The 57,671-nt window shown below is 37.7% G+C and carries 53 protein-coding genes, 1 tRNA gene and 1 pseudogene (1 of these 55 running past the window's edge); 21 read left to right on the plus strand and 34 right to left on the minus strand.

The features are described 5' to 3' along the window. Together F6K40_RS05195 and purC are read right to left on the minus strand one after the other, a co-directional pair. A partial coding sequence (locus F6K40_RS05195; RefSeq protein WP_293132333.1) for a hypothetical protein occupies nucleotides 1-795 on the minus strand: 795 nt, incomplete at its 3' end. Nucleotides 796-1,128: 333 nt separating this feature from the next. Further along, nucleotides 1,129-1,857, minus strand: a complete 729-nt coding sequence (gene purC / locus F6K40_RS05200; protein WP_293132336.1) for a phosphoribosylaminoimidazolesuccinocarboxamide synthase — start codon at nucleotides 1,855-1,857, stop codon at nucleotides 1,129-1,131. A gap of 346 nt (nucleotides 1,858-2,203) precedes the next feature. Between purC and F6K40_RS05205 the strand changes: the two genes are divergently transcribed. The 11 genes from F6K40_RS05205 to F6K40_RS05255 all read left to right on the plus strand — a co-directional run bounded on the left by F6K40_RS05205 (nucleotide 2,204) and on the right by F6K40_RS05255 (nucleotide 13,584). Further along, nucleotides 2,204-2,590 carry an SH3 domain-containing protein gene (locus F6K40_RS05205; RefSeq protein WP_293132339.1) on the plus strand — a complete coding sequence of 129 codons (387 nt, stop codon included), beginning with the start codon at nucleotides 2,204-2,206 and terminating at the stop codon, nucleotides 2,588-2,590. 585 nt (nucleotides 2,591-3,175) lie between these two features. Then, complete coding sequence (locus F6K40_RS05210) at nucleotides 3,176-4,057, plus strand: hypothetical protein (RefSeq protein ID WP_293132342.1); 882 nt, start codon at nucleotides 3,176-3,178, stop codon at nucleotides 4,055-4,057. A 340-nt stretch (nucleotides 4,058-4,397) separates the two neighbouring features. After that, on the plus strand, nucleotides 4,398-5,678 hold the full coding sequence (locus F6K40_RS05215; RefSeq protein WP_293132344.1) for an alpha-xenorhabdolysin family binary toxin subunit A: 1,281 nt from the start codon (nucleotides 4,398-4,400) through the stop codon (nucleotides 5,676-5,678). Between the two features lie 175 nt (nucleotides 5,679-5,853). Beyond that, a complete protein-coding gene (locus F6K40_RS05220) occupies nucleotides 5,854-6,882 on the plus strand; it encodes an alpha-xenorhabdolysin family binary toxin subunit B (protein WP_293132347.1) in 1,029 nt (342 codons plus the stop codon). 134 nt (nucleotides 6,883-7,016) lie between these two features. Beyond that, nucleotides 7,017-8,192 carry a CVNH domain-containing protein gene (locus F6K40_RS05225; RefSeq protein WP_293132350.1) on the plus strand — a complete coding sequence of 392 codons (1,176 nt, stop codon included), beginning with the start codon at nucleotides 7,017-7,019 and terminating at the stop codon, nucleotides 8,190-8,192. A 289-nt stretch (nucleotides 8,193-8,481) separates the two neighbouring features. Further along, nucleotides 8,482-10,593, plus strand: coding sequence for a bifunctional arginine dihydrolase/ornithine cyclodeaminase (gene argZ / locus F6K40_RS05230; protein WP_293132352.1), 2,112 nt, complete (start codon nucleotides 8,482-8,484; stop codon nucleotides 10,591-10,593). A 396-nt stretch (nucleotides 10,594-10,989) separates the two neighbouring features. Then, on the plus strand, nucleotides 10,990-11,916 hold the full coding sequence (locus tag F6K40_RS05235) for a hypothetical protein (RefSeq protein WP_293132355.1): 927 nt from the start codon (nucleotides 10,990-10,992) through the stop codon (nucleotides 11,914-11,916). After that, nucleotides 11,861-12,199, plus strand: a complete 339-nt coding sequence (locus tag F6K40_RS05240) for a hypothetical protein (RefSeq protein ID WP_293132358.1) — start codon at nucleotides 11,861-11,863, stop codon at nucleotides 12,197-12,199. The genes F6K40_RS05235 and F6K40_RS05240 overlap by 56 nt, the downstream gene beginning before the upstream one ends. A gap of 44 nt (nucleotides 12,200-12,243) precedes the next feature. Then, the gene (locus F6K40_RS05245) at nucleotides 12,244-12,657 is read left to right on the plus strand and encodes a helix-turn-helix domain-containing protein (protein WP_293132361.1); all 414 of its coding nucleotides are present in this window, start codon (nucleotides 12,244-12,246) and stop codon (nucleotides 12,655-12,657) included. After that, a complete protein-coding gene (locus F6K40_RS05250; protein WP_293132363.1) occupies nucleotides 12,638-13,054 on the plus strand; it encodes a putative toxin-antitoxin system toxin component, PIN family in 417 nt (138 codons plus the stop codon). Before F6K40_RS05245 ends, F6K40_RS05250 begins: the two co-directional genes overlap by 20 nt. Before the next feature lie 248 nt (nucleotides 13,055-13,302). Further along, entirely contained in the window at nucleotides 13,303-13,584 is a 282-nt protein-coding gene (locus F6K40_RS05255) for a hypothetical protein (RefSeq protein WP_293132365.1), read from the plus strand. Between the two features lie 102 nt (nucleotides 13,585-13,686). On the opposite strand, the gene F6K40_RS05260 is transcribed toward F6K40_RS05255, so the two are convergent. The 10 genes and pseudogenes from F6K40_RS05260 to F6K40_RS05305 form a co-directional block, all read right to left on the minus strand. Further along, nucleotides 13,687-14,016, minus strand: coding sequence for a XisI protein (locus F6K40_RS05260; protein WP_293132368.1), 330 nt, complete (start codon nucleotides 14,014-14,016; stop codon nucleotides 13,687-13,689). Between the two features lie 670 nt (nucleotides 14,017-14,686). Beyond that, nucleotides 14,687-15,946, minus strand: a complete 1,260-nt coding sequence (gene metK / locus F6K40_RS05265; protein ID WP_293132371.1) for a methionine adenosyltransferase — start codon at nucleotides 15,944-15,946, stop codon at nucleotides 14,687-14,689. A 695-nt stretch (nucleotides 15,947-16,641) separates the two neighbouring features. Then, nucleotides 16,642-17,376 (minus strand): HAD family hydrolase, encoded by a 735-nt coding sequence (locus F6K40_RS05270; RefSeq protein ID WP_293132374.1) that lies wholly within the window; start codon nucleotides 17,374-17,376, stop codon nucleotides 16,642-16,644. Between the two features lie 1,095 nt (nucleotides 17,377-18,471). Then, nucleotides 18,472-19,366 (minus strand): annotated as a pseudogene (locus F6K40_RS05275) (30S ribosomal protein S1); the annotation flags it as partial. Nucleotides 19,367-20,758: 1,392 nt separating this feature from the next. Continuing rightward, nucleotides 20,759-21,310: a transcriptional regulator NrdR gene (gene nrdR / locus F6K40_RS05280; RefSeq protein WP_293132377.1), complete on the minus strand. Its 552-nt coding sequence runs from the start codon at nucleotides 21,308-21,310 to the stop codon at nucleotides 20,759-20,761. Nucleotides 21,311-21,771: 461 nt separating this feature from the next. Continuing rightward, on the minus strand, nucleotides 21,772-21,867 hold the full coding sequence (locus tag F6K40_RS05285; RefSeq protein WP_293132380.1) for a photosystem II reaction center protein T: 96 nt from the start codon (nucleotides 21,865-21,867) through the stop codon (nucleotides 21,772-21,774). Nucleotides 21,868-22,167: 300 nt separating this feature from the next. Next, nucleotides 22,168-23,694 carry a photosystem II chlorophyll-binding protein CP47 gene (psbB, locus tag F6K40_RS05290; RefSeq protein WP_293132383.1) on the minus strand — a complete coding sequence of 509 codons (1,527 nt, stop codon included), beginning with the start codon at nucleotides 23,692-23,694 and terminating at the stop codon, nucleotides 22,168-22,170. Between the two features lie 638 nt (nucleotides 23,695-24,332). Then, nucleotides 24,333-24,659: a hypothetical protein gene (locus tag F6K40_RS05295; RefSeq protein ID WP_293132386.1), complete on the minus strand. Its 327-nt coding sequence runs from the start codon at nucleotides 24,657-24,659 to the stop codon at nucleotides 24,333-24,335. A 156-nt stretch (nucleotides 24,660-24,815) separates the two neighbouring features. Then, nucleotides 24,816-25,049, minus strand: coding sequence for a DUF2949 domain-containing protein (locus F6K40_RS05300; RefSeq protein ID WP_293132389.1), 234 nt, complete (start codon nucleotides 25,047-25,049; stop codon nucleotides 24,816-24,818). Nucleotides 25,050-26,200: 1,151 nt separating this feature from the next. Then, the gene (locus F6K40_RS05305; protein ID WP_293132392.1) at nucleotides 26,201-26,713 is read right to left on the minus strand and encodes a hypothetical protein; all 513 of its coding nucleotides are present in this window, start codon (nucleotides 26,711-26,713) and stop codon (nucleotides 26,201-26,203) included. Nucleotides 26,714-27,195: 482 nt separating this feature from the next. On the opposite strand from F6K40_RS05305, the gene F6K40_RS05310 reads away from it, so the two are divergent. The 6 genes from F6K40_RS05310 to F6K40_RS05335 all read left to right on the plus strand — a co-directional run bounded on the left by F6K40_RS05310 (nucleotide 27,196) and on the right by F6K40_RS05335 (nucleotide 32,566). Beyond that, nucleotides 27,196-29,157, plus strand: a complete 1,962-nt coding sequence (locus tag F6K40_RS05310) for a PAS domain-containing sensor histidine kinase (protein WP_293132394.1) — start codon at nucleotides 27,196-27,198, stop codon at nucleotides 29,155-29,157. Further along, nucleotides 29,135-30,226 carry a hybrid sensor histidine kinase/response regulator gene (locus tag F6K40_RS05315; protein ID WP_293132397.1) on the plus strand — a complete coding sequence of 364 codons (1,092 nt, stop codon included), beginning with the start codon at nucleotides 29,135-29,137 and terminating at the stop codon, nucleotides 30,224-30,226. The genes F6K40_RS05310 and F6K40_RS05315 overlap by 23 nt, the downstream gene beginning before the upstream one ends. Before the next feature lie 266 nt (nucleotides 30,227-30,492). Continuing rightward, the gene (locus F6K40_RS05320; RefSeq protein ID WP_293132400.1) at nucleotides 30,493-30,744 is read left to right on the plus strand and encodes a hypothetical protein; all 252 of its coding nucleotides are present in this window, start codon (nucleotides 30,493-30,495) and stop codon (nucleotides 30,742-30,744) included. A 325-nt stretch (nucleotides 30,745-31,069) separates the two neighbouring features. Then, the gene (locus tag F6K40_RS05325; protein WP_293132403.1) at nucleotides 31,070-31,219 is read left to right on the plus strand and encodes a hypothetical protein; all 150 of its coding nucleotides are present in this window, start codon (nucleotides 31,070-31,072) and stop codon (nucleotides 31,217-31,219) included. 304 nt (nucleotides 31,220-31,523) lie between these two features. After that, complete coding sequence (locus F6K40_RS05330) at nucleotides 31,524-32,159, plus strand: Uma2 family endonuclease (RefSeq protein ID WP_293132406.1); 636 nt, start codon at nucleotides 31,524-31,526, stop codon at nucleotides 32,157-32,159. 173 nt (nucleotides 32,160-32,332) lie between these two features. Further along, nucleotides 32,333-32,566, plus strand: a complete 234-nt coding sequence (locus F6K40_RS05335; protein ID WP_293132409.1) for a DUF6737 family protein — start codon at nucleotides 32,333-32,335, stop codon at nucleotides 32,564-32,566. Nucleotides 32,567-32,860: 294 nt separating this feature from the next. Here the strand turns inward: F6K40_RS05335 and F6K40_RS05340 are convergent, their stop codons facing one another. Continuing rightward, on the minus strand, nucleotides 32,861-34,036 hold the full coding sequence (locus F6K40_RS05340; protein WP_293132412.1) for a calcium-binding protein: 1,176 nt from the start codon (nucleotides 34,034-34,036) through the stop codon (nucleotides 32,861-32,863). 154 nt (nucleotides 34,037-34,190) lie between these two features. Here F6K40_RS05340 and F6K40_RS05345 point away from each other — a divergent pair, with 154 nt between their 5' ends. After that, complete coding sequence (locus tag F6K40_RS05345) at nucleotides 34,191-34,682, plus strand: helix-turn-helix domain-containing protein (RefSeq protein WP_293132415.1); 492 nt, start codon at nucleotides 34,191-34,193, stop codon at nucleotides 34,680-34,682. Beyond that, on the plus strand, nucleotides 34,666-34,920 hold the full coding sequence (locus F6K40_RS05350; protein ID WP_293132418.1) for a hypothetical protein: 255 nt from the start codon (nucleotides 34,666-34,668) through the stop codon (nucleotides 34,918-34,920). The genes F6K40_RS05345 and F6K40_RS05350 overlap by 17 nt, the downstream gene beginning before the upstream one ends. 297 nt (nucleotides 34,921-35,217) lie before the next feature. Here the strand turns inward: F6K40_RS05350 and F6K40_RS05355 are convergent, their stop codons facing one another. The 4 genes from F6K40_RS05355 to F6K40_RS40645 form a co-directional block, all read right to left on the minus strand. Next, nucleotides 35,218-35,706 (minus strand): RpnC/YadD family protein, encoded by a 489-nt coding sequence (locus F6K40_RS05355; RefSeq protein ID WP_293132421.1) that lies wholly within the window; start codon nucleotides 35,704-35,706, stop codon nucleotides 35,218-35,220. Between the two features lie 40 nt (nucleotides 35,707-35,746). Beyond that, a complete protein-coding gene (locus tag F6K40_RS05360; protein WP_293132424.1) occupies nucleotides 35,747-35,929 on the minus strand; it encodes a hypothetical protein in 183 nt (60 codons plus the stop codon). Between the two features lie 69 nt (nucleotides 35,930-35,998). Beyond that, nucleotides 35,999-36,175: a hypothetical protein gene (locus F6K40_RS05365; RefSeq protein ID WP_293132427.1), complete on the minus strand. Its 177-nt coding sequence runs from the start codon at nucleotides 36,173-36,175 to the stop codon at nucleotides 35,999-36,001. Next, complete coding sequence (locus tag F6K40_RS40645) at nucleotides 36,144-36,281, minus strand: DUF6883 domain-containing protein (RefSeq protein ID WP_365670299.1); 138 nt, start codon at nucleotides 36,279-36,281, stop codon at nucleotides 36,144-36,146. Before F6K40_RS40645 ends, F6K40_RS05365 begins: the two co-directional genes overlap by 32 nt. A gap of 157 nt (nucleotides 36,282-36,438) precedes the next feature. On the opposite strand from F6K40_RS40645, the gene F6K40_RS05370 reads away from it, so the two are divergent. Beyond that, entirely contained in the window at nucleotides 36,439-36,945 is a 507-nt protein-coding gene (locus tag F6K40_RS05370) for a heme-binding protein (protein WP_293132430.1), read from the plus strand. Between the two features lie 146 nt (nucleotides 36,946-37,091). On the opposite strand, the gene F6K40_RS05375 is transcribed toward F6K40_RS05370, so the two are convergent. The 11 genes from F6K40_RS05375 to F6K40_RS05420 all read right to left on the minus strand — a co-directional run bounded on the left by F6K40_RS05375 (nucleotide 37,092) and on the right by F6K40_RS05420 (nucleotide 47,946). Continuing rightward, nucleotides 37,092-37,730 carry a Uma2 family endonuclease gene (locus F6K40_RS05375; RefSeq protein ID WP_293132433.1) on the minus strand — a complete coding sequence of 213 codons (639 nt, stop codon included), beginning with the start codon at nucleotides 37,728-37,730 and terminating at the stop codon, nucleotides 37,092-37,094. A 23-nt stretch (nucleotides 37,731-37,753) separates the two neighbouring features. Next, the gene (locus F6K40_RS05380) at nucleotides 37,754-38,002 is read right to left on the minus strand and encodes a DUF4926 domain-containing protein (RefSeq protein ID WP_293132436.1); all 249 of its coding nucleotides are present in this window, start codon (nucleotides 38,000-38,002) and stop codon (nucleotides 37,754-37,756) included. A gap of 183 nt (nucleotides 38,003-38,185) precedes the next feature. Then, entirely contained in the window at nucleotides 38,186-38,404 is a 219-nt protein-coding gene (locus tag F6K40_RS05385; protein WP_293132439.1) for a type II toxin-antitoxin system PemK/MazF family toxin, read from the minus strand. After that, the gene (locus tag F6K40_RS40650) at nucleotides 38,385-38,543 is read right to left on the minus strand and encodes a type II toxin-antitoxin system PemK/MazF family toxin (RefSeq protein ID WP_365670245.1); all 159 of its coding nucleotides are present in this window, start codon (nucleotides 38,541-38,543) and stop codon (nucleotides 38,385-38,387) included. Before F6K40_RS40650 ends, F6K40_RS05385 begins: the two co-directional genes overlap by 20 nt. After that, a complete protein-coding gene (locus F6K40_RS05390) occupies nucleotides 38,480-38,722 on the minus strand; it encodes a hypothetical protein (protein ID WP_293132442.1) in 243 nt (80 codons plus the stop codon). The genes F6K40_RS40650 and F6K40_RS05390 overlap by 64 nt, the downstream gene beginning before the upstream one ends. A 319-nt stretch (nucleotides 38,723-39,041) precedes the next feature. Further along, complete coding sequence (locus F6K40_RS05395; RefSeq protein WP_293132445.1) at nucleotides 39,042-40,622, minus strand: NAD(P)H-quinone oxidoreductase subunit 4; 1,581 nt, start codon at nucleotides 40,620-40,622, stop codon at nucleotides 39,042-39,044. Nucleotides 40,623-41,427: 805 nt separating this feature from the next. Beyond that, a complete protein-coding gene (locus tag F6K40_RS05400; RefSeq protein WP_293132448.1) occupies nucleotides 41,428-43,521 on the minus strand; it encodes an NAD(P)H-quinone oxidoreductase subunit 5 in 2,094 nt (697 codons plus the stop codon). A gap of 447 nt (nucleotides 43,522-43,968) precedes the next feature. Further along, nucleotides 43,969-45,093, minus strand: coding sequence for a bifunctional diaminohydroxyphosphoribosylaminopyrimidine deaminase/5-amino-6-(5-phosphoribosylamino)uracil reductase RibD (gene ribD / locus F6K40_RS05405; protein WP_293132451.1), 1,125 nt, complete (start codon nucleotides 45,091-45,093; stop codon nucleotides 43,969-43,971). 335 nt (nucleotides 45,094-45,428) lie between these two features. Further along, nucleotides 45,429-45,962 (minus strand): cyclic nucleotide-binding domain-containing protein, encoded by a 534-nt coding sequence (locus F6K40_RS05410; RefSeq protein WP_293132454.1) that lies wholly within the window; start codon nucleotides 45,960-45,962, stop codon nucleotides 45,429-45,431. A 459-nt stretch (nucleotides 45,963-46,421) separates the two neighbouring features. Continuing rightward, the gene (locus F6K40_RS05415; RefSeq protein WP_293132457.1) at nucleotides 46,422-47,468 is read right to left on the minus strand and encodes a threonine aldolase family protein; all 1,047 of its coding nucleotides are present in this window, start codon (nucleotides 47,466-47,468) and stop codon (nucleotides 46,422-46,424) included. A gap of 289 nt (nucleotides 47,469-47,757) precedes the next feature. Beyond that, nucleotides 47,758-47,946 (minus strand): hypothetical protein, encoded by a 189-nt coding sequence (locus tag F6K40_RS05420; RefSeq protein ID WP_293132460.1) that lies wholly within the window; start codon nucleotides 47,944-47,946, stop codon nucleotides 47,758-47,760. Between the two features lie 531 nt (nucleotides 47,947-48,477). Between F6K40_RS05420 and F6K40_RS05425 the strand changes: the two genes are divergently transcribed. Next, entirely contained in the window at nucleotides 48,478-48,963 is a 486-nt protein-coding gene (locus F6K40_RS05425; RefSeq protein ID WP_293132463.1) for a GNAT family N-acetyltransferase, read from the plus strand. Between the two features lie 79 nt (nucleotides 48,964-49,042). Here the strand turns inward: F6K40_RS05425 and F6K40_RS05430 are convergent, their stop codons facing one another. From F6K40_RS05430 to F6K40_RS05455, 6 genes are all read right to left on the minus strand, one after another. Further along, on the minus strand, nucleotides 49,043-50,011 hold the full coding sequence (locus F6K40_RS05430) for a sensor histidine kinase (protein ID WP_293132466.1): 969 nt from the start codon (nucleotides 50,009-50,011) through the stop codon (nucleotides 49,043-49,045). A gap of 33 nt (nucleotides 50,012-50,044) precedes the next feature. Continuing rightward, the gene (locus F6K40_RS05435; RefSeq protein ID WP_293132469.1) at nucleotides 50,045-50,638 is read right to left on the minus strand and encodes an L-threonylcarbamoyladenylate synthase; all 594 of its coding nucleotides are present in this window, start codon (nucleotides 50,636-50,638) and stop codon (nucleotides 50,045-50,047) included. Nucleotides 50,639-52,433: 1,795 nt separating this feature from the next. Then, on the minus strand, nucleotides 52,434-53,339 hold the full coding sequence (gene prmC / locus F6K40_RS05440) for a peptide chain release factor N(5)-glutamine methyltransferase (protein ID WP_293132472.1): 906 nt from the start codon (nucleotides 53,337-53,339) through the stop codon (nucleotides 52,434-52,436). A gap of 232 nt (nucleotides 53,340-53,571) precedes the next feature. After that, complete coding sequence (locus F6K40_RS05445) at nucleotides 53,572-54,333, minus strand: Tic22 family protein (protein ID WP_293132474.1); 762 nt, start codon at nucleotides 54,331-54,333, stop codon at nucleotides 53,572-53,574. Nucleotides 54,334-56,117: 1,784 nt separating this feature from the next. Next, nucleotides 56,118-56,191 (minus strand) — tRNA-Pro (locus F6K40_RS05450). A 1,152-nt stretch (nucleotides 56,192-57,343) separates the two neighbouring features. Further along, on the minus strand, nucleotides 57,344-57,671 hold the 3' portion of the coding sequence (locus F6K40_RS05455; protein WP_293132476.1) for a GNAT family N-acetyltransferase. It continues 224 nt past the right edge of the window; the window shows 328 of its 552 coding nt (coding positions 225-552); its start codon lies off the right edge, out of view; its stop codon occupies nucleotides 57,344-57,346.

Genomic DNA, 57,671 nt, shown 5'->3' on the forward strand with positions numbered 1-57,671 from the left:
ATTTACTGATGCTTCAGATTTAACTTCTCCTGATTTTGCCAAAATTACACTCTGAGAATTTTCCGTTTGATTCTCAAAGACTTCGACTGTGGAAATACTCGGAGAAAATTCTTGATTTACTGATGCTTCAGATTTAACTTCTCCTGATTTTGCCAAAATTACACTCTGAGAATTTTCCGTTTGATTCTCAAATATTTCGACTGTGGAAATACTCGGAGAAAATTCTTGATTTACTGATGCTTCAGATTTAACTTCTCCTGATTTTGCCAAAATTACACTCTGAGAATTTTCCGTTTGATTCTCAAAGACTTCGACTGTGGAAATAGTCGGAGAAAATTCTTGATTTACTGATGCTTCAGATTTAACTTCTCCTGATTTATTAATTAAAGTTAGTTGAGGAATTTCTGTCTTTTCTAAAACATTTAAAGCCAAAAAATTAGCAAATTCTTTATTATAAACATAAAATGATTTTGTAACTTCTTTAACCTTTAATAAACTATAAAATTCTAATTTTACTTCTGCTTCCGACCAAGATTTACTCAAAAAATTCTTGCTACTACCAAATAATTGTTGTTCAGGGAAACTAGACCCTAAATCTAAAAAAGATTTAGTAGAAAAAAGTTTAGCAAATTGTGTTTTTGAATTAATTGATACAGAAATTAAATCAATATCTGCATTAATTTCAGATACTTCAGCATTAGCATACTTTGAGATTCCAAAACTTGTTGAAGCAGCAAAAATGGCCACTAAAAACGGAGACAAGCGCATATAATTACTATCCCGTACAATCCACACACCAGTGAAATTTTCACATAAACCGTAAAATTGTACACTATTGATGGGTATAGCGCTACGCGCATAGAGGATTCCTCCGATTGGCGACTACAGATAGGAGATCCCTCAGATTGGCGACTTACAGAAGTAATCTATCACTAAGTTTCAGGATTTAGTAATATCCGCGCCCCTTGCTTCGACTGCTATATCTCTTATCAAACAAGATTGAGTCACACTACCCCGCCTTGATCGGCGAAACCTTTTTGGAACCTTGCTCTAATCCCCGTTACATGCGTCAACTTCTGTAGGGGAGAATGGCCATTCGCCCCTACCAGCTTCTGACTTCCTTAAGTCTCAATCTTCCTGAGCTAAAATCCTTTCCAGGACCTGTTCATATGCACTTTCTACATTACCAAGATCCCGACGGAATCGGTCTTTGTCCATAACTCGCTGATTTGGGTCAGTTTGAGATTGGTCCCAAAGTCTACAGCTATCTGGACTTATTTCATCTGCCAAAATCAAATTTTCATGGTTATCTAGGCCAAATTCTATTTTGAAGTCCACAAGAGTAATTTGGCATTGGTTAAAGAAATTTATTAATAAATCATTAATTTTGATGGTAAAAGTCCTTATTTGCTCTAATTGTTCTGGAGTGGCTAATTCTAGTAGTAAGAGGCGATCGCGTGTCAGAAGTGGGTCTTGGAGGCCATCATTTTTGTAACAATATTCTACTAAAGGAAATTTCAAGATAGTTCCTTCTATTAATCCAGTTTGTCGGCAAAGACTACCAGCAGCAATATTTCTCACAATGACTTCTATCGGTAGAATTTTCACCTTTCGGACTCGCATTTTATCTGATGCGGGACAATCAATAAAATGAGTAGGTATACCATTAACTTCCAGTAATTTAAATATATGACTGGAAATAGTACAGTTGATAATACCTTTACCAACTATTGTGCCTTTTTTTTGAGCATTAAATGCTGTAGCATCATCTTTAAAATAAGTCAACAATATTTCTGGGTCTTCAGTAGTATAGAGAATTTTAGCTTTGCCTTCGTAAAGTTTTTGATTGGATGACATAAATTTTTTTGACTAGGGAATAAAAATAGGTTAATGAACAAGAATTACTCTTTTTTTGTGCTTATCATACTATAAGTTCAATGTCAATATTTTTCCGGCTATTTTAGAGTTATATATGTCTTAATTTTGATGTAGAGTTTCGGAAAATGAAGCATACTTTTAATTCTTTTAAACCTCTCAATTGCTTTCAAGGTAATCAAGCTGATAACTGACAGCTGAATGCTTACATATTTGATTAAATAAAATTAATATTAAATTAATATTAAATGTCTTGTCTTAGGCAATCTTTTCTGAGAGGATAAATGAGGATATCAGGGATTATGAAATAATAATTGAGGAATAGAAAATGAAACAGATGATGACTTGGAGAAAATCTGTAGCGATGAGTACAATATTATCTATTGCTACTGTTTCTGGTATCAGTCTCACTTCTATAGCAGCGATATCTTCCCAAAAGACTCCCCTTCTTGATGAGTCAGTAACTACAGTTCCCGCTGAAACTCAAGTAGAAGATAGACTCGCTCACCGATATCATGACAAATCTTATGGCAAGTGTCGTCGAGTAGCAACTCGTTATAAAAATTTGCGAGTGAGAACACATCCTTGGGGTAGAGTTATAAACAGATTACATCGAGGTACCCGTGTCCGTGTTATTAGTTACCATGATGGTTGGGCAGAAATTTCATCTCCTTGTTATGGTTATGTATATGCTCATTATTTGAAACATTGCTAGATATTAATTATCGACTTAAAAAGAGGCGAGCGCGGATGATTGAGAGCTATTATAAACAGGACTAAAGCCATGTGAACCAAGAAACCAGGTTTCTCGTAGACATCTATTGCCAAAACAACGATTTATCCTAGAAACCGGGTTTCTTTGCGTAAGTCCTAATAAAAATAATCCGCATCTTTATCGCGATCGCCTAAGCATTTTTAATTTCCTAAGTCAAAAGTAGTTAAGCATTAATCAAAACCATAATTTTCTATATTTAAGACAGAAATAATAACTCAATATAAATCAAGAAAAGTACCTGTAACTGTACTGAAATTTTTCACAAAAAAAACAGGTAAGGTTTATTGTGTCTAAATTAATCAGGACTAAAGCCATGCGAACCCAGAAACCCGATTTCTCGTAGATGTTTATTGTCAAAAACAACAATTTACCCTAGAAACCGGGTATCTTTGCGTAAGTCCTATTAATAAAATAATTTCAGAATGCTAAGAATTGTGTCAAAAAAACTTTGGTGACAAGACCGATATACAATCAATAATAATAAAGTAGCTCAAATCAAACTATTAACAACAAAAGGAGTCAAAAGTGAGCGATTCAATTATTGAATTACTGAATGAACTACCTAGTGATAATTTAACTGTAAAAACACTCAATGCCCTAGATTTTGTAGTTCCGGGAGAGTGGGAAAACGTAATAGGTTTTAACCAAACTATTGAAATAATTACAGGAGAGTCTGATGCAGACAGAATTCTAGATATCGGCAACAAAGCGCTCGAACTATACAATGACGGGGATAATGGATACCAGGGAGCTATGTGGTATTACAACCTAGTTGATAATGTAGACGGTGCCCTTGCTGCAGCAGCTATGGCCGAAATAGTCAGTGAAAAAATCCCCTTTTTAAGCTTTTTAGGTGGCTTAACTCCCAAAGCTGATACAACTCAATCTGTTGATCTGTGCCTAAAAATTGTAGCAGAATTGATAGCCTATAGTAAACTTAATGGACTACCTATTCTCGATCCAGGAGAATTTGTCACAAACCTAACTGAGGAATATAGTGGTCCATCTCTAATGCGAATGGCAGCTTTGGTTTCTCTTGATGGTTTGATACCTTTGGGTCCAGACTTCCTGCAAAAAGTACAAGATACCCTTGACGGAGAGGGAGAAAGCGCTTTTGCTGGTAATGCAGTTTTTGGAGCAATCAGTGATACTATTCCTGGAGATGACAAATTTGGCTTTATTACTAATACTTTTGGAGCAGTTCAAGGATGGATGGATAACTTAGTCGGGTCAGTTGGTTTAACGCCAGAAAGTATTTTTGACAACATTGGTGGCTTTATCGACTTTTCCGATGATGCTTTAGATGTTGTAGCTGCATTTCTAGATAAGACTACAAACTACTTTCAGCATACTGGTACTCAGTCTGTAGCTCGAAAGTTAATACAGCGTGCGGCAGAAGAAGTATAGGCATAATTTCTCATTCGATACAAGCTCCTACAATCAAACTTCCCTCTCGATGCTGTGGCTATCTTGTAAAGTTACAGGAAACTAAGGTCTAAAGCCTCCTCCTTTCAGGGGAACTTTTGCTAAGATTTCTGTACCAGAACAAAATATGCTATGGTCTTTAATTATAATCTGAAGGGGTGACAAGCCAAGTGAAAGCCTTTTGGGATAAGTTTTTTAGCAAACTTCTCTCTCGAAAAAATTAGTACTAAGTTTCTCAAAGCCTTACTCCACCCTGCTAAAATCGGCATTCATTTTTGGAGAGGTCTATTTACGCAACTAACTCTAGAAAAAGGACAAAATTATGTCAGTTAAAACTCTAATTCAAACCCGCAACGCAGCCCTAGCCAGTTTTTTTCAAGATACAGGAGTCGAAGCAGAATATACTGTTGAGCCCAAACAAGTTACTAATGAATTACTTAAGCTGGCCACAGGTAAGACTGGCCAACCAGAAGCCAATGAAGAAGATACGGGTTTAATTCTTTACCCCGACTCCATTAAGAACCTCAAATATTACGAGCGAGATGGTCTGGCTTTACCAAATACTGAAAGCGAAGTATATACTTATTTAGGAGGATACGAATCTACAATTCAAGGTTTAACCAATGCCGATCTTCTTGTTACTTTTCAAGCCATTCAAGCTAATGCAGGTGATTGGGCAGGGTTAGAGAGCTCTATCATTGATATTTCAGTCAAGTTAGATGCCTTTTCTCGCGAGATGAATACCGATGGAGTAAGGATTTGTGATTTTTTACTGGAGATTATTTTGGCTCATAGCGAAATCGGCGATCTTGACCCCGATAAATTGGAAGACCCCGAATACATACAAAAAATTCTTGAAGATCTTGGCGAAAGTCCTGACATTGCTGAAAGTGACGCCTCACGACTAGAGCTATCCAAAAGGATGATCGATGACTTAACAGAAAAAGCCCAAGGTTACTATGATGTAGCCAATGTATTATTAGGTAATCTCCAAACTTTCAAAGAAGGGTTAATTGCCTGTTCTAGTGATGTCAACTCAAAAGAAAAGCTTTGCGACGAATTAGACATTGAAGGAGAGCTAGAAGATGCTAAAGCTGAACTAAATCAAATGAATGCTCGTCTTAAGGATTTAGAAAGCCAATACGATAAAGACATTGGTCTGTGTTTTACTGGCATTATCGGTGGTGTCATTGGAATTACTATTACAGGTGGTATTTTCGGTAAAAAAGCAGCAGATACTAAAAAAGAAATTAAAGCTCTTAAGGAAGAAATTGAAGAACTAGAAAATACCATTGATGGGCTGAATAGACTATTGGGAGCAATTACTACTCTTGATACCAGTTTAGAGAGTCTTTTTACAGTTATGATTGAAGCAGAAACAGGTCTCAATCAAATACTTGTAGTATGGCAGGTTATTGTAGAAGACCTCAAAATTTCTGCAGATGCTTGTGAAGCTGTACAAAACTCAACAGATGTTTTCAATCTTTATATAAACTTTCTTGATACTATCGATCCTTGGGAAAATATTGGTGGCAACGCAGCAATGGTGACAAATGCTTTTAATGAAGCTTTGGAAGAATGGGCTGCAGAACAAAATGATTAATCCCAAAGTTAAGAGTTTTTGCTACGACAAAATGTAATTTGTTTGGCAGACTCATCAACAACTAGCTTTAAGAGAGGACAGTAAAAAGTAGACAAATAATTAAATTTTTAGTTCTCTCTTACTTCATTAAATAAAAATTCTCAAGTTCATTAAATCTTAAAAGGATAAAATAAAAATGACTACTCAAATCTCTACCCAAAATCCCCTGCCTGAAGTAAGTGTCGATGCAATGGAAGATAGTTCGAGAAAAATAAGAGATGCTTACGCTGAGCTAGGAGAGACTCAATACGAGGATTTTAAAAGAATTTGTAACAATATTAACCAAGATGTCATCGATACTCTCGACCTGGCAAAAAGCACTATTATTGAAACCAAAGCACTATTAAACAATACAGCTTCGATCGAAGCTGTCAATGAATTTATTCACGCCAAAGAAGAAGAGCTAGCAGCAGCAACAGATCCAGAAGAGCAGGCAAAGATTCAAGAAGATATAGAGAAATTTCGCGAAAGAGGAGAGCCTCAAATTACAGAAAAGCTAGACCCCATTGATGACAAAGCAAGTAGTTTAAATTATAAAGTTGGCGAAATTGAACTATCTGATTTTAAATTCCTGGTAGATGAAGAAATTGGCGAAATTAACCAAGAATTAAATGAAACAATTAACCCTAATATTGCCAAGTACGAACAATTAATCAAAGAAACTCAGGAAGACTATGACGAAATTTCTGAGCTAATGCATATTATGGAAGAAGAAGGATTTCTGGATTTTGTTTCCGATACCATTCCCACACCACGAGAAATCGAAGCCATACTTAAAGGTGGAAAAGCCAACCCTTATTATGCTGCCATAATTGCAGGACTGCAAGTATGTACAGAATTGATTGATGAAATTGGCGATGGTTTCAGCTATGTTCAGTTACAGGAAACAAGAAATTTTCTTTGGGAACAATTACAAAACTATCAAAATGAACTCCGAAGTTGGGAAGAAAAAAAAAGGAACGTGGAAGTAGGTTTAAACGATTTAACCAGTATCAATTTCATTGAAAGTGAAAGATTCGTCTTTACTGCACAAGTCAAAAATTTGGCAGAAGCTTATACTACGTTTACTCAAGAGATTCGTAATCTTTTGGAAACTGAAGTTAATTACGATAAAATCTTGCAATACATGGCAGATACGGTTGTTTATCTTGATAGTGTTTTTTGAGAACACATTTCAATTCAATGTAGTACAAAAAATAGAAACAGTTAAATCATTGAGCAGTAAGGTGGGTAATGCCCACCCTAGAAAAATTTTAGCTCTCTTTGTGTTGTGCCGTTACCAAAATTATCAAAAAGATTATGAGTGAAACAAAAACTAAAACAACAAATGCTTTTACCGTCGAAGACCTTTTAAGAATCAAAGAATATTCACGCATAGCCTCTCAAATGCCTAGCTACTTAGAAGATGTAATTACTTGTTTGGGCTATGAAAATTCACCTTATGAATCTTTAAGTCCTCAAAGCTTCCAAGAATTATTCCAAAGCATTAATAATAATGGTCGATATTGGAATACTGAGACCGAAAAAAGCTTTGAAGAGCGTCTAAATGCTATGACAAATTTATATCATCAGCATATTGATAGCCTCAATAATGCTTTGCAAGTACTTAACGAAATGATAGATAACAATGAACTAGGAGATATGATTCCTGTTAGTCAAGCTATCAGGGACTGCTGGTCTGATATGATTTATGAAGTCGATAAAAATGATCTAACTTCTCAAAAATTAGAACAGTTTAAAAATCAAGCAGTACAAACTAGCAGCGATATTCAAACTAAGTTAGACCTGGAAAACAACATTGATGATAGCGATATCAAAAAATTTCTCTTCGATCTTAAGGATGAATTACGACTGATAATCAATTTTTCAACTGAAGCAGAAATAAGTGCTAATAATCTCTGGACTGAATGGAGAACCATATCAGAACAACTGGAAATTGCCAAAAATGCTGCTGATAGTGTTACTGAACAAAGTGATTTAGCAGATTTATATATAGCTTTACTAGATATTGTCGATGGATTAAATGTTACCTACGAAGAGACACAATATATGCTGGAGTGTTTCACTACTGCTGATAATCGTTATGAGAGTGAATATCCAGGCAAAATTGCTCCTTTAGGTAGCTATATTGATAATTGTAAAAATATTACTTTGCTGCTTAAGGCAGAGTGTGAAACTGCAAGTGGCTCTTGGCAAGACTCACAAATTGATATTACTAATCTCGATCCTATAATGGATTTGATCGCCAATGAAAATGGACAATTAACTTTACAAGAAGATGGTAGCAATCCTTATGCTGGCTATTGTTATTATCCAGCAGGAAGCTATAGAAAAAGTTCTAGAAATATGGAGATAATTTTAACCGCAGAATGTGCAGTAGATGCTGGTTCTTTTAATGAGAGTACATTTTTTTTAACAGATGAGTTTATCATTACCTTAACGAATAATAATGGTGTTTTAAGTAAAGAAAACTAAATTCATTGGATAGCTTTTTCTGGGGCAACTTCCTCAATTATCCTAATCATTCATCACTGTGCAATGTCCCCGATATTATAATGTATTGTGTAGTATAAATGTATGTTAAAATAACCCTCCAAAAACATTTTGCTAATTAAGCCAAGGTTAACGAAGTAAGAAGTGACACTACCGTGATAATATAAAGTATTAGCCTTTTTACGGTCAAATTCCACTCCTGAATAATTTTAGGAGTGGGTTTTCCGTTGGTTATCAAATATATAAATATAGCATCTGCCAGGTAGTAATTATGAATGATTCAATTCGTTTTCTCTTATGTGCCCCTGACCACTACGATGTGGACTATGTAATTAATCCTTGGATGGAGGGCAACATCCACAAATCCTCGCGCGATCGCTCTGTCGAACAATGGTATAAACTCCACGACATTATCAAAGAACACGCTATTGTAGACCTAGTACCACCCCAAAAGGGTTGGCCGGATATGGTATTTACCGCCAATGCAGGTCTAGTTCTCGGAAAGACAGTAGTTCTGAGTCGTTTCTACCACAAAGAACGTCAAGGAGAAGAACCCCACTTCAAAGAATGGTTCCTCAACCAAGGTTTCATCGTTCACGAACTCCCCAAAGACCTTCCCTTTGAAGGAGCGGGGGATGCTCTCCTAGACAGAGAAGGTCGTTATCTCTGGGCAGGATATGGTTTCCGTTCCGAACTAGACTCCCACCCACTTTTGGCAAAATGGCTCGATATTGAAGTGCTATCCCTCCGACTCATAGACGAGCGTTTCTATCACCTCGATACCTGCTTCTGTCCTCTAACTGGTGGTTACTTACTCTATTATCCACCCGCATTTGACGCCTATTCCAACCGGATCATTGAAATGCGAGTGCCACCAGAAAAACGGATTATAGTAGCAGAAGCAGATGCAGTCAACTTTGCCTGCAATGCAGTTAATATTAATCAAATCATCATAATGAACAAGGTTAGTGATGATTTGAAATCAGGTCTAACCGCAGCAGGTTTCAACGTCATTGAAACACCTCTAAGTGAGTTCCTGAAAGCAGGTGGGGCAGCTAAATGTCTCACTCTTCGAGTCACAGAACCAGTTATACCCGATAATCAAGCTAAAGTGCTCGTCGAAAGTCGCAGTGTTCGGATGGAAGGACATTTACTTGATTCTGGCTTAATTAATCAAGCTTTAGACTTAATAGTTGAAGGTGGTGGTAGTTTCAAAGTTATCAACTTTAATCTCGGAGAACAACGTCAAAGCACTTCTCTTGCTGAAGTGAAAGTTTCTGCACCCTCCCATGAAGTCATGGAAGAAATAATGAGTCAGCTTATTGATATTGGTGCAGTAATTCCTAGTGAAGATGTGGAAGATGCTAAATTGGAACCAATAGAAAAAAATGGTGTAGCTCCTGATGATTTTTATGTGACTACTATTTATCCGACTGAAGTTAGAGTCAAAGGTCAGTGGATACGAGTACAAAATCAAAGAATGGATGGTTCGATCGCTATTACTGAAGTAGATGGTCAGATTGAAGCCAAATGCAAGGTTGTCAGGGATCTAAAAATTGGCGAAAAAGCAGTTGTTGATGTATCAGGTATTCGCACTATTCGGAAAACAGAATCCCGTGAAAAACGAAATCAGGAAGAGTTCAGTTTTATGTCTGCTGGAGTTTCCAGCGAACGGCGTGTAGAATTAGTAGTTGAACAAGTCGCTTGGGAATTACGGCAAATACGCGATCGCGGAGGTAAGGTAGTAGTTACGGCGGGACCAGTTGTAATTCACACTGGGGGTAGCCAACATTTAGCAAGTTTGATTCGTCAGGGATATATACAAGCGTTGTTAGGTGGAAATGCTATTGCAGTTCACGATATTGAACAATCACTGCTGGGAACTTCTCTCGGTGTGGATATGAAACAGGGAGTTGCAGTTCATGGCGGACACCGACATCATTTGAAGACTATTAATACTATTCGGGGTTGTGGTAGTATTGCGAAGGCAGTTGAAACTGGTGTGCTGAAGAATGGGGTGATGTATGAGTGCGTTAAGAATAATGTGCCGTTTGTTTTAGCTGGTTCAATTCGTGATGACGGGCCTCTACCTGATACTCAGATGGATTTGATTAAGGCGCAGGAAGAATACACTGAGTTGTTGAAAGGTGTTGACATGGTTTTGATGTTGTCAACTATGTTGCACTCTATTGGGGTAGGGAATATGACACCCGCAGGAGTCAAGATGGTTTGTGTAGATATTAATCCGGCAGTGGTGACTAAGTTGAGCGATCGGGGTTCTGTTGAATCTATAGGTGTAGTGACAGATGTTGGTTTGTTCCTCAGTTTATTGATTGCACAGTTAGAGAAGTTAACCAGTCCTTATTCTGTAGCAAAAGTGTAAGCTTAGGGGTTGGGAACTAAAGCTATTTTTACTAGGGGGTTTAGGCGAAAATTATTGGTGAAAAACCTAAGCCTCCAACCCCTTTTCTATCTCCGCAGAGCAAAAATGTAAAAATTATGGTAAGCTAAAAATATAGCAAGAAATAGTTGTACAAAACTAATTAGGCTTTAACTAAAAGGCAGTAAAGTTTTTGAACTATTTGTATTAACTTCAGGGCTTGTGCAACAACTTTATTTGTAGAGGTTATAGCTTGAATAATAACCAAGTTATGCACCATACATAGGGGTACTGCGCAAGTCCTGAATTTATCATAATTGAAGCTTTAAGATCGATTGCTAGAACAAATGTTTTCTGTGCAAATTGATCAACTGTAAAAATTTACGCTAATTCCTAGAAATGCTACATCTAGATATACTTAGAAAAACTTTTCATATACTTGGAAAAGTTGTCAGTATTGCAACAACAATCTACTCTTTGAGCATATACATGATTTGCTGGGCGATTTGCTTGATGATTTTAACTGATTTTTACAGACAATTTTGTTCGGACCAAAGATTTTTTTCTTGCGACAAATTATTATTTTCTGTTTTAACTGATTTACCCAGTCCTTATCACGAAACCATGCTCAGTGGGGTTAATGTATTTACATTTTTAGCACTCCCTATACCGATTGCATTTACTTTTCATTTTCTTTGTAAAATATCGGAGACAATAGCTGACAAAAATTCTGATGTTACTTCACTAGCGATTCCTAAATTCGACTATACTCCTTCACTAGCGATTGCTGCAGCAGACTTGATAATAATATTTTTAGCATCTGTTTATATCGACGAGTTTCTGTGGGCGACAAAAACAAGGTTTAGCTTTTTGGCACAAACAAGGTTCACTCTTTTATACATAGTTCTTAACCTTACTGTTACATTAATAAAGCTAGTTTCCAAATTCGCTCTTATTCAAAACGTCGCATCTGTAGACTCAGCTCGTGAATATCTTAAGAAACTTATTTCTGAACCACCTTATATCACTTTCCGCGTGCGAGTTTATAAAACAGAACAGCGAACAAGAACAGTATTCTCTAAAGTAGAAGAACAGAATCCTTATAGCGACGATCCATACGATACTATAACAGTAACCTATAAGCATGAAGAAACCTATGATGAGATAGTAGCAAATTACGAGAAAGAAAAGCCTTATGATATTTGCTCGTGGAGGGACAAAACAAACAAAAATGTTTTTTCGTTTCCGACAAGGCTTTACTTTGATAAAAATGAAGATAGAACCTCTGATTTATCCTGGAGAAGAGAAAGCAAAACTAGATTATGAAAAGGCATGGTCAAAGTTCTTGCGCGAGTATGAAAAATGGGGTAATGCAGCAACCTTTTCAGTAGATAGTGGAATTTTGGAGCGCAAGAAATTTCTCGAAATTCACAACAGTGGCAGTGAATTACTTGTTCTCTTAAATCCCGAAAAACGACCATTATTTTTGCATCTGTTCTTTTACATGATGGTAGCAATTACCCCTTTGACCTGTCTGTATTTTCTTTGGATAGATGGGATGGCCCCCGTTTATAAGAAAACTATAGTCAAAGAATATTTAGTTTCCTAATAGGTTAGTAAAAAAATAAATTACCAGACGAGGTTGATGAAAAAATGAAAGTCAAAACTCAACTTGCCCAGTTGCGGGCAAAACTTGGCAATCTTAGTTACGAAGAGATTGCCAAATCTACAGGAATAGATAGCCAGCAATTAATAGAATTAGAAAGCGATAAAGCAGAGGCGATCGCTTTTTCGACTCTAGCTCGACTCTGCGCCTTTTTTCAATGTACTCCCAATGATTTGCTATTTCTCGACTTAGAGGAAGAAACTCCCCTTACCTCTTTAGAAGTTGCTCAAGCAGAGGCGATCGTTAAACGGGCGATCGCTCGTGCTGAAGCAATGCCACCCCGTCCAGCGGCAGAAATTTGGGAAAGTTTTGAAGTGACTGTCGATCGCATTGCCCCTCAATTAGAAAATTTCAACTCCTCTACAAATAGCATGGGTGTTGATGCTGAAAGTTGTCATTGATACTTCTGTATTTATTGCTGCCCTCCTTCGTCCAACAAGCAAAAGTAGTCCGCGCCAAATTTTAAAATTGTGGCGCGAGGGGCGTTTTAGTTTAGTCATTGCTCCACCTTTGCTTCAAGAACTAACCAGTAGGTTAATCAGGCAGGGCGTTGCTGTGGCAGATATCGAAGATTTACTTGTGGATATTAGAGCGATCGCTCTCTACATCCCCGGTGCGTATCAAGCCACTCGCCTTGATGAAATTGACTCAGATGATAATAAGTTTTTAGCAGCAGTTTATGAAGCCAAAGCAGATTATTTGGTGTCAGTTGATAACGATTTGCTATCTTTAAAATATTACCATGGTACTCAGATTTTGACTCCAGCTTTATTTCTGGTAGCTTTGCAGAAGGAATGATTGTTAGAGAAGTCCCAAACCTCAACCAAGAGATTTCAAATACTCTAGGAGCGCTGGTGTGTTGCAATCTACTCTACTAGCGCTCTTTCAAACCTGTAGGGATGTTGCATAACAAAAATGCTAACGTCCCTACATTATAGGTGTAATATAGATTTGAGACAAATTACATCCCAACTACATCCCAAGCCGTATTTGCACCGCCGGGATCAACAATACTGTTCCTTGTGCCGTCATTGTTCATCAACCAAATGGCATTATCTCCACATTCTAAACCTCAACTGAGACGTCCAAAACCTCAAGCGAGACGTTTCCCACCTCAAATTTGGCCTTTAAAACCTCAAACGAGACGTTTCCCACCCCAAATTTGGCCTTCAAAACCTCAACTGAGACGTTTCAAACCTCAAATTTGGCCTTCAGAATCTCAAACGAGACGTTTCCCACCCCAAATTTGGCCTTCAGAACCTCAACTGAGACGTTCCAAACCTCAAGCGAGACGTTTCCCACCTCAACTGAGACGTTTCAACAGCTAAAAGTAAGATTCTATTTAATAATTATTAGCCAGTTAGTATTCATTATTCTATCGTTTCCACTGAACAACTAAAAGAGCGATCGCTACTCCAAACAATTCCATACTAATCAACAGCAAAATCAGTAAAACCACGTTTATAGGGAGCATGAAATCCCAAAACAATATCATGCTTAGGAACCCCAGCAGCTAACAACTCATTAGCGATACCAATTTCTGTTCCATCTCTTTGAATCCAAATTTTATTATCTTTTAAATCAACGTGAATAATCACACCGTAAACCCTTATTTGTTCTTTCCAAGCAATATTTAAGACTTGGTAATGATGGCGTTTTGTGTCAAAAATGAGTTGAGTTTCTGTGCTATTTTTCCCATCATCAACACAGTGTCGGGTGAGAATTTTTTCAATAACTTGAGCATAGTCTATTCTTTCCATAACACGACTTCCTGTTTAATAGAATCAAAAATAGTGATCAAAAAGTTTTTGTTTGTAGTTTTGCTCTAGCCCGAAGTATAGATGGGGCTAGAGCAAAACTACGAGCTGTAATTATCACTATTCAACCGCACACGATATTACACACCTAAACAAGAAACCCGGTTTATTACCCTAATTATTTTTGTACCTTTCCTACACTCTCCACACTCCCTAAACATAAATTAGCAACCAAAAGAAAGAAATTTCTCCTGGTTGCTCAGAATCAGATATTATTTGCTAATCAAAAGTCTATTGAAACTTATTAGCAGTTCTCTAGTCTCTGAGGCACAGTCTTATATCCCCCCCTGCCCCCCTTTGTAAGGGGGGAGCCTTTAAGGTCTCCCTTTCTAAGGGCGGAGTCTTAAAAGTCCCCCTTTCTAAGGGGGATTGGGGAGCCTTTAAGGTCTCCCTTTCTAAGGGCGGAGTCTTAAAAGTCCCCCTTTCTAAGGGGGATTGGGGAGCCTTTAAGGTCTCCCTTTCTAAGGGCGGAGTCTTAAAAGTCCCCCTTTCTAAGGGGGATTGGGGAGCCTTTAAGGTCTCCCTTTCTAAGGGGGGAGTCTTAAAAGTCCCCCTTTCTAAGGGGGATTTAGGGGGATTGTAAGTGTACTTCATAACTTTAGGAATTGCTATATTAGACCGTAGCTGCTAACTGCGGACTAAACGCTTCCTTTAATAACTCCACCTTATCCAATTTTTCCCAAGGTAAATCTAGATCAGTACGCCCTAAATGACCATAAGCAGCAACATCTTGATAAAAACGACCGCCTCTTTCTCCAGGCAACTTCCGGAGATTAAAAGTCTGAATAATTCCTGCTGGACGAAGCTCAAAGTTTTCCTTCACCACTTCCAGTAACTTATCTTCATCAACTTTAGAAGTACCAAAAGTTTCAATCATCATACTAACAGGTCTCGCCACACCGATCGCATAACTAATTTGAACCTCACACTTTTCTGCCAGACCTGCTGCAACAATATTTTTAGCAATGTAGCGACAAGCATAAGCTGCGGAACGGTCTACCTTAGTTGGATCTTTTCCAGAAAAAGCACCGCCTCCATGACGAGAATAACCACCATAAGTATCAATGATAATTTTACGTCCTGTCAGACCACAATCTCCCTGTGGACCGCCAATCACAAATTTACCAGTGGGGTTGACAAGAAAACGAGTTTGTGAATCAGGTTTAATCTCTATGTCAGTAAATATTGGCTCAACAACATATTTCCAGAGGTCTTCTTTAATCTTGGCTTGAATTTCTGTTAACTCTGTAAGTTCTCCAATAGTAGCAGTGTGCTGAGTAGAAATTAAGATTGTATCAATACCAACAGGACGGCCATCTTCATAAGCAATAGTAACTTGACTTTTGCCATCCGGCCTTAAATAAGTAAGTTTACCATCCTTTCTTACCTTAGTCAATTGGCGACAAACTCGGTGTGCTAAACTGATCGGTAAAGGCATTAATTCAGGAGTTTCATTACAGGCAAAACCAAACATTAAGCCCTGGTCTCCTGCTCCTACTGCATCAAGTTCTTCATCACTTAATAGTTCACGAGTTTCTTGAGCTTTATCTACCCCTTGAGCAATATCCGCTGACTGCTCATCAAGAGCCACTAAAACAGAACAGCTATCCGCAGAAAAACCATTTTCTGCATAAATATAGCCAATATCAGCAATTTTTTTCCTAGCCAAGTCTATATAATTGACATTGGCTTTAGTTGTAATTTCACCACTAATTAGAACTAACCCCGTGTTCACGAGTACTTCAGCAGCCACACGACTTGCAGGATCTTGGGCTAGTATAGCATCTATAATTGTGTCAGAAATTTGGTCGCAAATTTTATCTGGATGTCCTTCTGTAACAGACTCAGAAGTGAATAAGTAACGACTAGACAATAGTAGTTCCTCCTATATTTTTCCAGGAATTAGCCGAATGATATTGATTATACCAAAGATTGTATGCCAATACACAAATAAATAATTAGGGTCTGCTGAAAAAATTGGTTGCTGGGGGTAGGACACCGGGACGCAGAGACACAGGGACACGGAGACGCGGGGACGTGGGGACGCGGAGATGAGGGGAACATGCAATGGTTTCGGCCATTTTATGTGCAGAAATTTTCTGGAATTTCAGCAGAAAATCTCAGTAAATTGATGCCACAAAGCCGCCCATAACTACGAGAATTACTGAATATAAAAAGCTCTATTACCTTAGCTATCCTGACTTTTAGCTTTATTCAGCAAGCCCTACAGCGCTTTTCAGATTGATGAACCACATCGTTACAACAAAAATCTTATAGGGGCGATTCGCGTTTGCGGAGCAGTCTGTAGGAAATCGCCCCTACTGTGGTCTACCGTGCAGGAAAACTGCTGTAATTAATTTTCTAGACAAGAGGAATAATTTTCGAGTTATCATAATAGTATATTTATTTAATTCAATATTTATCAATAATTAGGAGTGGAGTCAGGAATGTGGTAGAAAAATGAAAATGAAAGGATAAAGTTTTCTAGGATTATTAAAGTAAACCGACTTGATATAACACTTTTATTCATCTATATTCATCCCGCCCTTCAGCAATGTCAGTAGTTAGTTACAATACTTGAATTTCTTCTAAGTGAGCGATCGCTACATCTGCTCCCTGTAAGTAGTTAGCTTGCGGTTTCCCCCAACAAATACCTATACAACCTGCTGCTCCTGCTTTTCTCCCCATTTCTATATCTATCGGAGAATCTCCCACCATTAATGTCCTGACTGGTTTAACCCCTAATTTCTCACAAGCTTGTAAAAATAGTTCTGGATCTGGTTTACTAGGACTATCATCAACCCCCATTTCTAGTTGGATATAATCCTTAAGTTGATAATATTTAACAAAATTTTGCACTGCTGTTGTATTATCTGCAGACAATATACCCAGTTTTATACCTGCTTGAGATAGATACTTTAGCACCTCTAAGCTACCTGTAAACAGACAACCAGGAGTAGACTTTAGCAATATTTGGTCAGCTTCTGCAAAAGCTTCTTTGACAATAGTTAATGATTCTAACCAACCCCTCCCAGTTTCAGCAATATAAGCTGCTGCTGCAATTTCGTTTTCCCGTCTACTGCCAACCGCCATTAAACCTGTAGGATTAATATTATTCCCATCAATACCAAAAGCCATTAGTAATGGTTCTCCTATTCCAGGAATTTTAGCATCAATGATCCGAGTCAGCTTTTGTCCTAAATTTCTTAAAAACTCTTGAGAGTCTTCTAGAGTACCATCTTTATCAAAAATAATTGCTTGAATATCTTGGAAAATTACACCTCGGCAGTTAATAGCTACCATTGCTTTGTATATATAATATTTTCTGTTACGTTTTTGATTCTGAATATTAGACCTCTCCGGAAAAGAGGGAACAGGGAACAGCGGATCTGGGAACAGGAAGAAAGAATAGATGATTTCTGGATGAGAATTGATTTGATTTTTAATTTCCGGAGATGTCTATTTTGATCCGCAACATCAAAAACGGAGCTTTGCAGAACGCAAAACGCTTTTTATGTCGCGTTTCATGTCGCTCGTGAAAGCGAAACGCTAACAAGAACCTATTCCCGTATGGGCAAAACTTTAAACCCAATTGTTCAGTATTACACATTAAGATTAGGATTGGTTGGTATATTGGGGTGTTGTCCCCGGAAACTTCCTGTGCAGGGACAACTGCAGGGGGTAAACTCTTAGAATTTCATTTACCCGGAGTGCAACCCCAATTTTTCAGTAAGTTATTGTTGATTGACTTAATCTTTGTAACTTACCATTTTGCCAACTCTCTATTCATCTGCTGTCGTCAAGAGGTTGATTCTAAAGCTGCTGCTGATGTCTCTTCATCTACTGTAGCTATTTCTTCTGTAGTTTCCTCTGTTTTTTGGGATTCTACTGCTACCTCTTCCGGAGCTTCTACTGCTTCTGTTTTGGCTTCAACTTCCGGAGCTTCTACTGTTTCTGTTTTGGCTTCAACTTCCGGAGTTTCTACTGCTTCTGTTTTGGCTTCAACTTCCGGAGTTTCTACTGCTTCTGTTTTGGCTTCAACTTCCGGAGTTTCTACTGTTTCTGTTTTGACTTCAACTTCCGGAGCTTCTACTGTTTCTGTTTTGGCTTCAACTTCCGGAGCTTCTACTGCTTCTGTTTTGACTTCAACTTCCGGAACTTCTACTGTTTCTGTTTTGGCTTCAACTTCCGGAGCTTCTACTGCTTCTGCTGTTGCCACTTCTTCAGGTGCTTCTACTGCTTCTGCTGTTGCCACTTCTTCAGGTGCTTCTACTGTTTCTGCTGATGCTACCTCTTCAGGTGTTTCTACTGCTTCTGCTGTTGCCACCTCTTCAGGTGCTTCTACAACTTCTGCTTTGGCTTCAACTGCTGTTTCTTCTATTGTCTCTCCTCGCTGTGCAGCCATCATTTTTTCCCTAAACTTAGCTGCCATTTCCTCTGCTTGGTCATATACCAGTTGTGGGTTTTTCACCATTGCCCCTGGTTCTGGTTCTAGTTGCTTCGTTGACAAAGATATACGACCTCTGTCAGCATCTAGATCGATGATCATAACTTTCAATTCATCATTTACCTTTAGTACACTGCTAGGAGTTTCTATATGGTCATGGGAAATTTCCGATATGTGCAGTAACCCACTTACACCACCAATATCAATAAACGCTCCATAAGGCTTAATACCACGAACTGCACCTATTACTACTTCTCCTACTTCTAGGCGATTCATCTTCCGCTCAACTAGGGCGCGACGATGACTTAAAACCAAACGATTGCGTTCTTCGTCTACTTCTAGGAATTTTAAAGGTAATTCTTCATTAAGTAAATCCTCTTTTGGTTTGCGCGTACTAATGTGTGAACCAGGAATAAATCCACGCAAACCTTCTATCCTGACTAGAGCACCACCACGATTTGTTGCAAATACTTGCGATCGCACAGTTGCATCTTCTGCTTGTAATTGTCGGACTCTTTCCCATGCCCGCATATATTCTATCCGTCTAATGGACAAAGTTAACTGTCCATCTTCATTTTCATCTGTTAGAATAAAAAATTCTCTTGTTTCATTAGACTGTAGAACTTCTTCAGGGTTTTCTACCCTATTAATTGACATTTCTTGAATCGGGATATAAGCAGCAGTTTTAGCTCCAATGTCAATTAATGCTCCCCTTGGTTCTAAACTAAATACTGTCCCTGCTACAATATCTCCAGGACTAAAGTGATAGTCATATTTATCTAGTAGAGCTGCAAAATCTTCGTGAGTAAAGCCTATTTCCTTGGCTGGTGTTTTCAAATTTATCATGCGTGTATTTTCTTGGGATTTCTCTCCTTAATGTTTTTTACTTGTCTTGATAGTTTCTGCTTCATCAAACTGATATAAAACGTCACTGATTATGACATTTCAATATGTACGGACTAACCATACTTAGTCCCTACTTTCTACGGTCACTCTCCGCAGTACAACCTCTACAGGAATCAACGGTTAAGCAAACCCTATCTCTTACTTTATAAGTTATATTTTAGACAAAACTTTCCTTTACAAAAACTATGGTTTCATACAAAAACCTATTTTTTTGTATAATATTAGGTAAGCAACTGTTACTTTTGAGGCCATCTGACTTTTTGTAGTTAATCCCACTTGCCGAATTAAGGCTTGGGCATCTACAAAATTATTTTAATAACTCTTAGAAAAAATGCGCTTAAAATGAGTAATTGCCTCTATTTCCTAAAGAAATAAGATATTTTTAAGGTATATTAATACACCTCAAAACATAAGGTTAGGCAAAAATTTTGACCTCAGTGGCTCCCGTTTTGCACAAAATGCGTCAAGTTGGCCTCGCCCACTTATTTTGGCTTTGAGAGAGCTATGATACACTGGTTTTTCAAATCTCTTTACCTGTTTAATGCCAAACAACAGAAGCTCAGGACTGGCCTCGCACCCCAAGGTGTTATGACCATTTTTGAATTCATGCATTCAAAATTCCAAGTTCAAAAATTTGGGCTGCCAAGTTATTGAATAATTGTTTAATCAAGGATTAAAGGCTCATTCTTGAGAACGAAAAAAATCAAAAAAGATTTTCTTTGTTTCAAACTTTTGACTTTGGACAGAGGTAATAATTTTGAATTGATAATTTTGAATTTTGAATTGATTTTACTGATCGGGACGTTTACTTTAAAAAAGTGGGCTGGACTAACCATGTTCGCGACTTGAGCGCTTTGATTAGATTTGTGGTTAGTAAGTGTGAGGTCTATATATCAGTAGAATAGAAATTTCACCTAGTCAAGCCAAGTTCCTCAACTACTATTATGATCCAAAACACTTAATTTTACCACAACTTCACAACTGTAATACTAATTATTTTTCCGGCCACTTAGTTACTAATAAATTTCCGAATTTATGTTTTTGTTATATCAGAACAAATATTCAGCTCATTCTTCACGTCAGCTAATGTCTAACTTTCGAGTTTAAGGTAGGCAGAAGACCTATTCCATAAGCTACATTAGGGAATTAGTCCTAATTCCTATCCATACATCAGCATAAACAGTTGGAACTTTATAAGCGTAGTATCTTGTAACTGCCGTTCAGATCAGCATTGATCAACAAGCCATTTTTGGATTTATATAAACATAAGCATAATTCTTTTAATATCTTTAAGTAAATTGCAGTTATAGTTACTATATGTCAACTTCAAAACTAACTTGTACAAGATGCTGGTGTTTCACACTCTGGAGCATCTTGTTGTAGAGAAATTTCAGAACTTTGTGGTACAGTCGCAGCAAATTTCAAATTATCTTTTTGATTTTGCAGATGATTTAGGGTCTCTACAAAATCCCGAATACCTTGAAATTTACGATAAACAGAAGCGAAACGGATATAGGCAACTTCACTAATACCACTCAATCTACTAAGAACAATTTCACCAATTTCAGCACTGGTAATTTCTCTCTGGGATCTCCCCTGTAATTCAACCTCTATTTCATTGACAATAGCTTCAAGCTGACTAGCTTCAATACCAGTTTTTTCACAGGAACGGATAATACCTCGAAGTAATTTCGACTTGTCAAAAGACTCCTTTTTACCATCCCTTTTAATTACTGTTATTGTCACAAATTCTATTCTTTCATAAGTCGTGAAACGATGCTGGCAATTCATACATTCCCGCCTACGTCGGATACTCTTGTCAGATTCAGCAGAACGTGATTCTAGAACACGACTATTAGTATGTTGGCAAATTGGACATAGCATACTTTCAATAATTAATAATTAACAATTAATAATTAATAATTACCTCTTCTTTTTAAGAAGAGGATTGGTTAAAAAGGAATTTTTCTCTTCTCTTGGCCTATTGCATATGGTTAGGTAACCCATCTATGCCATCCTACTTATGCTTTGCAAACGACCGCTCTCTTGGTCGATTGGATCTGCCGTTTCGCTACGCGACATGAAACGCGTAGCGTCCCGGAGGGAAAGGAGACCTCAGCATCCCATCCTACGGACTGCTCCGCAAACGACCGCTTTTTTCTCCTTTAAAGGAGAGGCTTTAAACCTTGATTTTTCGGTAAATTTTTCATACATAAATAACTTTGCCCAGGTCAGGCAGATGGCCACTTGTTATTAGTTATTAGGTATGAGTGCTTTGCTCAGAACTCAGCACTCATAACTTATCAAAAAGGCAATTTGTTTAATTGAAAATCAATCGAGAATGATTACTTTCCAATTCTAGGTGGATCGCGGAAGGCGATCGCGAAAAATATTACGCCTAAGGACAAAGCCAATACGAGAATATAAGCTGCACTTTCCATAAAAGAATTTCCTGAAAATCCAGTTCTATATTAGTTTACCAGTTGATCGTAAATAAAAGTCCAACGAAAATACTTTGTAAACTTTTTCAAAGTAATCGTTGGACTTTTATCAAATTTGAAGATCAAAGAAACGGTCAGCACTCAGCACTCAGTAGAATTAAGCTTTAGAAAGGAATTTTTACCTCTCCTCAACTATCCGGCGCTTGGAGTGGCCAGGATTTCCCACCAGAGATATAAAAGCTGATAGCCAGTAAAATATACCAAATTGGCCACTATAGCCAAACTTTAGTATTGGTTTTATTATGTTTCCGTCCTACGGGTACTCAAGTCACCCAATTTCTGGAATAAACCAAACTCTACTTGTTCCTCTAGATCCGGGTCAATACCTGCAAACACATCGCGGAATAAAGTCCGGCATCCGTGCCAAATATGACCGAAGAAGAATAGGAGAGCAAAACAAGCATGACCATAAGTAAACCAACCACGAGTGCTAGTTCGGAATACACCGTCAGAACCTAAAGTTTCTTGGTCAAATTCAAAAGGTTCGCCAGTCTGAGCTTTACGAGCATACCTCTTAACATCAGCGGGATTAGTAAAGGTTTGACCATCAAGATCCCCACCCAAGAAGCTAACTGTTACGCCCCGTTCCTCAAAACTATATTTTGATTCTGAACGACGGAAAGGAATATCAGCTTTAACTACACCTTCAGAGTTGGTCAAAACTACTGGGAAAGTTTCAAAGAAGTTAGGTAAGCGACGTACAAATAATTCCTCGCCATCCCTATCCTTAAATATAGGATGACCAAGCCAACCTTGAGCTAAACCATCACCATTATTCATTGGCCCAACACGGAATAGACCGCCTTTAGCAGGACTATTACCAACATAGTCATAAAAAGCTAATTTTTCGGGGATAGTTAACCATGCTTCTGAAGCAGTTTTCCCTGCTACTAACTCAGCTTGAACGCGACGATCAATTTCTTGTTGGAAGTAACTACTATCCCACTGATAACGAGTAGGGCCAAACAGTTCGATAGGAGTAGCTGCACAGCCATACCACATTGTGCCTGCGACAACAAAAGCTGCAAAGAACACTGCTGCAATACTGCTGGAGAGAACTGTTTCAATGTTACCCATCCGCAACGCTCTGTAGAGACGTTCTGGAGGTCTTACTGATAAGTGGAATAAACCAGCAATAATCCCCACAATTCCAGCAGCAATATGGTGAGCTACAATTCCACCAGAATTAAATGGGTTAAATCCTTCTGGTCCCCATGATGGTGCTACTGGTTGGATCGAACCGGTCAACCCATAAGGATCTGATACCCACATTCCCGGACCAAATACTCCGGTCAAATGGAAGGCCCCAAAGCCAAAGCAAAGTAAACCAGATAAGAATAAGTGAATGCCAAACATTTTTGGCAGGTCTAGAGCAGGATCTCCTGTACGTTCGTCAAAGAATAAATCTAAGTCCCAGAAAACCCAGTGCCATACAGCAGCTAGGAATAATAGACCAGAAAGAACGATGTGAGCTGCTGCTACACCTTCAAAAGACCAGAAACCAACGTTGGAAGCTACTTCTCCTGTAACACTCCAGCCACCCCAAGATTGGGTAACACCTAGACGGGCCATGAATGGCATAACAAACATTCCCTGACGCCACATGGGGTTCAGGACTGGATCGCTAGGATCGAAAATTGCTAGTTCATAAAGGGCCATTGAGCCAGCCCAACCTGCTACTAGAGCAGTGTGCATTAGATGCACGGATATTAGTCGTCCTGGATCGTTCAGAACGACTGTATGTACACGATACCAAGGTAGTCCCATTGACTACGCTCCTCCTGTAAGTGATGACTACTATAATTCTGAAAGCTTTTTTCTTTTGCTTATTATGGCGCTGCTACTCTATAAAACTGACACAAAGCGTTACATAACGTGACAATTTTATGTGTACGGACGTTTTGCGAAACGTTCCTACCTGCTTCCACTGAGGCCGTCGGCGGTTACTCATCCACAGGCATTCACGGTCGAGCCAACCGCATTTCTTAGATTTATACTCTCTTCCAAAAATAAATTGTTCCAAATATTCGTCCAATTATTAAAATTCTTTTGGACGGAATGGCCAATTTGACTAGATGAGGGCATAAAAACTTAAAACTATTTCAAGAATTGTATAGAGTTTTGAAGTTAATAGCAAGCAAATTGAACAAGGAATCAGGACATAGTATTAATTATGGATATTTAGTTTTGGCTATTTCAAAAGTCTTCACAGTAATGGCAACTGCTATACCATTCAGCATTCAGCTCTCAGCATTCAGCATTCAGCTCTCAGCATTCAACTTTAGTCAAAACTTTACAAATAATAGATTTGAGATTTCGTACCTTCCCCGCGCTATGCTGCGAGTACCATGTAGCAATTTCTACTGTAGTTAAAATGAATTGAATTTTGAATTTTGAATTTTGAATTAAATTTGGTTAGTTTGACAAATGGCTGAGGTATTGGAAAGATATTCTAAGACTTGTTCAGCATCAATCAAGCGAGTTAATACAACGTTGCCAATATTTTGATTAGAAGTATACTTTTGAGCTTCAATAGTGGGATAAATCTCTAACATTAATACAGCATCTTCAACTTGGTGGAGCCACATTTGTTCATTTTTATCTTTATCCCACAGAGAGATTGACATTTTTTTGATATCGGGTGCCCGTCTCCAGGCAGTTTCATTCCAGATGCCACCTACTGTCCAGATTTGACCTATTGCCCATCCCTCTGATAAAAAGAAGTATTTCACAGACTTTTCTTAGGTTAAGTAATTTATTAAAAAGTTTATCAAAAATCAGAATATAGCAGGGAACAGGGAACAGGGAACAGGGAACAGGGAACAGGCATGAAAAACATTTCCTAGTCTTAGATTCATCATCAGTAATTGTCAAGAGCTAACTCTTTCTTAGCTATATTGAAAATATCTATAAACAAATATTAAGTAGGGAACAGGGAACAGGGAACAGGCATGAAAANTTTGGTCCAATTGCTTCAATGTTACGAGACCGTATTGCCAAAGTACCATCGGTAATTGATTAGAGTCTTCTTCTTGATGTCGTAAAGCAGTAGCGATCGCAGAATCAGATATGGACAACTCCCACTTTAAGAATTTGATTAATTGAGCTTCTTTTGCGGACATGATTAAAAGTTTTCTCCAGTAGTATCTTAAAAAATTTCAAATAGTTATTATTTGATTATTATGATACCCAGTATCAATTATTATTAAGTAAGCCTCAGTGACTTTCATCTTGATAATTATGTGAGATATTTCAGTTTTTTTAATGATTCAGATCACAATTTTGTTGTATAGAACACTAAATTATAGTGCTAAGTGTGAGTAGTCCATGAGATTTTTTGATTCAGCACTGAAATATTTCTACATCTCAAAATTGTTATTAATTCAACTATTCAAGTAGAGGTATAGATGAAAATCTACTTTTTGATAAGTAGTAAATATCAAAGTGAAAAGCTTATCAAATGATTAGGAACTCTCTCTGTTATCTTCCCTAACCAAAGTTTCATAATAGTGTCTTACTAGGGTGATGATTGAGGAACTTTATAAATTAATTACAGGAAACCATTATTACATCCCCCTAAGTGATATTACTGATGATAATTCAGCAATTAACAATTAAAAATTAACAATTACCTCTCCCTTTTAGGGCTATCCCTGATAAGGAACTCTTGAAACCCTTGTGGGAGGATGGGGAGGATGGGGAGGATGGGGAGGATGGGGAGGAGGGGGAGGAGGGGGAGGATGGGGAGGATGGGGAGGAAGAATTCTGTCTACATTCATAAAAGAGTGTATTGAAAAATACTCTTTTCTCCTGAAAAAGCCGATTCAAGACTTAAACATAACTCCTCTATGTTGTCAAGTTTTATGAAAAGAGAAAGATGTTTATAAAGCATAGCTTTTAGGGAGAGGTAAGAGGATCAAAGAAAAAAATTTATTTCTTGAGGGGAGATTGGATATGGCGCCGGTAACCCATCCATGCCACCCTACGGGAAACTTTTCGTTTGGCATACTCCGCAAAGTTTTTCATGTCGGCGACATTATTAATTAATAATTAATAATACTTTAGACATCTCCGATAATCAAAAATTAAATCAATTCTTATTGATAAATTATCAATTACTCCCCCCCTGTTCCCAGTTAAGTGTTCCCTCTTCCCTCTTTTATGGAGATGTCTTTTGAATTACTAAATCTATAAGTAGACTAATCTCGTAGTAGATTCTGTACAAATAGAGACACCTAATCAATTGAATTGGAAATCAAAATCTATTTGAGAGCTACTTAGCTGATTTAGAAGACCCCTTTAATTCTGATTCTGTGAGTGCTTCATCAAGGATAACACGAGCTTCTTGTGCTTGCTCTCTTGCTTCTCTATAGCGTAAATTAGCTACAGCAAAAGTTTTCAGTATCTTAAAGCCATCTTTAAGATTAGTAATTTCCTCAACTGTTACAGGTTCATCTGTAAATAGCACCTCAATTGCAGAACGAATCTTTAATGCCTCTTCTCTAGATTCTACAACCTTCATCTTAAGTGCAGCAAAATCGCTAAGTATTTGTACTGCTTGAGCAACAGCATCTTCCTCCTCAGAAGTAATCTCTTTTGATTCTTTTGATTCTTTGACCTCAATAAACTGCTCCGGACTAAATCCATTTTCTAATTCTGTTGGTATATCACCAGAGTCCATCATTTCCACAAGCTTATCCATAGCTTTCTGACGGGCCCTTTCTGAATCTTTGCCCCTAACAGTTATGATTGTATCTGGATTTTGAGGCAAGGTATAACTGACCATAGTGTGACTAAACGTTTAGGTATAAATATAACAAATATACAGCAAAAATTAATAATATCATTTTAGAGTAATTTATCTGCAAGTAATCAATAGACATCTCCGGAAAAGAGGGAACAGGGAACAGGGAACAGGGAACAGGGAGAAGGGAGAAGTAATTGATAATTTCTGGATAAGAATTGATTCTATTTTTAATTTTCACGCCTATGTCTAATAGACTTTAGGACTCTTGTCACGAGCGGGGAGATTTGGATATAGGGAGTATAGCAGTCGAAGCAAAGGTTAAGACAGTTATAAATCCTGTTTGCGCAGCATTCCGTAGGAAAACCCTTTGATATTCTGCTGTTTCCTGTTCCCTGTTCCCTATTCCCTAGCGCTATATTTTGCAATTTTTCCTGTATTGCCTTCTAGCACCTCCTGAGTCTTGAATAGTGGTATCCTGATCTAGAAAGTTCGATCTAACTAATGTTTCAATTTCACTAGCGATGTTAAATGGATGGCTCAAAAAATTACAGAGACTATCCCCACTTAGGCAAATACTCGCCTATTTGGATAGTGCTAACCCTACCTCTGGCAATTCTACACACTTAACAAATCTCTCCTATCCACAGTGGCAACATCGTTTTTTAATTGCTCGGCTCAATTTAGCATTGTGGTTAGCTTTTTTCTTCTTTTTAAGTAGAACTATACTCAATCTAATCTACTTAATACAGGGTAAATCTTATAGTTTAGAAGAATGGGTAATTCCCATAATTTTAGTACATTTAATTGTACTTGGTTGTATCTTTCTGTTGCGAACTTCTTGGGGTCGTCGTCATTTAGGTCTAATCTTTCTGACCTTTTCTTGGGCCGTGACGATGATTCAGCAAATTTCAGATACAATTAGAGGAAATGTTAATCCTGAGTTTTTTGTCTGGATATTTACTTTCTCTAGTCAGGCAACTTTAATTCCCGTCAGATGGTTTCTGCACCTAGTATCCCAAATCACTATTTTAGGTTACTATTTTAGCGTGAATCAAATTCTTGGTTATGATGTAACATCTTTTGATTGGGATTTTGTTAAGATGTTCTTTCGCATATTCTGGGTATGTTTAATATGCGACCTCTCAGTATATTTATATGAGTCTTTGCAAAAAACTGAGTTTAATACCAAATTACAACTAGAAGCAGCATATCAAAAATTACATTCAACTGAAGCTAGCTATCGCAGCATTCTGGAGAACTCGGTTGAAGGTATTTTTCGGTCTACACCAGATGGACGCTATGTGTATGCTAATCCTACTTTAGCCAAGATATTTGGTTACGACTCACCAGGGCAACTGATGGCAAACGTTAATGATATTGGCAAGCAAATTTATGTTAACCCTAGTCGTCGAGATGAATTTTTAGAGTCGATCGATAGGGATGGAACAGTATTAAAATTTGAGTCTCAAGCTTATCGTGCTGATGGCAGTATTGTCTGGATTTCTGAAAATGCAAGAGCAGTACGCGATCCACAAGGTAACCTAATTGCTTATGAAGGTGATATTGAAGATATTACAGAGCGTAAGTGGGCAGAAGCAGAAATGAAGAAAGCATTGGAAATAGAAAAAGAGCTAAATCAACTTAAGTCTCAGTTTATTTCTATGGCATCCCATGAATTTCGGACTCCTCTAACTACTATATTAGCTTCCGCAGAAGCATTGGAACACTACGGTAATAAATGGAATGAAGAAAAAAAACTGACTTATCTACATCGTATTCAAGCTACAGTTCAACACATGACAGGGTTAGTTAATGACATATTAGTTATTGGCAAGACGGAATCAGGTAATTTTGATTTTAGCCCAGAACCATTAGATTTAGAAAAGTTTTGTCGAGATATTATAGAAGATATTAAACTCAATATTGGTAGTGAATATTCCCTTGATTTTGTCGTTCAAGAAGCTAAACAATTAATCGCCAAAAAATCTACAGATACAAGTGTTTTAAATCAAATATTAGAGCTAGATTTAAACCAGCAAAATTATCAGCAAAATGATTCTCTTTTAGTAGCACAAAATCAGTCTATAGGAAAAATACCTGAAGTAGTTTTTATAGATGAAAAGTTGTTGCAACATATTCTGCATAATTTACTTTGGAATGCAATCAAATATTCGCCCGAAGGTAGTCAGGTTTACCTCAAACTTTCTTACTTGAATAACTATGTAATTTTTCAAGTCCAAGATGAAGGTATTGGTATTCCAGAAGCAGAACAAAAATATCTATTTAATTCTTTCTACCGCGCTGAAAATGCTGCTAATATTTCTGGTACAGGATTAGGACTTACTGTTGTGAAAAACTTTGTAGATTTACATCAAGGTCATATTTTTGTAGAAAGTGAAGTCGGGGTAGGAAGCACATTTACTGTCATATTACCATTGAATTTAGAAAAGGAAAATATAGATGAAAAAAATTCTAGTGATTGAAGATGAGAAACCAATTTTGACAATCATTACAGATATTTTAGAAGCAGAAGATTTTGTGGTAATAGGAGCAAAAAATGGCAGAGTAGGAATAGAAAAGGCTCAACAAGAAGTTCCCGATTTAATTCTTTGTGATGTGATGATGCCGGAAGTTGATGGATATGGTGTCTTAAAATCATTACGGAAAAATTTAGCAACAGAAGCAATTCCATTTATTTTTTTGACTGCTAAATCCACAAAAGCTGATTTAAGAGAAGGAATGGAATTAGGAGCAGATGATTATTTGACCAAACCTTTTACTAGAAATGAACTAATGAAAGCTATTAATACTAGGTTAGATAAACAAAGAGTTATTGAAAGAAAAACTCAAGAACAATTAGATGATTTAAGAAGTAGTATCACTTTATCTCTACCTCACGAACTACGGACTCCCCTCAATGGAATTATTGGTTATTCACAGTTGATAATTGAAGATTTTCCAGATTTGGAAGAGGATGAAATTTTCACCATGCTAGAAAATATTAATTTTTCTGCTCACCGTTTATATCGACTAATTCAAAATTTTTTACTCTATACAGATTTAGAGTTATTATCACGAGATAGAGATAGATTACAATTATTTAAAGCAGGCGAGCTGAGTAATCCTAAGTCAATAATTAAAGAGGTTGCTCTTGAAAAAGCAAAAAAATTTAATCGCTTAAAAGATTTAGATGTAACATCGGATAATGCTAACTTAAAAATTTCTGAACCTAACTTTAGGAAAATCATAGATGAGTTGTTAGACAATGCTTTTAAATTTTCTATTCCAGATACAAAAGTGGAGGTAATAGGTAGATTAGTTAATAATATTTTTGCTGTTGATTTTATAGATCGTGGTACAGGAATGAGTATTAATGAAATTTCTAACGTGGGAGCTTATAAACAATTTAATCGCCGCATATATGAGCAACAAGGTTCAGGTTTAGGTTTAGTTATTGCTAAACGGATGACTGAATTACACAATGGTAAATTAATTATCGAAAGTATTCCTGAAGAGCAAACAACTGTTACTATTTTTATACCTACAAGTTAAGATGGAGAGTGTGGGAGGTGTGGGAAGTGTGGGAGGGGTGGGGAGATGAGGATATAACAACTAGATATAGCATTACTATCTAGAAATGGTATTATACTAATCCTAAATGATTTGTGAAAAAAACTGTAGGGGTTTGGTCTCCAAACCCAAGCCAAAATTCGATTTTAAAACCAAATCCCTATGATAGAATATTACAAGCTATTTATATTTAGGATTGCTATATTTTATAATAAATTACAATACTTATGAGTGAGGAATTACTAACAATGAAAGACAAATTAATCAACTGGTTAGATACATTTTTAGTAGTAGATGTATTTCTAGTAATAATTGGTTTTGCCTGGTTCGCGATCGCTGTTATTGGCCGTTATTCTGGAGTGTCTTTAGGTCTCGATCTTTGGCATAGATTATGGGAACCAGTCTTTACTCCAGCTATTGGAATTTTGATGGGAGGTGCTATTCTTAGTGGCATAATTAAACAAATTACTAAATGGTTAAATTCTTCTAATAGGGAATAAGCGTAGGTTGGGTTGAGGGACGAAACCCAACAATAGCTCACACGGATTATGGCACGGATGTACGGATTAAGAATCCAGTAGTGGATTGTTTCATCTTAAATGGTGCATTACTTTTTGGTTGTGTCTAGACAAGGAAGACAAGGAAGACAAGGGAGACAAGGGAGACAAGGGAGAAAATCTATTGCACAGTTTTAGCTGAAACAGTCCAGTAGGGTGCGTTACATTTCATTAACGCACCCTTTGTATAGGATGTTGACGAGACTCTGGAGCGACTGTATTATTTATAGATTCATCTACTTTTCCTTCTTCCTTTTTCCTTGAAATAATGTACAAAACTCAAGCAGCAGATACAACAATAGAAGCTGAAAAAATTTGGTTTGAACTGATAGGTAAAATGCCTATAGAAACCAGACTCATGCAATATCATAGAGCATCTATTCAGTCACAACAAATCTGGTGGAATTTATTTAAATAGCAACATGATAATTTAACTAATAAACAATTCAAAATAGAGTACATCAAGTTAAAATTAGGAGAAAAATATTGCTCAATCAATAAATTACTTGAGACAGATTTTATGATTGTTTCTGAAATAGATTTGGCTGTAACCCTTGGTGAAATCTTAGATAATTTGAATATTCCTTACTATTTAGGTAGTGGTCTTGCTAATTCCTTATATTATTAATTACAGCACTTACGCATAGAATCTACATTTAGTAGCTCTGCGTAAGTCCTGAATTATTAATTATTCATTATTAATTATTCATTATTAATTATCCATGATTCTCTTAAATGATTTATCTGAACATCTCCAGATTGAAGACCCCGAAGAAAACCATAGTATTAGTCCGGTAAGTTGGTCGCAATACGAAATATTATTATCAGAAAGAGGGGAAAAATCCTCCTACCGTATCAGTTATTTAGATAGAGTGGTAGAGATTTTGTCCCCTAGTCGTCGCCATGAAAGTAGAAAAACCCGAATTGGAACTTTGTTAGAAATTTATTTTCTGGAAACCAACATAGAATACTTTCCCACAGGTTCCACAACTTTTCGTAAATCTGAACAGGAAGTGGGAGGAGAACCAGACGAGAGTTATTGTATTGGCACAGATAAAGAATTTCCCGACTTGGCAGTTGAAGTAGTTGTTACGTCTGGTGGAATTAATCGGTTAGCTCTTTACCAAAGATTAGGAATACAAGAAGTTTGGTTTTGGTTTGAAGAACGCCTTGCTATTTACCATCTGCGACAAGATATGGAGCAATGCACTGCAACCTTTGGTTATGAGGCAATTAATCGAAGTAAAGTTTTACCAGAATTAGACATTAAGTTATTAACCGAATCTATTCAGAACCCCAATCCTCTTGCTGCTGTAAAAGCGTTTCGAGAAGGAACCCGAAAAATAATTAATAATTAATAATTAATAATTAATAACGACAGTCAAGATAGTTGTGTTACAGTTTTATTTACTCAGGACTTACGCAAAATACGAAATCATACACCACCTGTAGGGGCGAATGGCATTCGCCCTTACTATATATAGCAGTTCTGCGTAAGTCCTGTTACTATTTTGCTCACATATTTTTTATTATGAACAACTCAGTTGAAACAGAAAAATTTAATCCGTGGAATTACAAACCTTGGTGGTGTCAACCTTGGTCAATACTTTTGACAGGAATTACTATTATTAGTGGTAGTTGGTTGATTTTTAGAATGGTTTGGTTAACAGTTATTGTTTCCATCCCTATCTTGACTTGGATGGGATTTTTCCTAATAATTTGGCCGAAGTTAATGGCAGAATTAGAAATGTCAAATAAAGTTTGACAGGACTTATGCAGAAGCGCCGTATCTTGTAGGGGCAAATGGCATTTGCCCTCTACAGATGGCATTTGCCCTCTACTGATAGCGTATCATTTACGAGTTTGCGTAAGTCCTGTTTGATTGTTAGCAGCGATCGCTAAAAATCCAGTAGTAGGGTGTCTAGTTTGAAAATGTGGGTGAAAAAACCTAACCCCCCGACCCCACAACTATCCCCCCTTGCCCCCTTTGAAAGGGGGGAGGAGCGAAGGGGGGAGATAACTTCCCCTCTCCTCGCAGGAGAGGGGTTAGGGGAGAGGTCTACTGTAAGACAAAATCTGACTCGGTAATATTCGGCGTTCCTTCTAAAGTTGCAAATTTGCCACCACCTCCAAAACCAGGGAAGACACTATTGGGATTGTAATATAAATCTCCGGTGGAGCGATCGTAAACGATATCTGCTACTGAACTCCTAGCAGCAGTTATGTTATCCACAATATCAAATTCCCGGTTGATGCTAAAACCATTGCCAGCACGACTGTGCAAGGTGAGAAAGGTATCTTTGTCGAGGATAATATCATCTACGCCTGGTGTAAAGTCGGTAATTCTGTCTGTACCGATGTCTCTGGAACGATACAATCTGTTGGTGTTGTAGATGAATTTGTCTCTGCCACTACCACCTGTGAAAATATCGTTGCCAGCGCCGCCTTCAAAGCGGTCGTTTCCATTGCCACCATTAATAGTGTCTCTACCATTACCGCCTAAAAGGCGATCATTACCGCGACCTCCGATTAAGTTATCGTTGTCAGCGCCACCCTCTAGGGTATCTCTACCACTGCCACCATTAAGAGTGTCTCTACCATTACCACCTCTGAGGCGATCGTTACCGCTGCCTCCGATTAAGTTATCGTTGCCACCGCGCCCGTTTAGTAGGTCGTTGCCGTTTCTGCCGTTAATTGTTTCGTTGCCACCAGTGCCGTTGAGTGTGTTGTTTCTGTTGTTGCCGTTGATGGTTGTGATAATGTCTCGGAGGCTGGAGTCTGGTACTTCTACGTTTAGTAAATCGAAACCTCGCGAACTACCACTTACAGAGCTGGTACTAAAATTATCTAACCCGACAATTTGGATGCCTCTTACAGGTTGAGTAAATCCAATGCTTGACAAATCGAAAGTGCTAGAAGTGCCACTTGCAGCGGTTCCTAGAAAGCTAAAATTCTCCAAGTCAGAACTGACGAAAACATTCGCAAATTCACCACTACCGACGAATTCGTTAATAATAATGTCGTTTCCAGGACCGTCAACAATAGTTTTGTCAGCAAAACCAACGGTTATGAATGAATCTGTTGGCAGGGATACAAAAGCTTGAGCATTACCAAACAAGACGACATCGGTAGGGATAGGTACAGGAGCGCTGCTTGTTGTTCCACCATAAGATCCGGTCTCAATCGATCCTGTCCCACTATTGAAAAACTCAAAAACTCTATCAACAAATGCCATATTTACTTCCCAATTACTAATTATGAGTAAAGTTATTTTTACCAATAACTGCTCCCAGTAATCCTAATTCAGCAACCCACCCCAAACAACTAACAAACATTAGCAATCTTGTTATAATCTAATTAGCAAACTTCCAACAGGAGGACTTCCAACCGTGCCAGCTCAAGACCAACCATTCTCTGAAGCAGCCGAATATTGGGACTTGAAAACCCTCTATGCCGACATGGCCTCTGCTAAAGGCCGCCATCTAACACCCACTGAAAAGCTACATTTGCGGGGTCTTTTATCTGGCTATAGTCCTGGAGAAATTGCCGAAAAACTCCATAAAAATGCCAATGGAGTTGAGGTTGCCTTGTGTAATACCCTGTACCAATACGTCAGAATTCTGGTAGGTAAACAAGAAGACAAAATTCAAAACTGGAGAAATATTTGTGAATGGTTGGAAGAAGCAGGTTATAAATCTCAGTTGCCTCTGGAACCAGAATCAGATGATTATTTATCAGCTAAACTTTTAATTAAAAAAGCAAATGTGGCGTTAAATAAAAATCAAATTGTAGTTGATATCAACCTGCGAATAGTCGCCGAGTCACCAATAGAATTTCCGATCGCCCAAAACATTAAATACCACAGTGAAGAAGAACAATGAAGACCTCTCCCCCCTGCCCCTCCCCCTCTCCTGCAAAGAGAGGGGAGATAAGCTCCCCCTTCCCTCCTTTCACAGGGGTAGGTTTTTTACCGTCGATCTAAAAGAAGTGTGGGGAGAGGGGGAAGAGGGGGAAGAGGGGGAGGAGAGGGAAGAGAGGGAGGAGAGGGAAGAGAGGGAAGAGGGGGAGGAGGGGGGAGTTTATAGGTATTGTTTTGTATACAAAAGTACACTTTTTTGAGGATTTTTAACTGAATCAAAGCGATCGCTCGCTCCTTTGTTCAAAACCTACCCCTGTAAAGGAGATAAGCTCCCCCTTCCTATCCCCCCTTTGAAAGGGGGGATAGGAAGGGGGTTAGGTTTTTTCAACCCATATTTTCAAGCTAAACACGCTACTACAAATAGTGCATAATTTCATTTTTTGTGTAAGTTCTACGCAAAGAAACCGGGTTTCTAAGGTCAATCATTATTTTTAACAATAAACATCTAGGAGAAACCCGGTTTCTGGGTTTGCCTGCATAAGTTTTAAATATTTTGTTTAAGAATCCGACTGATAAACTTGCCGTAATTGATCAATAGTCTCTACAGTTTTGATAGAAGCCAAAATTGTTTCTAAAACCTGAATATTTTCAATAGTATTAATCTCTGAAAATATCTCTTTTCCTGACGAACCAAATTTTAATTCTAATCCTAGTTCTATTCCAGAGAGTATTCCTTTTTGCTCCCCTCTTTGTTCACCAATTTGTATTCCTCGTTGTTCACCAATTTGTATTCCTCTTTGTTCACCAATTTGTATTCCTCTTTGTTCTCCCTCTTGTAATATCTGTTGATACCAAGGAGATTGTTCTAATACAGCCATATCCCACCTCATTATTTGTTGTATTATTTTAGTCTTTAATGCAAATGTAGCAAAAAATGCTAGTAAATTTTCAAATTCTAAAAGCTCCCCATCCTCTCGTAAAAGTTGCAATGCTTTTCTCACAGTAACTTCTTCTTCTCCTCCTTTCATAATAGGAACAAAAGGCATTCAACAATTAATAATTAACAATTAATAATTAATAATTACGTTAGAGGTACTGATAACTGATAACTGATAACTGATAACTGAAATGACTTAACCATTGGAAGTCTGAAGAAATAATTTCTTTGACAGTAACATTGGGAATTTCACTTACCCATTCTACCCAACGAGTTGGATCGATTCCAATTAGACGTTTACTGCTAATATCTACTTTTTTTGGCTTTTTCATTTTCTAGTAGATTGCCCATTGTATCATTTTATCTGAAACAGTTTACTACAATTTTGCTGGAAATAAATGTTAATCTTCTTCGACTTCGTTATCCGATTTTATTTCCTCTAGATTATAGGATTCTTCCAAAATATCTTGAACAATAGATTGTTGAGCTTCCAAGTCTAATGACTGAAAAACCTCGTTTTTTAAATAGAGGCGACCTAGCATTGAGTTAATCATACCACTGGTTTGATGGTCTGACATAATAATTCTCCTTAGTAATCCCTAGTTTCGATCTAAATAAACGAGCTTTATGTTTGCCATCTTTATGATTTTCTGCTAAAATATATGTTACTAATTTTTCATTTATTTGCTCTTTTTTTACTTATTCTCCATTTCGTAATTTCATTTTATCTAATTTCGACAATGGGAAGACAAAATTTGACTAGGAAATACAAACAAAATCTAATCATTCAATAGTAGTCTAGTTCTAAAAATATCCTCTTAAACAAATCATCCAAAAAATTATGTCAGCATCTTTACCCCAAGGTTTTCCTCAACCTACTGAAGTAAATGTTATCGAGATTAAACAATATCCTCAATACCGTGGCGTCACTTACACCCATACAGGTGATTCCCGGATGGCAACCAGAGTCGCTTTCGATCCACTTTATCAACATATCAGCACTAATGAAATTGCTATGACAACACCTGTAGAAGCTCGTTATGTCAGGGAAGGCGAACAAACAGAAGTATCTTTTCTATATTCCACCCCAAATATGACTCCCCAAAAAATTGATTCTCAGGTAATGGTGAGAGATACTTTGCCAATGACAGTTGTGAGTATTGGAGTGCAGGGTGCTTATAGTTGGGAGAGCTATGAACAAAATTTGCAAAAATTGAAAGATTGGTTGGCGCAGCACCCAGAATATGAAGTTGTGAGTTCCCCAAGACGGTTGTTGTATAATTCGCCAATGACACCGGAAGATTTGAAACGGAGTGAGGTGCAAATTGCTATAGAGAGGATTGATTAATAGACATCTCCAAAAATCCAAAATAAAATCAATTCTTATCCATAAATTATCAATAACTTCTTCCTGTTCCCTGTTCCCTGTTCCCTGTTCCCTCTTTTCTGGAGAAGTCTAATGGATAATTGATAATTGATAATTACCTCTGGACTTTAACTCATTTTCTTCCTCAACTCTCTTAGCATTTTACTGCTACCTATCGTTAATGCCTGGTTGACTAAATTAGGAATTAATTCTAAAATAGGTAAATTGGGAAAAGTACGACTGATAGATGATTCTACATATAATCCATCGGTAAAAACCTGAATCGTGAATTTTTCTTCAGTATAAATCCATAATTCCGGAACTGCTAAAGCTTCATAAGCATCAAGAGTAGTTTTGGATGTGACATCTACCTCAATAGCTAAATCAGGAGGTGGATCTACATTCATATCTATCCTCATTCGAGAGCGCATTTTTTGAGCGTTTTGGATATAAAAACAAGTATCAGGTTCTAGACCGACTTTTTTAGCTCTTTTCCTAAAGGTTGTTGAACCGAAATCTTCCCAGTCTCGTTCTTGACTATCCAGCAATACTTTCACAATATCACTAATAATTCGGTGCGGTCGTTCGTGAGCGGGAAGAGGAGACATGATGGTTAAAGTTCCTTGAATATAAGCGATTCGTGTCTTGATTCCGTTAGCTTCTCTTTCTTCTAGAAATGCTTCAAACTGCTCCCAAGTTAAGTCATTTAGGATAATTAGACTACCAGGGTTAAGCTCAATTTTGTTAATAGGTATGGTTACTGTCATTTCAGTTATCAATTATACTAATTTTATCTCTGGATTAGATTGGAACAGTCTGTATAGAGCAACATTAGTTTTTCAAGTTCAATGGATATCAATGCGTAAGTTTGCCCATTTTTATTAGCAAATTCTACCTCAAAAGCTTTTCCTTGATCGTAAATTTCTACCACAGTTCCTACTTGACCTCTAGGTAATATTACTTCTCTATCGGTCATAAATTGTGTAATTTTCATATTTTCTGTTAAAGCTACAGTATCATGTAGTTTTATTTCATTCACTATGTTTTACCTCCATTAATCAATTGGATAAACCGTCGTTAAACGTGGATAATTTTCGTTTTGTACCAGACCAAAAATTTGTAGGGACGTTGTTTGGTTGGGGGGTTTGGAGACCAAACCCCTACGAGCAATACTACTTAATGAAAGGCGATCGCCACTGTTGAAAAATATTCCAAGTGGGTTCTATAAATCAAGATATCGTTTCACAATTGCCTGATCTTGCTTTAGTAGTTCGGTTTCCAGTTCGCCTACTTGTTCGACTAATCTAGATTTGTCAAATGTCATCAAGTCAACACACACCAATAAACTATCTGTCGCTAAACCGTTTTTCGTGGATGCTGGTACGTATACGACAGCAGGAGAAATAGCTTCTTTCCCTACTTTAGCTGAGGTAAAAGGCATAACAGTTATTACAGGGTATATTAAAAGCTGTACCAGAAATAACCAAAGCAGGACGAGTTTTGCGTATTTCTGTTCTTATTGAGGGATCGAATCTGGCAATCCAGATGCTTCCCAGTCCGTAATTGCTTGAGTCTGCCATTCTTCGTCCCAACCTAAATTAAGTTCGTCAACCATTTTGCAAGCTTCAGCTAAGGCTTGTTTTTCTTGCTGTTGTTGCCATTTTTGTAAAAGAGATTCTATTAAAGCACTGGGGTTTTCGACTTTGCCTTCAATGTATGCCAGCAGATCGTCGGATAGAGATATAGAGATTTGAGCCATCAGTCATTTCAGTTATCAATTATCAGTTATCAGTTATCAGTACCTCTGCCTTTCGACAATGGCAATACAAATGTAGGCCCTTGTTGAACGAAGTGAAACCCAACAAAACCTTACTTTTGTTGGGTTTATCCTGCGGATCAGCTCCGAAGATAGAACTTCCTCAATCCAATCTATGCCTATTGTGGGATTTATCCTTCGGATAAGCTGCGCTTTTCATGTCGCGTAGCGTTAACGTTTGCGGAGCATTCCGTCAGGAAAGTTGTGCGTTAGCTAAACGTTCCTCAATCCGACCTACGCTTCATCAAAAACAACTGCAACACTACTTAATTGCAGGCGCACGCATCGGCGACTCAGTTCCATCTGTTAACGCCACTTTCTCAGACTCCATCAACATCGGCACTGAATCTCGTAACCGCGCCGTTAACTGCACAGTTGTCGCATCATAAATCTGAGTCACAATCTTAGGATACAAACCTATCCCAATAATTGGCACTAACAAACAACCAATAATAAACACCTCGCGGGGTTCCGCATCCTTGAGAACTTCGTGTTCTACTAACTCCTTATTCTCAGGGCCGTACAAAATCTCCCGCAACATTGACAATAGATAAATTGGAGTCAAAATTACTCCCACTGCTGCCAAGAAAATCACCAATACTTTGAAAGTTGGGTTATAAGCATCACTGGTAGCAAAACCAATAAATATCATCACCTCAGCTACAAAACCACTCATTCCCGGTAACGCCAAAGATGCCATCGAACAAGTTGTCCACATAGCGAACACTTTCTTCATTTTCTGACCGACACCACCCATTTCATCTAATATTAAAGTATGGGTACGGTCATAAGTAGCTCCCACTAAAAAGAACAAACTCGCTCCAATTAAACCGTGGGAAATCATTTGCAGTACAGCTCCACTCAGACCAATTTCGGTAAACGAAGCTATACCAATCAACACAAACCCCATGTGAGAAATCGAAGAATAGGCAATTTTCCGCTTCAAATTTCGTTGAGCAAATGACGTCAAAGCAGCATAAACAATATTGATAACTCCCAAAATTACCAACGCCGGAGCAAACACCGCATGAGCATCCGGCAACATTCCGGCATTCATCCGCAGTAAAGCATAACCACCCATTTTCAGCAGAATTCCTGCCAGTAACATATGAGCGGGTGCTGTTGCTTCCCCGTGAGCATCTGGCAACCAAGTGTGTAATGGGAAAATTGGTAACTTCACAGCATAAGCAATCAAAAATGCTCCATACAATAACAGTTGCACATTAAAAGCGTAATCTTTGAGAGCGATCGCCCGCATATCAAAGGTAACAGTATCGCCATAAAACGCCATTGTTAAAGCTGCCACCAAAATAAACAGGGAGCCACCTGCTGTATAGAGGATAAACTTAGTTGCTGCATACAACCGCCGTTTTCCACCCCAGATTGACAGAATTAGATAAACAGGTACTAATTCCAATTCCCAAACTAGGAAAAATAGCAACATATCCTGTACGGCAAATACAGCAATTTGACCACCGTACATTACTAACATCAAGAAATAAAATAGCTTTGGCTTAAAAGTTACAGGCCACGCTGCCATTATTGCTAGGGTGGTGATAAAGCCAGTCAGAATAATCAATGGCATGGATAAACCATCTGCTCCCACTGACCAATTTAAGTCTAGCGGCGGTACCCAAGCGTAACTTTCTACCAGTTGGAGTTCAGGATTATTAGTGTCGTAACCTGTGCAGAAAGCAGTAGTGATCATGGTAAAATCAATTAATCCAATAATTAGGGCGTACCACCGCACCGTTTTGCCATCTTTATCCGGAATGATTGGAATTAGCAAAGAGGCAACTACTGGAAATAGGATAATTGTAGTTAGCCAAGGAAAATCAGCCATAGGTATTTAATTCTCGCTTTGAAAATTTTGTAAAGTTATGAGCATTCAGCAATTAACAATTAACAATTAACAATTAATAATTAATAATTACCTCTCCTGAATAATTAACAATTTTCATGTTGGCGACTGCTATTTTGCTCCGCAAACTCTTCAATTATTGATTATTAATTATTAATTGCAAAGGGAGAATTTTAACCTGAATTATTTAATTATTAATTATTAATTACAGCAGTTCTTTAATGTATGAGGTACAGTTTTAGATCCCACCCTGCCCCCCTTAAAAAGGGGGGAGTCTTTAAAGTCCCTCTTAGAAAAGGGGGGAGCCTTTAAAGTCCCCCTTTTTAAGGGGGATTTAGGGGGATCGTAAATGTATCTCACCAGACTGAAAAACGCTATAGCAGTTCTTTAATGTATGAAGTACAGTTTTAGATCCCCCCCTGCCCCCCTTAAAAAGGGGGGAGCCTTTAAAGTCCCCCTTTTTAAGGGGGATTTAGGGGGATCGTCAATGTATCTCGTAACTTTGGGAATTGCTGTATTAATTATTAATTATTTAGTAATGAGGAAAACTTTAGTATGACTTCTTTTGTTCCTATTCCTTTTGAATTTAGTTTGATTATCTTAGTTTGTTATAATCAGCTATCAGTCAGAAGTTATATCAAATTCGTTTACTTTGGAGTATTGGCAAAAACTCATTCGTAGGGTATGGGTTTGGAGACCAAACCCCTACGATATTGAATTGTACCAACGCTACTAAATACCACTAAAAGAACGTCTGATAACTGATAACTGATAACTGATAACTGAACTAAACTCCAGAGAAAACAACGAAGCCTAAAACTGCCACAAATACAATTAGGGCATAGAACTGAGCGCGACCATTCTCTAAATATTTCAAACCTTCCCCGCTCAACAAAGTAATAAAACCTGTTAAGTTAACAGCTCCATCAACTACTTTGTAATCTACTTCCAAAACTTGGCGTGCTAGACGACGACTACCTTGAACAAATAGTTTGTCATTGATGTCATCTAGATACCACTTGTTTAGAGAAAAGTTGTAGAGAGGTTTGATTTTTTCCGCGATCGCACCAGGGTCAATTTTACGGCTCAAGTACATCAGCGAAGCAAAGGTAATACCAATCAAAGCAATACCCACAGAGTTACCTGCCATAATTAAAAATTCTGTCAAATCAAACTCTGCTAACCCCTCTAATACCTCTGCCAAAGATTCCCCAGGGGCATAAATAAATTGTTCAAAATAATTAGCAAAAGGCGTTCCCAATAAACCAATAATCATCGAAGGAATTGCCAAAGTCATCAATGGTAAAGTCATGGTTATAGGAGACTCATGGGGAGAATGACTATGATGATGGTCATCGTGGCTATGGTCATCGTGGCTATGGTCATCATGGCCATGCTCTAGTTCCTGCGGGTCCATTGCACCAGGACCAAAAGCTACAGCAGGAGTAGCAGTTGCAGTTCCAGCTGCAGCTAATAATTGCTGTTTAATTTCGTTGTCGTTACCCCGGAACTCACCCTCAAAAGTTGAGAAATACATCCGGAACATATAAAAAGCAGTCATACCAGCAGTCGCCCAACCGATAAACCACAAAGCGGGGTTAGCTCCAAATGCACTGCCAAGAATTTCGTCCTTTGACCAAAAACCAGCAAAAGGAGGAATACCGCAAATTGCCAGAGTACCAATTAAAAAACAAGTAGAGGTAATAGGCATATATTTCCGCAGTCCGCCCATTAACCGCATATCCTGAGCGATAATTGGGTTATGGCCAACCACCGCCTCCATACCATGAATTACTGAACCAGAACACAAGAACAGCATGGCTTTGAAATAAGCATGAGTCATTAGGTGAAATAGTCCGGCGCTATAAGCACCAACACCCATTGCCATTACCATGTAACCCAACTGGGAAATGGTTGAATAAGCCAAACCTTTTTTAATGTCGTTTTGAGTAATAGCGATCGTTGCCCCCAGAAAAGCTGTAAAGCCTCCTGTCCAGGCGATAATATTCATTACCACTGGCAGATGTTCAAATACTGGGTACATCCTGGCAATCAGGAAGACGCCAGCAGCTACCATTGTTGCTGCATGGATTAGGGCTGAAATTGGCGTCGGGCCTTCCATTGCGTCTGGCAACCAAACGTGTAGTGGGAATTGGGCCGATTTGGCTGCTGGTCCTAAGAAAACTAAGACACCGAAAAGGGTGGCTAAACCAACGCTCAGAGCGCCTGTTTCTACGAGCTGCTCCAAGCGAACGCCCATGACTTCAAATTCAAAGCTACCTGTGGCCCAGTAAATTCCGAGCATTCCCAGTAGCAAACCAAAGTCACCGACGCGGTTGGTAACAAAAGCTTTTTGACAAGCATCGGCTGCTGCTTTACGGTCGTACCAGAAACCAATTAGTAGGTAGGAAGAGACACCTACCAGTTCCCAAAAGACATAAACTTGAACTAGGTTTGGAGAGACTACTAGACCTAACATTGAGGAGCTAAACAAGCTCAAGTAGGCATAAAAGCGTACATATCCAGGGTCGTGAGCCATGTAGCCATCAGTGTAGACCATTACCAAGAAGGCAACTGTGGTGACGATGACTAACATTAGGGCAGTCAGATGATCTATGGTGTAGCCCATACTGAGCCTAAAGTCACCTGCTGCTGCCCACTCAAACATTTGGACATAGGTTTCATGGCCATTTATTTGACTCCAGAGCAACCCAAAGGAGAGAACCATTGCAGTTCCGATCAGGGAGAGAATAAATATAGCTGCTTTTTGTCGCAAACTACTGGTGGCTTGACTATAGGAAATTAGCCCTAAGCCAACTACCATTGCTCCGACTAGGGGTAATACTGGAATTAACCAGGCATATTGATAAAGTCCTTCCATAATTTATGGTTGCTTTATAATTCTTAACTAAGTGGGCAAAACTAATAAGCATTCTTACACAGACTTCCTTGGGATCGGTGGTAAAGATCGATTTTTTTAAAAGTTGTTGGTTAATTTTAGTCAAAAGTCAGCATTTAGAAGGCAGAAGGCAGAAGGCAGAAGGCAGGAGGCAGAAGGAAAGAAAAGGTTAGAAGGGAAAAGATTTTTTTATACAGCGCTTTTCAAATTGATGAACCACACTGTCACAACCAAAACCGAGTAGGGACGTTCCATGGAACGTCCCTACTGTGGTCTACTGAAATGAAAACCGCTGTAAGTGATTATCCGAACATGATATTATGAACTAAGAAATGGTATTGAAGCTATTCCCATACGACTCCTGTAGGGGCGATTTTCGTTTGTCATGCTCCGCAAACGCGAATCGCCCCTACAACTACTAACTACTGACTATTGACTATTGACTACTGATTCCAAATAACCTTCTAATAAATAATCACAACCAACAGTACGCATACTAACATTTTCTAACTTAAAAGCCTCCGTCATTTTAGTTAATCTTAAATCCCCCACAGGTGAAGGTGCTGCTTCCCCACCAATAATTTTCGGAGCAATAAAAGCCCAAATTTTTTGCACTGCACCATCAGCGATCGCCTCCGCAGCTAAAGTCCCCCCACACTCCCAAAGTACAGAGAGAAATCCGCGATCGTACAAATTACCCATTACCACCCCTGGAGTTAAAGTCGAAGTTTCCATCACTTCCACCCCTTTTTGCCTCAAATATTCCTGAAATTCTCGATTAGAATCTATTTCTGTAAATACCAAAGTTTTAGCCTCACCAACATCCCATAAATTAGCCTCTGTAGGCAAATCTAAACTGCGACTCATAACCACCCGCAAAGGATTATCATCTCGCTCCCTGCGACTCGTCAAAAAAGGATTATCTCGCCGAACCGTATTACCCCCAATAATCACAGCATCACAAGCAACCCGTAACTGATGCACTTCACTCCGCGCTGACTGAGAAGTCACCCATGCACTATGACCTGTAGTAGTAGCAATTTTGCCATCAAGAGTCATCGCATATTTCAAAATTCCAAAAGGACGATGGTAAAGCATTCGGTGAATAAAAGCTTCATTCAGTTGGCGACACTCCGCCTCTAATACTCCCACCACCACTTCAATACCAGCATCCCGCAACTTTGCCACACCACTACCTGCAACCAGAGGATTAGGATCGATCATTCCAATTACCACCCTTGCTACACCTGCTGCAATTAAAGCTTCCGTACAAGGTGGCGTCCTTCCATAATGATTACATGGTTCTAAACTAACATAAGCAGTAGCTCCTCTAGCTTTTTCCCCCGCCTCTCTCAGAGCAAAAACTTCGGCATGAGGATGACCAGCACCAGGATGAAATCCCTCACCCATAATTTGGCCATTTTTAGCGATCGCACAACCCACCAAAGGATTAGGGGCAGTCTTTCCCAAAGGACGTCGGGCAAGTTCTAGACAATGACTCATAATTAAGCGATCGAACTTATCTTGATTTTCACTCTCATCAAATTGCAACATCTTCAGATTTTTAGTTTCAAGTTATATCAAATCCGGTAGTATCGGTATAAAAGAGCTTCATTACCGGGGAAAGTCTCAAATGCCCGACAATACTAACATTAACCTCCCACAAACCCGGTTTTTTATGTACTGGCGATTCGGGCGATTTCCTAGGTCATGCTCCCCAAACGCTCTTCGCCCCTCCGAAGCAAGCGGATTTGATATTATATCAAATCCCTTAGTATCCTTACAATTCAATATTGGGTAGTCCTGCTCGCGTAATGGCGAAGATACATAAGTTTTGTAATTTCTTCCCCCTCCTCCCCCTCCTCCCAATATTGTAGGGTTTTGGAGACCTAACCCTTAAGACGCAGCATTAATGTTTCAGATCTAGACTTAGCTAAAGCATTATTGTCTATTTCTGTCTCAACATTATTATTCTCCAGACTATCTGGATATAGCACCTCTGAGCGATCGCTAAAATGTGTAACAGTACCGCGTAATCTAGTCGATAAAAACTTAGTAACTGCTCGATAAAATCTGAGAGAAAATAATACATCCTGCTCTAGTTTTTCATTTAACTTTTCCTTAGAAATTGACAAAACCAATGTATCATCTATCGCTTCTACAGTAGCAGATGGTAAACGACCATCTACAAAAGACATCTCTCCCAAAACTTCACCAGCAGCAATAATTCCTATTTCTTGAGCCTTAACCCCAGATACATAAGCTTTCATTGTCCCCTCCAGCAGAATATAAAGGGCATCAATTGGTTGTCCTTCATTAATTAATATAGTATTAGCAGTAATTTTTTTTTTACTACCATTGGCAATCATCCAATCAATGTCACGATCGCTTAATTCCCCTAAAATAGCTAGAACTTTACTCATATTATATTTGCTTAACAAAATATAGTGACTTAAGTTATATTTTACTGGAGATGACACACTAAACTTAACAGACTTTCCAGTTTCTATTCCATTAGACTTCTCCAAAAATGAAAAATAAAATCAATTCTTATCCATAAATTATCAATTATATAGAATCCGGTTATATAGTATATGTTCATTATTCAATTTCCCCATCTCCCCATCTCCCCATCTCCCCCAACAATACACTCTTGTATTCAACCGGATTTGATATTACTCCTTACTCCTTACTCCTTACTCATTACTCATTACTCCTTACTCCTCAGTAATACGATAACTAATTACCCGGATTCTATATTACTCCCCCCAGTTAAGTGTTCCCTGTTCCCTCTTTAGAATTATAGCAGTCGAAGCAAAGGGCGCGGACATTTCTAAATCCTTAAATCCTTTGACAGTTTACTATTCCCTATTCCCTATTCCCTATTCCCTAGCGCGTAGCGCTATACGTTTAACACTTTTCAAAAAAGCATCAACATCTTCATCTCTGGTATTAAAAGCAGTCACAAGTCTAATTATCGGCAAAGTCCCCTCCTGCCAAACATAAAACTGAAAACCATCAGCTCTCAAACCATTAACCACAGACTCAGGAAGTTCTACAAAAATTTCATTCGCTTCCACAGGATGACACAACTTTACCAAAGGAAACTCTACCAAACCTTGGGCTAACTTAGTTGCCATTTGATTAGCACGAGTAGCATTTTTGAGCCATAAATCATCAGTAATATAAGCCTCCAACTGAGCAGACAAATATCGCAGCTTCGAGAATAAATGACCACTACGTTTGCGACGATAAGCAAATGTTTTTGCCAAATCTTGATTAAAAAAGATTACCGCTTCTGCTGCCATCCCCCCATTTTTAGTTGCACCAAAACACAGTATATCTACCCCCGCTCGCCAAGTTATATCTGCCGGCGCACAGTCTAAGCTCACAACAGCATTAGCAAAACGCGCCCCATCTATATGCAGATATAGATTATGAGCATGAGTAATTTTAGCAATCTCACCGATCTCTTCAGGCAAATATACTGTTCCTGCTTCCGTTGCTTGAGTAATACTAACTGCCGCAGGTTGAACATGATGTACTATACCTGCACCCGCGTTTTCTAGTGTTTTGCTCAACTCAGAAGGATGAATTTGAGAATCTGTACCATTTAATGTTACCAACTTCGCACCACCTGTATAAAATTCAGGCGCACCACATTCATCCACATTAATATGAGATTCAGCATGACAATAAATAGCTCCATAACCAGGAGCGATCGCTGATAAAGCTAGAGCATTAGCAGCAGAACCAGTAGCAACTGGGAAAACTGTCACAGGAGTTTCAAAAATTGATGAAAATTTAGCTGACAAACGTTGAGTGTATTCATCGGCACCATAAGGCATCATAGCGCCTTCATTGGCAGCGATCAGAGCAGCCATAATTTCTGGGCACACCTGACTCACATTATCACTACAAAAATTCATAGTTCCTATACTTTTAAATAAATTTAAAATACTCTACCAGTATGGAACATTCCCACTATCTTTGTATTTTCTTGTAGGACAGTTTTTCCTACTGAACACCAAGTCCAAATATAATCAAGTCAGAAGTCAAAAGTTAGAAGTCAGAAGTGGCGAAAGCGCGAATAATATCATGTTCGGTTGAACACTTACACTTTGATGATCCGAACATGATCGGGACTTATACAGAAACCGGGTTTATGAACGAAATTTCCTAGCTTGAACAAATAAAGATCGGCGCAATAAACTGCGTTTATTGGTTGGTTTGTGTAATTAGGGCTTGCTGATTAATTATAAAAGTATTGATATATAAAGGTTTGAGGTTTTTTAGTGCCGAAAAAAGTGCCTGGTTTTCAGTTGAAAATGCTAAAAAAGTCAGTATTTTGGCTGACAAAGGCCGAAAAATCACTCTGACAATTCTTACTCCTACTTCCTCGCTCATTCCCATTTATCCTGACTCCTGACTCCTGACTCCTGACTCTTACCCCTACAAAAAGACTTTTTCAGCAAACCCTAATTACTGATGATATAAGAATAAGTTTGAGAACATCCTAACAATAATGGCGGATATTGTAATTAATATTGGCTTAAAAATCGTAAATAATTACACAAAAACTTAATACTTTACAACATAATATAATTACAAGTTAGTTTAATTCTCATAAAATTTTCACAAAAAAACATATAAAAAACATATTGATTATCAGAAAAAAGAATGATACTATACAAAATAGTTAAGCAATAAAAGCTATGTGTTACTAACCTTGAAAACAAGGAGGTCAATTAAATAATCCACACTAGAATAAACTCAAAAAAAATCAAAATCATTTATTAATTTTATCTATTTTTCAGCATACAATAATGTTTAAATCTAGATAAAACTTAGCCCCAAGCAATATTCAATCCAAACAAAAATTGACAAAAATCAAAAGAATTGATTGAGTAAATAACTATAGAGAGCTGGTTAAAAAAGATGAAAAACACTACCAGAGATTACCGTCATATCCAATTCTGCGAAGGTCATTCAAAAGTAGACATTCCTCAACTCGTAGCATTATTTAATTCAGCAGCTATCTGGGCAAAAAATCGAAAAATAGAAGACCTAGAAATAGCCATTGCCAACAGTAACCCAGTCGTCAGTGTCTGGGATCACAAAACAATGATAGGTTTTGGCCGCGCCACATCAGACTGCGTATACAGAGGTACAATTTGGGATATAGTAATTCACCCAAACTATCAAGGAGGAGGACTAGGACGAAAATTAGTTGAAACAATTTTAAGTAATCCACGAATGTGCCATGTAGAAAGAATTTACCTAATGACAACCCATCAACAAAACTTCTACAAACGCATCGGATTTGAACACAATCAAACCACAACAATGATATTGCACAATCAACCCATAGAAGGAGAAATCGAACTAACAACTAGAAATCAACCATCACTACTTGCCAGATAAACTTAACTATTATAGCAGTCGCAGCAAAGGGTGCGGACATTGCTAAATGTTGTTTGTGCAGCATTTGATCACCCAAAACTCAATCAGAGATAACTTCTGACTTGCGCGTAGCGCTATCAGCATCATCTCTACAAATCGGAATCGAACATTGAGTCCGATTAAAATTAGACTCCTCACCATCAGAAGGAGTCGCTAGCACCTCCAAACGTCCATTCATCATTCCTAACAAATTTTGATTCATTAACAACCTCATACCAGGAGAAAGCTGGAAATCAACAGTCATGTTTTTTTCAGCTTTCTCCTCAATATTATGCTTGAGTAAATCCCAAGACTCACTCCACGCACTAACAGGACGTTGATCATCAATCCAAATATGAACATAACCAGATTCCCATGCAGGATGAACAGAAACATTCACACTACCTTCCTTCATTTGCGCGATCGCCGTATCAATCAAACTCACCAAAACCTGCTTCAGACGAGATTCATCCGCCAAAACATAAACATCTTCTGCAGGAGGTGATATCTGCAAACGAATACTACGATTAGCAGCTTGCATATAAGTTAAATTTTCCACCGCCTCAAACACTTCAGTCAGTTGCAGCGACTCGATCTTTACTGCCTCAGTACCATGTTCCGTTTTAGCCACATAAATAATCTCATCCATTAACCCCAAAGTTTTCAAAGCAGAATTATAAGCTTGGTTCACAAACTCACGTTCCTCCTCCGGATCATCAGCTAAATCAGAAATAACTAACTGTAATCCACCAATCATACTATTAATCGGCGATCGCAACTCATGAGCAGTTCGAGCCAAAAAACCAGCCTTAAATTTACTCATTTCAGAAGCCATCTGATATGCTAGTTGAGTATGTTTCAGTTGCTCTAAAATATTCTCAAGCTGCTCAGAATCAGAATTAGATTCTTCAGGAGATGACTCCACAGAAGGCGTTGATAAATTCTGACTTTCTTGCCTAGACCATAATTTACTAGCTATTAACCCAAATCCAAATCCTAATACCAAAAAGATAAAATCGTTCCCAGCCATTCCACTAAAAATACTAAATTTTTTAACAGTACCTTAAAATTTTAACTTTACTGCTCCCTGACGCAAGATTTCCCAACCATCAATTCCATTCCACTTAGCAACAGTTGAAGGAACCCCAGAAGTTAACATCATTTCCTGACTTTGGGACAATGAAAGAACCAAAACATCTGGAAATTGAGCATTAATTTCAGCCATCTGCTTCAAAGCCGGCTGGCCTGATAAATTAGCACTCGTAGTAGCTAAAGGCCCTGTTTTAGCCATTATCTCCCTAGCAATATCGCAATTAGGAATCCTAAGTCCAATTGTAGTTGGATTAACAGGATTCATTACCCTGGGCACTCTTTCCGCAGCAGGTAACACCAAAGTTAACTGCCCAGGCCAATACTTTTTAGCCACCCCTTGCCATAATTGTAACTCTTCATCACTCCCACAAACATAAGGCCACAAAGATTCAGCAGTTGCCCCCATTAAAATTAATGGTTTATCTTGACTACGATCCTTCGCTTGAAAAATTAAATCGGCTTTGTCAGGTCGAGCAGCTAATGCTGGTACAGTATCAGTAGGAAAGCTTACCAAACTACCAGATATTGCCCCCTCAACTAAAATATCAATAGATACTAAATTCATTATTTATTTTTCATTTTTTAATTTTTTTAAAAATTTAAGGTAATTCCACCATCTCTGGCACAAAAAACCTCCAACCTGGGGAGCTTAAGAAAATGATTTGAGCTTCAAATTAAATTATTTCCACCACTTACTCCCCATTAAAATCAAAGGTTTATTTTAACTGCGCCCCTGATTGAAAAATTCAATCTCCTCTGTCAGGCCGAGCTGCCAGTGCTGCTACAATATCAACAAGAAAGCTAGTATTTTTAACAGAAATCGCTCCTTCGATATAAAATCTCAATAGACATCAAACTTATTTATTTTATTTTTCATTTTTTAATTTTTTGAAAATTTAGAGGCAATTCCAGCATCTCTAACACAAAAAACCTCTAATCCAGGGAGCTTAAGAAAATGATTTGAGCTTCAAATTAAATTATTTTTACCACTTACTCCCCATTAAAATCAAAAGTCGATCTTGAGTCCTTCTGTGGAAAAATTCAATCTCCTCTGTCAGGTCGAGCTGCCAGTGCTGCTACAATATCAACAAGAAAGCTAGTATTTTTAACAGAAATCGCTCCTTCGATATAGAATCTCAATAGACATCAAACTTATTTCTTTTATTTTTCATTTTTTAATTTTTTGAAAATTTAGAGGCAATTCCAGCATCTCTAACACAAAAAACTTCTAATCCAGGGAGCTTAAGAAAATGATTTGAGCTTCAAATTAAATTATTTTTACCACTTACTCCCAATTCAAATCAAAGGTTTATTTTAACTGCGCCCCTGATTGAAAAATTCAATCTCCTCTGTCAGGTCGAGCTGCCAGTGCTGCTACAATATCAGCAAGAAAGCTAGTAGTTTTAGCAGAAACCGCTCCTTAAATATAGAATCTCAATAAACAGCAAACTTATTTATTTCATTTTTCATTTTTTAATTTTTTGAAAATTTGAGGCAATTCCAGGATCTCTGAGACAAAAAACCTCCAAACTGGGGAGCTTAAGAAAATGATTTTTGGTTCAAATTAAACAGGACTTACGCATTTTTGAATTCTAAACACTACATATTTATAACGTTATAGTTTTTGAACCCCATAAGCCGCTATATATAGTGTCTCTGCGTAAGTCCTGTTAAATTATTTCTACCACTTACTCCCCATTAAAATCAAAAGTTTATTTTAACTGCGCCCCTAATTGAAAAATTCAATCGGCTTTGTCAGGTCGAGCTGCTAGTGCTGCTACAATATCAGCAAGAAAGCTAGTAGTTTTAGCAGAAACCGCTCCTTAAATCTTAAATATAAAATCTCAATAGACACTAAATATATTTCTTTCATTTTTCATTTTTTAATTTTTTGAAAATTTGAGGCAATTCTAGCACTTCTGACACAAAAAATCTCCAACCTGGGGAGCTTAAGAAAATGATATTTTCAACTTATTCGACAATAAGACTCTATGAAAATTTTTTGAACCTTAAAAAAATGACCATTTTTGGAATTCAAAATTCGCGCATTCACACGTTCAAAAATTTTGGTTCATTCCTTAATTTCAATAATTGTTTAATTAATAGACATCTCCAAAAATCAAAAATGAAATCAATTCAAGAGCTGAAATCAACAATTTCATTCCCTATTCCCTATTCCCTATTCCCTATTCCCTGACTTCTGCAAGAAGTCTAAAGATTCAAGCCTCGTTCTTTAGAACAAAAAAATCAAAAATATTTTCCTTCCTTATTTCAAGTCTCTGACTTTCCTGCTGATGCGGAACAAACAGGCAAAGGTTATAATTTTGAATTAATAATTTTGAATTTTGAATTGATTTTCCCTACTTCAAATAAGCCATAGCAAACCTATTAACACCCTCAAAATCCCGAAAAACCTCAACCCGACAATAAGCTCCATTATCTTCCAACATTTCAGCAACCATCTCCCCTTGCCCATCCATCATCTCCACCAACCAAACACCACCAGAAACCAAATATAGTGGAGCCCTTTCAATTAAAAACCTAATACAATCTAGACCATCAACACCGCCATCAAGGGCCGAACGAGGCTCATGCTTCCTAACCTCTACTTGCAAAGTAGAAATCATACCACTAGGAATATAAGGAGGATTGGCCACCATCCCACTCACCCTACCCCGCAAATGCTCCAGCGGTTCCCACCAAGAACCCTCATAAAAACTAATTCTATGAGCAAAACCTAACCTAATAGCATTCTGTCTAGCAATAGCCAAAGCTTCTAGACTACAATCAACAGCATAAATCGAAGCATCTGTCAATACACCAGCTAAACCACAAGCGATCGCCCCACTACCAGTTCCCAAATCCACCCAAATTCCTTGTCCAAGCTCCGAAACAGCATTAGTAGCATCTACAACCAGATCAATTAAACACTCCGTTTCCGGCCTAGGAATCAAAACCCCAGAACCCACCTCCAAAGAAAAATTCCGCCAATAAGTAACCCCAGTTAAATATTGAAGCGGAACCCTATCCTCCAAACGTCGGCGCCAAAGACCATCCAACTCAACTAAAGAAAGACTCATTGAAACATTAGGCCAATCCTTAAAAGACTCCAGACGCAATGTTAATCTATCCAGTCCAGTAAACTCCTGTAACAACAAATCAACCTCAGCAACAGATATATCTTCCCTCAAAGCATCAGCCTTAGTTTGACAATACCATCGCCAAAGTTCCAGACCTGAAACGAAGCACTTAGAGGGAAAATCCATCAACCAATCACTTAGAATCTCAACTTACTTATTGATTACCAGAATTACCGAAAAATTAAGGTATAAAACCTCTCAATTACATTGATAAAAAGCAGTCGTTTTACTAGCGCAAAGCTTTGCCCCAGCAAAAACGCCATATCCAATTGACCAAGAGAAAGAAAAAAATTCCTTTTAGCCAATCCTCTTTTTTATAAGAAGAGGTAATAATTAATAATTAATAATTAATTATTAATTATTGAAGAGATTGTCTTAACTGTTGTAAAAACTCCACAGACTCCCGTGGAGGAATAAAAATAATTTTTTCCAAGAAAGGATCATTTTCATTATCATTTTTCAAGGCATTAATTACACGCTCAAGACTCACAACCTCAATCTTCACAGAAGAAGCAAAATCAGGTTGTTGAGCTTTAGCCCGATCTAACATTCCTTGCAAATCTTCCTTATTAAAAAACATAGGAAAAAATTTCTCTTCCCCACGCTGCATCGACAAATATTGATTATCCGGACCCCCACTAGCTATAAACAAAGGTACCCCATTAAACTGTTTAACATCCTGACCATCCTGCTGAAGTAAAGCCTTAGCCGATTCAACCTGTCTTTTAATTGGAAAAAGATCAAATACTAATTTATGGCCATCCGGTTGTGTAGATTGGCTCATTTCATAAACTTTACCTAGAGGAATAGGGACAACCTGAGCCTTAGCAGCCATATCAGGATTTTCTCCTTTTAATTTGTTGTTCACAAAAGCATCTGCATCGCTCTTACTCATAAAAACTGTCAGCAAAGAAAAATTAGTTTCATTACCTTCTTTTTTAACCGAAAGTACAATAGGAGAACCGTTTTGATCGGTAATTGTAAATACGGGTACTTCAATTAACTTCCGTACAATTTCCTCCTCAGGCAGTGCTAATGCAGACATATCTTTCAGGGAAGGTCCAATTAAACTGCTGGCCACTATTCCTAACACTGCACTTAAGCGAATTAACGATTTCATAAATTCTCCTGTTATATTAAAATATTGGAATTAAAAAAAACTCTAAACATTAAATAACGACAAAGCAAAATCAAAGCCAAAAAAATAAGTTTATCCTCCAATATGCTACTAATCAACATAATTTAATTTGTTTTCTATACAAATTTATAGATACAATAATTAAATTATGAATCTTTTTACACTATTGAAAACATTTATCTAAATGTTAATTTGTTAATCTCAGTAAAATTATGCTTTCTCTTCAAATTTAAACCATGAAACTCATAAATTATTTAACCAAAACCAAAATTATCATTAATTATAAAATACAATTGCTTTGTTATTCATTAATAAGTCGTCAGAAAAATAAATTTCCTAATTTCGTAAGCAAGTTCTCATACAAGATAGGATTGGCAGGATGTGTAATTAATTTTATATAGTTATTAAATAACTCTCAAAAAATTATTATCCTCAAATAACAGTAATCTATAGTATATTTAATACTTTAGTGACATACTCCTGCAGCAACATCACAGTATTGTGTGGACTTTCCTTTGAGTAATCCCGATATACCATCTTAACTCGCGTGTCTTAAGAACAGAAAGCCCTATTTCCCTACGTTTTATACTTCTGAGTGCATTTTTATTGTGACACATTAAAATGCGACTCCGGGAGACAAGAGTAAATAGTTTTTGAGAAGTACCCTACCACAAATTGATTGATTTACTCAATTTGTTACTAGCTCGTCCTTTGATACTTAAGTCTATCTTCGGCGAACCACTCCGCATCTAAGTGACGGATAATTTCATATTTCCAGAAAAATTAGTTGGCAACAAATAACTGTAACAATCTTTATCTGTTGTTGGCAAATTTATTTATATTCTTTGGCAATAGCTAAAAAAGCCTTAATCACCTAAAAATAATTAGGAATATGATTAATGGTTTATGGGTAAACAATTAATTATAACGTTAGTGTAGTATAACACAGATATTTTATTTACTGCACCTGAGAACATATTAAATATTTTCTGAAATAACTTAGCTTAATCTTTGAGGGTATTGCTAAACTGAAGATGTTTACTAAATCACACCATTACGGAAAAGCATTTTTGTGGAGTTTGTTAAATTTTTAGGCCTCAGATAGCTTTGCTTCTCTTGGTTTTGAGGAAAGTTGTAGGTTTGAGATTTGAGGTTTGAGATTTGAGGTTCAATTGAATTGAGATTTAACCCTAGCAATTGTGGACACTACACGTAAAATTTTGGGCTTTTCAGACTATTATGGAGCCAGAGGAACTGGAAAAATCTTCTACCTAGATTTCCAGTGGAAATTTGATACCCACGGTAATTTCAGTTATCACTTAGTACCTCCAAGTGAACCATTGGGATTGAAATAAGGAAATTGATTTTCTCAATAGGAGATTGGATCTTGTTAGAAAACCTAGTGGTGTCAAGCCTTAAATTGTGGATTAGGATGGAGCAACGAGGGAAGACCTCTCCTCTCCCCCCTGCCCCTCCCCCTCTCCTGCTTTTGAGAGGGGAGAAATTCCCCCTAACGCTAGCAGGGAAGGGGATTAGGGGGTTAGGTTTTTTTCACCCACATTTTTAAGCTTGACGCGCCACTAGCCATCCCTTGACCGCTTTTTCATCCCCTAAAAAGGGGAAGCTTTAGACCTGATTTTTGGGCAATTTTAATCCTTGTATGAAAAATCACTCATAAGATTGAAGTCTATGTCCATTCTAGTTTAGGTAGAAGTATATGAAGTACATATTTTTTTCAACCCCAGAGTAATTTATCAGTTTATATATCGGGATGACAGGATTTGAACCTGCGACATCCTGCTCCCAAAGCAGGCGCGCTACCAAGCTGCGCTACATCCCGGTTGAACTAAATATACTATAGCTCAATTTTCAAATTTGTGCAAGAAAATTTGAAAAAATTTCTAAACAAGCAATCAGTAAGAGTTAAGTAGAGCGACCATAAGATCGTCTATAAATAATTCTTTAGGGACTTTTCCCCAAAAATTTGAGAAATTTTGACCTATGCCATTAGGATTCATAGTTATTGATTTACTCAATCTGGCACCTTCTAAAAATCTAGACAATCCTAGACACGCTCTTCATCGGTGATGTTGAGCGATTTTCCGACTCACCTGTCCATAAGTCTACTGGCAAAGAAGGTTAATGTTCCGCTCAATTACCTTGAGTGAGGATTCCCTAGGCGGCTTTTCGTCAGACATGAAAAGTCGAGTGTTTTACACTCCAGAATTTTTGCTAAAATCCTCTGGTCTTAGCATTATGTAATAATAACACAGATTAATGCCGACAAAATATAGACATTGTGTGGATATTTGTCTAGGATAGTTTATGTTTTTAAGCTTTAGCAAGTAACAGTAGCGAATCCTTAATTATGGAAAGATTAACTTGATTTAAATGATAATCAATTTTTGCAAAGACTGCAAAAAATTATTGTTTTTTGACATCCTATCCAGCGGTTAGGCACGGAAATTCATACTGATCCGTAGCTCTTCGGTAGGTTGACGTTTCATTGGGTGCTACTACCTTGACGGCAGTTTAATCTTTCCCTGGACATCCGTTTAATATCTTGGACTGCCTACCCGCAACAACAATACCATAGCCTATTTATAAATACTTCCCTAGATCAGGCGGGGTTTAATCAAAAAGTCGCCCTAGAAGGGCGAAGCTTTAAACCAAATTTTCTGGTAAATATTCTATTAGAACAATCATTAGTCCTATTTTTAGAGGGAAGCTTGAGAGCAATTTTTTCGTTCAGGAATTAACAACTAACAATTACCTCTCCTAAAAAAGAAGGAGGATTAACAAAAAGGAAAAATTTTTCTTTTTTTTCTCCTGAAAAAGAGAAGCTTTCAACCAAAATTATTTAATAATTAATGATTAATTAAAATCAATTATCTAGATAGACCTTACCTAGTAGACTAGCAGTTTAGCTAAATCCGACTCTTACCCAATATAATATGACTCAGTTAAGCATATCCAATCAAGTCAAAAACAGCTAATCTGGATACCAGAACATTCCTTTAATTCCCTCTGGGTCAGAGATAAAACCTAAATTTCGGTAAAAATCAACAACATGAGGGTCTGCAAATAAGGTAATGTTGCTGATATCCTCACTACGAAGTTTTTTGATGATGTAATTCATCAATGCCTTTCCCAAACCTTTGCTTTGGAAGTCAGGATGAACAACTACATCCCAAAGAGTGGCATTAAAAGCATGGTCAGATGTCGCTCTAGCAAAACCAATCAGTCTTCGCTGACTACCTCGCATTTGCCACATGGAGACCACAAGAAAACTATGTTGAATGGCCTTTTTTACTTTACGC

This window comes from Okeania sp. SIO3I5 (assembly GCF_010672085.1).
GTDB lineage: Bacteria > Cyanobacteriota > Cyanobacteriia > Cyanobacteriales > Microcoleaceae > Trichodesmium.

Excerpts from the sequence above, each read along its gene's own strand:
- purC (WP_293132336.1), bottom strand. The coding sequence starts at position 1,857 with ATGTCATCCAATCAAAAACTTTACGAAGGCAAAGCTAAAATTCTCTAT.
- F6K40_RS05205 (WP_293132339.1), top strand. The coding sequence starts at position 2,204 with ATGAAACAGATGATGACTTGGAGAAAATCTGTAGCGATGAGTACAATA.
- F6K40_RS05215 (WP_293132344.1), top strand. The coding sequence starts at position 4,398 with ATGTCAGTTAAAACTCTAATTCAAACCCGCAACGCAGCCCTAGCCAGT.
- F6K40_RS05220 (WP_293132347.1), top strand. The coding sequence starts at position 5,854 with ATGACTACTCAAATCTCTACCCAAAATCCCCTGCCTGAAGTAAGTGTC.
- F6K40_RS05225 (WP_293132350.1), top strand. The coding sequence starts at position 7,017 with ATGAGTGAAACAAAAACTAAAACAACAAATGCTTTTACCGTCGAAGAC.
- argZ (WP_293132352.1), top strand. The coding sequence starts at position 8,482 with ATGAATGATTCAATTCGTTTTCTCTTATGTGCCCCTGACCACTACGAT.
- F6K40_RS05235 (WP_293132355.1), top strand. The coding sequence starts at position 10,990 with ATGCTACATCTAGATATACTTAGAAAAACTTTTCATATACTTGGAAAA.
- F6K40_RS05240 (WP_293132358.1), top strand. The coding sequence starts at position 11,861 with ATGAAGATAGAACCTCTGATTTATCCTGGAGAAGAGAAAGCAAAACTA.
- F6K40_RS05245 (WP_293132361.1), top strand. The coding sequence starts at position 12,244 with ATGAAAGTCAAAACTCAACTTGCCCAGTTGCGGGCAAAACTTGGCAAT.
- F6K40_RS05250 (WP_293132363.1), top strand. The coding sequence starts at position 12,638 with ATGCTGAAAGTTGTCATTGATACTTCTGTATTTATTGCTGCCCTCCTT.
- F6K40_RS05255 (WP_293132365.1), top strand. The coding sequence starts at position 13,303 with ATGGCATTATCTCCACATTCTAAACCTCAACTGAGACGTCCAAAACCT.
- F6K40_RS05260 (WP_293132368.1), bottom strand. The coding sequence starts at position 14,016 with ATGGAAAGAATAGACTATGCTCAAGTTATTGAAAAAATTCTCACCCGA.
- F6K40_RS05270 (WP_293132374.1), bottom strand. The coding sequence starts at position 17,376 with ATGGTAGCTATTAACTGCCGAGGTGTAATTTTCCAAGATATTCAAGCA.
- nrdR (WP_293132377.1), bottom strand. The coding sequence starts at position 21,310 with ATGCTATGTCCAATTTGCCAACATACTAATAGTCGTGTTCTAGAATCA.
- F6K40_RS05285 (WP_293132380.1), bottom strand. The coding sequence starts at position 21,867 with ATGGAAAGTGCAGCTTATATTCTCGTATTGGCTTTGTCCTTAGGCGTA.
- psbB (WP_293132383.1), bottom strand. The coding sequence starts at position 23,694 with ATGGGACTACCTTGGTATCGTGTACATACAGTCGTTCTGAACGATCCA.
- F6K40_RS05305 (WP_293132392.1), bottom strand. The coding sequence starts at position 26,713 with ATGGTCAGTTATACCTTGCCTCAAAATCCAGATACAATCATAACTGTT.
- F6K40_RS05310 (WP_293132394.1), top strand. The coding sequence starts at position 27,196 with ATGTTAAATGGATGGCTCAAAAAATTACAGAGACTATCCCCACTTAGG.
- F6K40_RS05315 (WP_293132397.1), top strand. The coding sequence starts at position 29,135 with ATGAAAAAAATTCTAGTGATTGAAGATGAGAAACCAATTTTGACAATC.
- F6K40_RS05320 (WP_293132400.1), top strand. The coding sequence starts at position 30,493 with ATGAAAGACAAATTAATCAACTGGTTAGATACATTTTTAGTAGTAGAT.
- F6K40_RS05325 (WP_293132403.1), top strand. The coding sequence starts at position 31,070 with ATGTACAAAACTCAAGCAGCAGATACAACAATAGAAGCTGAAAAAATT.
- F6K40_RS05330 (WP_293132406.1), top strand. The coding sequence starts at position 31,524 with ATGATTCTCTTAAATGATTTATCTGAACATCTCCAGATTGAAGACCCC.
- F6K40_RS05335 (WP_293132409.1), top strand. The coding sequence starts at position 32,333 with ATGAACAACTCAGTTGAAACAGAAAAATTTAATCCGTGGAATTACAAA.
- F6K40_RS05340 (WP_293132412.1), bottom strand. The coding sequence starts at position 34,036 with ATGGCATTTGTTGATAGAGTTTTTGAGTTTTTCAATAGTGGGACAGGA.
- F6K40_RS05355 (WP_293132421.1), bottom strand. The coding sequence starts at position 35,706 with ATGCCTTTTGTTCCTATTATGAAAGGAGGAGAAGAAGAAGTTACTGTG.
- F6K40_RS05360 (WP_293132424.1), bottom strand. The coding sequence starts at position 35,929 with ATGAAAAAGCCAAAAAAAGTAGATATTAGCAGTAAACGTCTAATTGGA.
- F6K40_RS05365 (WP_293132427.1), bottom strand. The coding sequence starts at position 36,175 with ATGTCAGACCATCAAACCAGTGGTATGATTAACTCAATGCTAGGTCGC.
- F6K40_RS05370 (WP_293132430.1), top strand. The coding sequence starts at position 36,439 with ATGTCAGCATCTTTACCCCAAGGTTTTCCTCAACCTACTGAAGTAAAT.
- F6K40_RS05375 (WP_293132433.1), bottom strand. The coding sequence starts at position 37,730 with ATGACAGTAACCATACCTATTAACAAAATTGAGCTTAACCCTGGTAGT.
- F6K40_RS05385 (WP_293132439.1), bottom strand. The coding sequence starts at position 38,404 with ATGCCTTTTACCTCAGCTAAAGTAGGGAAAGAAGCTATTTCTCCTGCT.
- F6K40_RS40650 (WP_365670245.1), bottom strand. The coding sequence starts at position 38,543 with ATGGCAGACTCAAGCAATTACGGACTGGGAAGCATCTGGATTGCCAGA.
- F6K40_RS05390 (WP_293132442.1), bottom strand. The coding sequence starts at position 38,722 with ATGGCTCAAATCTCTATATCTCTATCCGACGATCTGCTGGCATACATT.
- F6K40_RS05395 (WP_293132445.1), bottom strand. The coding sequence starts at position 40,622 with ATGGCTGATTTTCCTTGGCTAACTACAATTATCCTATTTCCAGTAGTT.
- F6K40_RS05400 (WP_293132448.1), bottom strand. The coding sequence starts at position 43,521 with ATGGAAGGACTTTATCAATATGCCTGGTTAATTCCAGTATTACCCCTA.
- ribD (WP_293132451.1), bottom strand. The coding sequence starts at position 45,093 with ATGTTGCAATTTGATGAGAGTGAAAATCAAGATAAGTTCGATCGCTTA.
- F6K40_RS05410 (WP_293132454.1), bottom strand. The coding sequence starts at position 45,962 with ATGAGTAAAGTTCTAGCTATTTTAGGGGAATTAAGCGATCGTGACATT.
- F6K40_RS05415 (WP_293132457.1), bottom strand. The coding sequence starts at position 47,468 with ATGAATTTTTGTAGTGATAATGTGAGTCAGGTGTGCCCAGAAATTATG.
- F6K40_RS05420 (WP_293132460.1), bottom strand. The coding sequence starts at position 47,946 with ATGAGCGAGGAAGTAGGAGTAAGAATTGTCAGAGTGATTTTTCGGCCT.
- F6K40_RS05425 (WP_293132463.1), top strand. The coding sequence starts at position 48,478 with ATGAAAAACACTACCAGAGATTACCGTCATATCCAATTCTGCGAAGGT.
- F6K40_RS05430 (WP_293132466.1), bottom strand. The coding sequence starts at position 50,011 with ATGGCTGGGAACGATTTTATCTTTTTGGTATTAGGATTTGGATTTGGG.
- F6K40_RS05435 (WP_293132469.1), bottom strand. The coding sequence starts at position 50,638 with ATGAATTTAGTATCTATTGATATTTTAGTTGAGGGGGCAATATCTGGT.
- prmC (WP_293132472.1), bottom strand. The coding sequence starts at position 53,339 with ATGGATTTTCCCTCTAAGTGCTTCGTTTCAGGTCTGGAACTTTGGCGA.
- F6K40_RS05445 (WP_293132474.1), bottom strand. The coding sequence starts at position 54,333 with ATGAAATCGTTAATTCGCTTAAGTGCAGTGTTAGGAATAGTGGCCAGC.